This is a genomic window from Mycetohabitans endofungorum (assembly GCF_002927045.1).
Lineage (GTDB): Bacteria > Pseudomonadota > Gammaproteobacteria > Burkholderiales > Burkholderiaceae > Mycetohabitans > Mycetohabitans endofungorum.
The window spans coordinates 57,672-115,342 of record NZ_PRDW01000004.1; the positions used below are offsets into that span (position 1 = coordinate 57,672).

49 protein-coding genes and 5 pseudogenes (1 of these 54 only partly in view) are annotated in these 57,671 nt (G+C 63.3%); 34 read left to right on the forward strand and 20 right to left on the reverse strand.

The features are described 5' to 3' along the window. Window positions 1-373: 373 nt before the first annotated feature. Window positions 374-1,711 (forward strand): 30S ribosomal protein S12 methylthiotransferase RimO, encoded by a 1,338-nt coding sequence (gene rimO / locus B0O95_RS05070; protein ID WP_199180436.1) that lies wholly within the window; start codon window positions 374-376, stop codon window positions 1,709-1,711. A gap of 3 nt (window positions 1,712-1,714) precedes the next feature. On the opposite strand, the gene B0O95_RS05075 is transcribed toward rimO, so the two are convergent. Next, complete coding sequence (locus B0O95_RS05075; RefSeq protein WP_104076929.1) at window positions 1,715-2,113, reverse strand: hypothetical protein; 399 nt, start codon at window positions 2,111-2,113, stop codon at window positions 1,715-1,717. 138 nt (window positions 2,114-2,251) lie between these two features. On the opposite strand from B0O95_RS05075, the gene B0O95_RS05080 reads away from it, so the two are divergent. Both B0O95_RS05080 and B0O95_RS05085 read left to right on the forward strand, forming a co-directional pair. After that, window positions 2,252-2,794, forward strand: coding sequence for a hypothetical protein (locus B0O95_RS05080; RefSeq protein WP_233203128.1), 543 nt, complete (start codon window positions 2,252-2,254; stop codon window positions 2,792-2,794). Between the two features lie 17 nt (window positions 2,795-2,811). Next, window positions 2,812-4,017 carry a cystathionine beta-lyase gene (locus B0O95_RS05085; protein WP_104077092.1) on the forward strand — a complete coding sequence of 402 codons (1,206 nt, stop codon included), beginning with the start codon at window positions 2,812-2,814 and terminating at the stop codon, window positions 4,015-4,017. Window positions 4,018-4,063: 46 nt separating this feature from the next. Here B0O95_RS05085 and serB read toward each other — a convergent pair whose 3' ends face one another. After that, on the reverse strand, window positions 4,064-4,903 hold the full coding sequence (gene serB / locus B0O95_RS05090) for a phosphoserine phosphatase SerB (protein WP_104076931.1): 840 nt from the start codon (window positions 4,901-4,903) through the stop codon (window positions 4,064-4,066). Between the two features lie 231 nt (window positions 4,904-5,134). On the opposite strand from serB, the gene B0O95_RS05095 reads away from it, so the two are divergent. The 10 genes from B0O95_RS05095 (at window position 5,135) to B0O95_RS05140 (ending at window position 13,800) form a co-directional block, all read left to right on the forward strand. After that, window positions 5,135-5,710, forward strand: coding sequence for a DUF6013 family protein (locus B0O95_RS05095; RefSeq protein ID WP_233203129.1), 576 nt, complete (start codon window positions 5,135-5,137; stop codon window positions 5,708-5,710). Between the two features lie 207 nt (window positions 5,711-5,917). Further along, window positions 5,918-7,510 (forward strand): ABC-F family ATPase, encoded by a 1,593-nt coding sequence (locus tag B0O95_RS05100; RefSeq protein ID WP_104076932.1) that lies wholly within the window; start codon window positions 5,918-5,920, stop codon window positions 7,508-7,510. After that, window positions 7,507-8,535, forward strand: a complete 1,029-nt coding sequence (locus tag B0O95_RS05105) for a type II asparaginase (RefSeq protein WP_104076933.1) — start codon at window positions 7,507-7,509, stop codon at window positions 8,533-8,535. The genes B0O95_RS05100 and B0O95_RS05105 overlap by 4 nt, the downstream gene beginning before the upstream one ends. 465 nt (window positions 8,536-9,000) lie before the next feature. After that, window positions 9,001-9,378 (forward strand): 30S ribosomal protein S6, encoded by a 378-nt coding sequence (gene rpsF / locus B0O95_RS05110; RefSeq protein ID WP_104076934.1) that lies wholly within the window; start codon window positions 9,001-9,003, stop codon window positions 9,376-9,378. 45 nt (window positions 9,379-9,423) lie between these two features. Beyond that, window positions 9,424-9,726 (forward strand): primosomal replication protein N, encoded by a 303-nt coding sequence (gene priB / locus B0O95_RS05115; RefSeq protein ID WP_104076935.1) that lies wholly within the window; start codon window positions 9,424-9,426, stop codon window positions 9,724-9,726. A 2-nt stretch (window positions 9,727-9,728) separates the two neighbouring features. Continuing rightward, window positions 9,729-10,004, forward strand: coding sequence for a 30S ribosomal protein S18 (gene rpsR / locus B0O95_RS05120; protein ID WP_076785003.1), 276 nt, complete (start codon window positions 9,729-9,731; stop codon window positions 10,002-10,004). A gap of 27 nt (window positions 10,005-10,031) precedes the next feature. Beyond that, the gene (gene rplI / locus B0O95_RS05125; RefSeq protein WP_104076936.1) at window positions 10,032-10,484 is read left to right on the forward strand and encodes a 50S ribosomal protein L9; all 453 of its coding nucleotides are present in this window, start codon (window positions 10,032-10,034) and stop codon (window positions 10,482-10,484) included. Between the two features lie 112 nt (window positions 10,485-10,596). Further along, window positions 10,597-11,985 carry a replicative DNA helicase gene (locus tag B0O95_RS05130; protein ID WP_104076937.1) on the forward strand — a complete coding sequence of 463 codons (1,389 nt, stop codon included), beginning with the start codon at window positions 10,597-10,599 and terminating at the stop codon, window positions 11,983-11,985. Between the two features lie 165 nt (window positions 11,986-12,150). Beyond that, a complete protein-coding gene (locus B0O95_RS05135) occupies window positions 12,151-12,777 on the forward strand; it encodes a DUF47 domain-containing protein (protein WP_104077094.1) in 627 nt (208 codons plus the stop codon). 12 nt (window positions 12,778-12,789) lie between these two features. Beyond that, window positions 12,790-13,800, forward strand: a complete 1,011-nt coding sequence (locus tag B0O95_RS05140) for an inorganic phosphate transporter (protein ID WP_104076938.1) — start codon at window positions 12,790-12,792, stop codon at window positions 13,798-13,800. Window positions 13,801-13,984: 184 nt separating this feature from the next. On the opposite strand, the gene B0O95_RS05150 is transcribed toward B0O95_RS05140, so the two are convergent. The 11 genes from B0O95_RS05150 to B0O95_RS05200 form a co-directional block, all read right to left on the reverse strand. Then, window positions 13,985-14,977, reverse strand: a complete 993-nt coding sequence (locus tag B0O95_RS05150) for a C40 family peptidase (RefSeq protein WP_104076939.1) — start codon at window positions 14,975-14,977, stop codon at window positions 13,985-13,987. Window positions 14,978-15,228: 251 nt separating this feature from the next. After that, the gene (locus B0O95_RS05155) at window positions 15,229-17,109 is read right to left on the reverse strand and encodes a PhoH family protein (protein ID WP_104076940.1); all 1,881 of its coding nucleotides are present in this window, start codon (window positions 17,107-17,109) and stop codon (window positions 15,229-15,231) included. Window positions 17,110-17,370: 261 nt separating this feature from the next. Further along, entirely contained in the window at window positions 17,371-17,835 is a 465-nt protein-coding gene (locus B0O95_RS05160; RefSeq protein WP_104076941.1) for a peroxiredoxin, read from the reverse strand. 71 nt (window positions 17,836-17,906) lie between these two features. After that, window positions 17,907-18,803, reverse strand: a complete 897-nt coding sequence (locus B0O95_RS05165; RefSeq protein WP_104076942.1) for a polysaccharide deacetylase family protein — start codon at window positions 18,801-18,803, stop codon at window positions 17,907-17,909. Between the two features lie 17 nt (window positions 18,804-18,820). Beyond that, window positions 18,821-19,861: a bifunctional UDP-4-keto-pentose/UDP-xylose synthase gene (locus B0O95_RS05170; protein ID WP_104076943.1), complete on the reverse strand. Its 1,041-nt coding sequence runs from the start codon at window positions 19,859-19,861 to the stop codon at window positions 18,821-18,823. Beyond that, window positions 19,858-20,814 carry a formyltransferase gene (locus tag B0O95_RS05175; RefSeq protein WP_104076944.1) on the reverse strand — a complete coding sequence of 319 codons (957 nt, stop codon included), beginning with the start codon at window positions 20,812-20,814 and terminating at the stop codon, window positions 19,858-19,860. The genes B0O95_RS05170 and B0O95_RS05175 overlap by 4 nt, the downstream gene beginning before the upstream one ends. Beyond that, window positions 20,811-21,878, reverse strand: a complete 1,068-nt coding sequence (locus B0O95_RS05180; RefSeq protein WP_104076945.1) for a glycosyltransferase — start codon at window positions 21,876-21,878, stop codon at window positions 20,811-20,813. The genes B0O95_RS05175 and B0O95_RS05180 overlap by 4 nt, the downstream gene beginning before the upstream one ends. Next, a complete protein-coding gene (locus B0O95_RS05185; RefSeq protein ID WP_104076946.1) occupies window positions 21,875-23,023 on the reverse strand; it encodes a DegT/DnrJ/EryC1/StrS family aminotransferase in 1,149 nt (382 codons plus the stop codon). Before B0O95_RS05185 ends, B0O95_RS05180 begins: the two co-directional genes overlap by 4 nt. 39 nt (window positions 23,024-23,062) lie before the next feature. Beyond that, window positions 23,063-23,434, reverse strand: a complete 372-nt coding sequence (locus tag B0O95_RS05190; RefSeq protein WP_104076947.1) for an SMR family transporter — start codon at window positions 23,432-23,434, stop codon at window positions 23,063-23,065. Window positions 23,435-23,447: 13 nt separating this feature from the next. After that, window positions 23,448-25,223, reverse strand: a complete 1,776-nt coding sequence (locus tag B0O95_RS05195; RefSeq protein ID WP_104076948.1) for a glycosyltransferase family 39 protein — start codon at window positions 25,221-25,223, stop codon at window positions 23,448-23,450. A 106-nt stretch (window positions 25,224-25,329) separates the two neighbouring features. Continuing rightward, window positions 25,330-25,719, reverse strand: coding sequence for an Mth938-like domain-containing protein (locus B0O95_RS05200; protein ID WP_104076949.1), 390 nt, complete (start codon window positions 25,717-25,719; stop codon window positions 25,330-25,332). Between the two features lie 318 nt (window positions 25,720-26,037). On the opposite strand from B0O95_RS05200, the gene B0O95_RS05205 reads away from it, so the two are divergent. The 6 genes from B0O95_RS05205 (at window position 26,038) to B0O95_RS05230 (ending at window position 32,425) form a co-directional block, all read left to right on the forward strand. Continuing rightward, window positions 26,038-27,270: a pyridoxal phosphate-dependent aminotransferase gene (locus tag B0O95_RS05205; RefSeq protein ID WP_104076950.1), complete on the forward strand. Its 1,233-nt coding sequence runs from the start codon at window positions 26,038-26,040 to the stop codon at window positions 27,268-27,270. A 55-nt stretch (window positions 27,271-27,325) separates the two neighbouring features. Further along, window positions 27,326-28,657 carry a homoserine dehydrogenase gene (locus B0O95_RS05210; RefSeq protein WP_104077095.1) on the forward strand — a complete coding sequence of 444 codons (1,332 nt, stop codon included), beginning with the start codon at window positions 27,326-27,328 and terminating at the stop codon, window positions 28,655-28,657. Window positions 28,658-28,709: 52 nt separating this feature from the next. Continuing rightward, complete coding sequence (gene thrC / locus B0O95_RS05215) at window positions 28,710-30,161, forward strand: threonine synthase (protein WP_104076951.1); 1,452 nt, start codon at window positions 28,710-28,712, stop codon at window positions 30,159-30,161. 159 nt (window positions 30,162-30,320) lie between these two features. Continuing rightward, complete coding sequence (locus B0O95_RS05220) at window positions 30,321-31,571, forward strand: molybdopterin molybdotransferase MoeA (RefSeq protein WP_104077096.1); 1,251 nt, start codon at window positions 30,321-30,323, stop codon at window positions 31,569-31,571. A gap of 64 nt (window positions 31,572-31,635) precedes the next feature. Then, window positions 31,636-31,893: a molybdopterin converting factor subunit 1 gene (gene moaD, locus B0O95_RS05225; protein WP_104076952.1), complete on the forward strand. Its 258-nt coding sequence runs from the start codon at window positions 31,636-31,638 to the stop codon at window positions 31,891-31,893. A gap of 37 nt (window positions 31,894-31,930) precedes the next feature. Continuing rightward, the gene (locus B0O95_RS05230; RefSeq protein WP_104076953.1) at window positions 31,931-32,425 is read left to right on the forward strand and encodes a molybdenum cofactor biosynthesis protein MoaE; all 495 of its coding nucleotides are present in this window, start codon (window positions 31,931-31,933) and stop codon (window positions 32,423-32,425) included. Here B0O95_RS05230 and B0O95_RS05235 read toward each other — a convergent pair. Next, on the reverse strand, window positions 32,419-32,892 hold the full coding sequence (locus tag B0O95_RS05235; protein WP_104076954.1) for a group III truncated hemoglobin: 474 nt from the start codon (window positions 32,890-32,892) through the stop codon (window positions 32,419-32,421). The two genes, B0O95_RS05230 and B0O95_RS05235, sit on opposite strands and share 7 nt — an antisense overlap. A 230-nt stretch (window positions 32,893-33,122) precedes the next feature. Here B0O95_RS05235 and B0O95_RS16405 point away from each other — a divergent pair. The 4 genes and pseudogenes from B0O95_RS16405 to B0O95_RS05255 all read left to right on the forward strand — a co-directional run. After that, window positions 33,123-33,435, forward strand: a pseudogene (locus B0O95_RS16405) (RrF2 family transcriptional regulator); the annotation flags it as partial. A 110-nt stretch (window positions 33,436-33,545) separates the two neighbouring features. Then, the gene (clpB, locus tag B0O95_RS05245; RefSeq protein WP_104076955.1) at window positions 33,546-36,140 is read left to right on the forward strand and encodes an ATP-dependent chaperone ClpB; all 2,595 of its coding nucleotides are present in this window, start codon (window positions 33,546-33,548) and stop codon (window positions 36,138-36,140) included. A gap of 258 nt (window positions 36,141-36,398) precedes the next feature. Continuing rightward, window positions 36,399-38,249, forward strand: a complete 1,851-nt coding sequence (locus tag B0O95_RS05250; protein WP_104076956.1) for a VRR-NUC domain-containing protein — start codon at window positions 36,399-36,401, stop codon at window positions 38,247-38,249. Further along, the gene (locus tag B0O95_RS05255) at window positions 38,249-40,660 is read left to right on the forward strand and encodes an ATP-dependent DNA helicase (protein ID WP_233203131.1); all 2,412 of its coding nucleotides are present in this window, start codon (window positions 38,249-38,251) and stop codon (window positions 40,658-40,660) included. The genes B0O95_RS05250 and B0O95_RS05255 overlap by 1 nt, the downstream gene beginning before the upstream one ends. A gap of 78 nt (window positions 40,661-40,738) precedes the next feature. Here B0O95_RS05255 and zwf read toward each other — a convergent pair whose 3' ends face one another. After that, window positions 40,739-42,223, reverse strand: coding sequence for a glucose-6-phosphate dehydrogenase (gene zwf, locus B0O95_RS05260; RefSeq protein WP_104076958.1), 1,485 nt, complete (start codon window positions 42,221-42,223; stop codon window positions 40,739-40,741). Between the two features lie 110 nt (window positions 42,224-42,333). Between zwf and B0O95_RS05265 the strand changes: the two are divergent. The 3 genes and pseudogenes from B0O95_RS05265 to pcaD form a co-directional block, all read left to right on the forward strand. After that, window positions 42,334-42,460 (forward strand): annotated as a pseudogene (locus tag B0O95_RS05265) (3-oxoadipate CoA-transferase); the annotation flags it as partial. Window positions 42,461-42,561: 101 nt separating this feature from the next. Beyond that, window positions 42,562-42,713 (forward strand): annotated as a pseudogene (locus B0O95_RS17130) (3-oxoadipyl-CoA thiolase); the annotation flags it as partial. A gap of 78 nt (window positions 42,714-42,791) precedes the next feature. Further along, complete coding sequence (gene pcaD, locus B0O95_RS05275) at window positions 42,792-43,583, forward strand: 3-oxoadipate enol-lactonase (RefSeq protein ID WP_104076959.1); 792 nt, start codon at window positions 42,792-42,794, stop codon at window positions 43,581-43,583. A gap of 25 nt (window positions 43,584-43,608) precedes the next feature. On the opposite strand, the gene B0O95_RS05280 is transcribed toward pcaD, so the two are convergent. Then, window positions 43,609-45,915, reverse strand: coding sequence for a hybrid sensor histidine kinase/response regulator (locus tag B0O95_RS05280; RefSeq protein WP_158249448.1), 2,307 nt, complete (start codon window positions 45,913-45,915; stop codon window positions 43,609-43,611). 234 nt (window positions 45,916-46,149) lie between these two features. Between B0O95_RS05280 and B0O95_RS05285 the strand changes: the two genes are divergently transcribed. The 6 genes and pseudogenes from B0O95_RS05285 (at window position 46,150) to B0O95_RS05310 (ending at window position 53,656) form a co-directional block, all read left to right on the forward strand. Next, window positions 46,150-47,037 (forward strand): cytochrome c oxidase assembly protein, encoded by an 888-nt coding sequence (locus tag B0O95_RS05285; protein ID WP_104076961.1) that lies wholly within the window; start codon window positions 46,150-46,152, stop codon window positions 47,035-47,037. Window positions 47,038-47,175: 138 nt separating this feature from the next. Then, a complete protein-coding gene (bamC, locus tag B0O95_RS05290; protein ID WP_199180432.1) occupies window positions 47,176-48,351 on the forward strand; it encodes an outer membrane protein assembly factor BamC in 1,176 nt (391 codons plus the stop codon). Window positions 48,352-48,986: 635 nt separating this feature from the next. Further along, window positions 48,987-49,192: pseudogene (locus B0O95_RS17135) on the forward strand (transposase); the annotation flags it as partial. Between the two features lie 310 nt (window positions 49,193-49,502). Continuing rightward, on the forward strand, window positions 49,503-49,703 hold the full coding sequence (locus tag B0O95_RS05300) for a hypothetical protein (RefSeq protein WP_104076963.1): 201 nt from the start codon (window positions 49,503-49,505) through the stop codon (window positions 49,701-49,703). A 161-nt stretch (window positions 49,704-49,864) separates the two neighbouring features. Then, window positions 49,865-51,949, forward strand: a complete 2,085-nt coding sequence (locus B0O95_RS05305) for a hydantoinase/oxoprolinase family protein (protein WP_104077097.1) — start codon at window positions 49,865-49,867, stop codon at window positions 51,947-51,949. A gap of 9 nt (window positions 51,950-51,958) precedes the next feature. After that, entirely contained in the window at window positions 51,959-53,656 is a 1,698-nt protein-coding gene (locus B0O95_RS05310; protein WP_104076964.1) for a hydantoinase B/oxoprolinase family protein, read from the forward strand. 328 nt (window positions 53,657-53,984) lie between these two features. On the opposite strand, the gene B0O95_RS05315 is transcribed toward B0O95_RS05310, so the two are convergent. From B0O95_RS05315 to B0O95_RS05325, 3 genes and pseudogenes are all read right to left on the reverse strand, one after another. After that, window positions 53,985-54,245, reverse strand: coding sequence for a DNA-binding protein (locus B0O95_RS05315; RefSeq protein WP_076787164.1), 261 nt, complete (start codon window positions 54,243-54,245; stop codon window positions 53,985-53,987). A 144-nt stretch (window positions 54,246-54,389) separates the two neighbouring features. Further along, a pseudogene (locus B0O95_RS05320) lies at window positions 54,390-54,578 on the reverse strand (hypothetical protein); the annotation flags it as partial. A gap of 203 nt (window positions 54,579-54,781) precedes the next feature. After that, window positions 54,782-55,501, reverse strand: a complete 720-nt coding sequence (locus B0O95_RS05325) for a YdcF family protein (RefSeq protein WP_233203134.1) — start codon at window positions 55,499-55,501, stop codon at window positions 54,782-54,784. Between the two features lie 200 nt (window positions 55,502-55,701). Between B0O95_RS05325 and B0O95_RS05330 the strand changes: the two genes are divergently transcribed. Then, window positions 55,702-56,016 carry a hypothetical protein gene (locus B0O95_RS05330; protein ID WP_104077099.1) on the forward strand — a complete coding sequence of 105 codons (315 nt, stop codon included), beginning with the start codon at window positions 55,702-55,704 and terminating at the stop codon, window positions 56,014-56,016. A gap of 282 nt (window positions 56,017-56,298) precedes the next feature. Here B0O95_RS05330 and B0O95_RS17140 read toward each other — a convergent pair whose 3' ends face one another. Beyond that, window positions 56,299-56,700, reverse strand: coding sequence for a transposase (locus B0O95_RS17140; protein ID WP_370641751.1), 402 nt, complete (start codon window positions 56,698-56,700; stop codon window positions 56,299-56,301). A gap of 461 nt (window positions 56,701-57,161) precedes the next feature. On the opposite strand from B0O95_RS17140, the gene B0O95_RS05340 reads away from it, so the two are divergent. Next, window positions 57,162-57,671, forward strand: partial view of a LysR family transcriptional regulator gene (locus B0O95_RS05340; protein ID WP_104076965.1) — the 5' portion only. The gene runs 393 nt beyond the window's last position; the window shows 510 of its 903 coding nt (coding positions 1-510); it begins with the start codon at window positions 57,162-57,164; its stop codon lies beyond the right edge, outside the window.

Genomic DNA, 57,671 nt, shown 5'->3' on the forward strand with positions numbered 1-57,671 from the left:
CGGCTTGGCGCCGACGCAGGCAAACATACCTGCTCGCGTTCCACTCGCGGATTTCCTGGCGAGTCTTGGCACAGCGTGGCCATGCACGATGTCCCCGCTGTGGCCGCCGGTCGTCGTCGCCTCGCGGTTGCAGCGGTTAAGCGCAAACGCAGTAGAGGTATCCCTAATGTCAGCCACGGCTTTCCGGCGCCGCAGCCGACGCTCGACGTGATCCGTATGGGCCTCTGTCGATCGGCGAGCATGTTGCCGGCGCCCGGCACGGTAAAATCTGGCTTTGTCGGCGCAAGGCGCTAGGAACCCTCACAAGTACGGTACATCAGTGAAAAGCCATCACGAAGCAAAGGTCAAGCCGGATTGCGCACCCAAAGTTGGCATGGTCAGCCTCGGCTGCCCAAAGGCGCTTGTCGACTCCGAGCAGATCATCACGCAACTGCGCGCGGAAGGTTATCAGATCTGTGGTACCTACGACGGCGCCGACCTGGTCGTCGTCAATACGTGCGGTTTTATCGACGAGGCCGTACAGGAAAGCCTTGACGCAATCGGTGAAGCACTGGCCGAGAATGGCAAAGTCATCGTCACCGGCTGCCTGGGTGCGAAAAAGAACGCGAGCGGCACGGGTCTGATCGAGCAAGTTCACCCGAAGGTGCTCGCCGTGACTGGCCCGCATGCGCTCGGTGAAGTGATGCAGGCCGTCCATACGCATTTGCCCAAGCCGCACGATCCGTTTGTCGATCTGGTGCCGGCGGCCGGTATCAAGCTCACGCCGAAACACTATGCGTACCTGAAGATCTCCGAGGGGTGTAATCACCGCTGTACGTTCTGCATTATCCCGTCGATGCGCGGTGATCTCGTCTCGCGTCCGGTCGCGGAAGTCATGCTTGAAGCCGAGAACCTGTTCAAGTCCGGCGTTAAGGAACTGCTGGTGATCTCGCAGGACACGAGCGCGTATGGCGTCGATGTGAAGTTCCGCACCGGCTTCTGGAACGGCCGCCCGTTGAAGACGCGCATGAACGAGCTTGCCGCGGCGCTCGGCGAACTGGCGGCCCAGTATGGCGCATGGGTGCGGTTGCACTACGTGTATCCGTATCCGAGCGTCGACGAAATCGTGCCGCTGATGGCCGATGGCCCGTATCGCGGTCACCTGCTGCCGTACCTGGACGTGCCGCTGCAACACGCCGATCCACAGGTGCTGCGGCGGATGAAGCGGCCCGCGAACGCAGAAAAAACGCTGGAGCGCGTGCGGGCATGGCGTGACGCATGCCCGGACCTGACGATACGCAGCACGTTCATTGCCGGTTTTCCGGGAGAAACCGAAGCGCAGTTCGAGGTGTTGCTGGATTTTATCCGCGAAGCGCAACTGGACCGAGTCGGCTGTTTCGCCTATTCACCTGTCGAAGGGGCAAGCGCGAACGAACTCGACGGCGCGCTGCCGGACGACGTGCGCGAGGCGCGTCGCGCGAGGTTCATGGCGGTCGCCGAGTCGGTCTCTGCCGAGCGCTTGAAGCGCAAGGTCGGCAAGACGCTGAAGGTGCTGATCGACGAGGTCAACGCCGACGGAGGCATCGGGCGCTCGGCGGCGGACGCGCCAGAAATCGACGGCGTGGTCTACGTATCGCCGGCCAGCAAGGCATCGCGGCGCTACAAGGTCGGCGATTTTGTGAACGTCAGGATCACCGGCGCAGACGGGCACGATCTGTGGGGCGACGTCTGAGCACTACTCGTTCTCGGGCAACGCCGGCCTGAAGGTGGGGTTGATCGGCTTGTTCAGCGGTCCCTTGACCGGCAGCACCTTGACGACAAGTCCACGGTCGGTCTGGGTCGCGACGATATCGTATGAGATGTCCCCGGTGCACGTGTGTGCGATCCAGCGCTGCGGCTTACCGGGCGCCGGCGCCACATCGGACGGCTTCTCAATATTCTGCACGCTATCACAGCCGGAGCGCATCGACGCATCCAGCCGCACCATGTTGTCCGCCGAGCGGCTCGCCGGCGCGAGGTCCGGCGCGGCGGGCTTGCGGTGCACGAACGGGATCGACCATGAACTGCAGGCGGCGAGCACTGTGCTCGCCGAAACGATGGCGGCGATGCCCACCGCGCGCTTGAAAACTGCCATTGTGTTTCCTCGAAACAACGCCTGTGCGGTCCTTGCCGCCGTGCACGGCGGCAAGACTCGGATCATACTCGCTTGCGCCGATATACTGATAGCGCCACTTTTTTACACATGCCGATGAAGTCCATTGCTTGTATTTCAATGACCTGCGTGATTCCGTTCGTGTTGTCGGCCTGCGGCGCGCCGCAGCCGCGCAGCAGCGCCGCCGCCGATGCCGGCTCATCGCGGGTGGCCGTACGCGCGCTGGCGCCGCCTGAGCTGCCGCTCAAGCCCAATCCACAATACGCGGACTTCCCGCTGTACACCGGCACGCTCGGCGCGCGGCCCATCGAAATGCGCTTGGGCGCGAAGTCCGATGACCCGACCGGCGTGCATGGCGAATACCGTTTCCTCGACGGTGCCGCCGGGGTCATCCTTGTGGCCGGCGAGCTAGATAACGGTACGTTGCAGATCGAGGAATCGGACGACGGCACGCACATTACGGGCAACTGGGTCGGCAAGGTGGCCGTGGACGGCAGCATCCAGGGCGAGCGGATGAATCCGGACGATTCCGAGCCGCAATCGTTCGAGTTGCAACCGTCCAACGCGGCTGCCCGCGGCGCGCGCTCTCCGATCCATGGGGCCGCCGTCAATGCGCCGTCGAACCACGTTGGCGGCGTGTCAAACCTGACGGCAGGCCAATGAACAAGGATGTTGAAACGATGACAGAGGATTTCTCCGCCGCGCCCGCCGGCGCAGCGCGCGACCCGCAGACCGAGTTGCTTCATCCCGCCGCGCATGTGCAGCCCGGTTTTGAATCGTTTTCGGTGCCAATCGCACGGGCATCGACCGTGATATTCCCGGACCTGGCGTCGATGCGCGCGCTGGACTGGCGCAGTGATGCGCAGTGGCGCTATGGCCTGCACGCGACGCCGACGTCGGTGGCCTTACAGCAGCGCATCGCAGCGATCGAAGGAGGGCGTTATACATTGCTGCAGCCTTCCGGCCTATCTTCGATCTCAAACGTCTATTTTGCATTCGTGAAAGCGGGCGACGACGTGCTGGTCCCGGACAACGTTTATTCCCCCAATCGCGAGCATGGCGACTGGCTCGCGCAGGATTTCGGGATCACGGTCCGCTATTACGATCCGATGATCGGCTCGGGCATTGCCGCACTGCTGCGGCCGAATACGCGATTGATCTGGCTGGAGGCACCGGGGTCCGTAACGATGGAAGTGCCGGACGTGCCCGCCATCACGGCGATCGCGCGCAAGCGCGGCATCGTGACGGCGATCGACAATACCTATTCGGCCGGCCTCGTGTTCAAGCCGTTCGAGCATGGGGTCGATATCTCGGTGCAAGCGTTGACCAAGTACCAATCCGGCGGCAGCGACGTGCTGATGGGCGCGACGATCACGGCGGACCACGGCTTGTACCTGGCGATGAAGCGGGCCCGGATGCGCGTCGGCCTCGGCGTGTCGGCCGACGATTGCTCGCTGGTGCTGCGCGGGTTGCCGTCAATGCAAGTGCGCTATCGCGCGCACGAGCGCAGCGCGTTGGCGATCGCCGGTTGGCTGAAGTGTCGCCCGGAGGTCGCCGCGGTGCTGCATCCGGCATTTGACGACTGCCCGGGCCACACATACTGGAAGCGGGATTTCACCGGTGCGGGAGGATTGTTCTCGGTGGTGTTCGACCCACGCTATACGAGCGCGCAGGTCGACGCATTCGTCGAGGGGCTCGAGCTATTCGCGCTCGGCTGGAGCTGGGGTGGCGCGCACAGTATCGCGATGCCGTATGACATTGCGGCGATGCGTACCGCCGGTACGTGGCCGCATCGTGGCGTGCTGGTGCGTTTCTATATCGGCCTGGAGCACGAGGCTGACTTGCGCGCCGACATCGAGCGCAGCCTGACGCGGCACTTGCGATGACGTATCGCGCGCCGGCGACCCCGCGGTCGCTGGTCATGCTGCCGCGTCAGTCGAACAGGCGCAGCAGGCCGTCGAGCCCGACGTGATCGAACGCGCAGCTGGCGCGCTCACGCACCAGCGGCTTGGCGCGAAACGCGACTGACCAGCCGGCCGATGCCATCATCGGCACGTCATTTGAGCCGTCGCCGAGCGCGATCGCGCGTGATGGTTCGATGCTGAGTTGGGCACACGTGTCGAGCAACGTGCGCGCTTTTACGTCGCCATTGACGATTTCGCCGACCACGCGTCCGGTCAGCTTGCCATCGACGATCTCCAGCGTGTTCGCTCGTGTGAAATCGAGCCCGAGCCGGGCTTTCAGGCGCTCAGTAAAGAATGTGAAGCCACCCGACACCAGCAGGGTTCGCAGACCGGCGGCACGCGCGCCGTCGAGCATGGCCTGCGCGCCGGGCGACAGGCGCAAGCGCTGCTCGTACACGTTTGCGAGCACATTGGCGTCCAGGCCAGCAAGCAGGCCGACGCGCTGCACCAGGCTCTCGTTGAAATCCTTAATCTCGCCGTGCATCGCTGCCTCGGTGATGGCTGCCACCTGCGCTTTCAAACCGCAAAAGTCGGCGATCTCATCGATACACTCGATCGTGATCAGCGTCGAATCCATATCCATTGCGACAAGGCCAAAATCCGCGAGTCGGCGCGGTGGAACATACGCATAGTCGAGCTGGTGCGTGCTACAGTATGCGGCGATATCGGCGCGTTGCGACGAACTTGCGTCGCGCACACGCAGCGCGTGCGTATCGAGGCGCTCGGCATGCGTGCTGCCCGCCAACGTGGTCAGCAATCGCAGATGGTCATCGGTCAGCGGCGCGGCGCTTTGGATCACTAGATTCATCGTTCTACAGGTGTCGGTCGTCGATGCGGATCGGCGGCGATCCGGGCGGCGTGCGTTGCGGCAAAGCGGCTATTGTAGCTGCTCACGGCGCGGCATTGCCGTGCCGCGCCGTGCACCGGCGCGACATGGCGTCGCGCGGCAACGCGGCATGGCCACTTGTCGCAGCATGCGCGATGCGCGCTACGCAGGCAGATACAGGATCCGTCCCATGTATAGCCAGGAGGCGATAATATGATGTCAAGCCGTTTGTGCACCCGATACCGCGCAGGTATCCGCCGTGTCGCGGCGCGGCTGGGACCGTGGATGCTGCCCATGGCGCTCGCCGCCGTGCCGGTGAGTGCCGCGGCGCAGCTGCAACCGTTGCCCGAGGCGTCTGCGCCGCAGGTGAAGTACACTGTCAAGGTGACATCGAAAACGTACGGCAATGCGCAGCAAACGCGCGTCGTCCGCTCCGGACAGACCGATGACTACACATGGCGCATGCCTGCCCCTGGAGCGCCAGCATCGGTGCCGCGGCGTTGCCCCGGCGCGTCCGGCGTGCCGGTCGACGCCGCTGGCGCGCCGATCCGGCAAATCCAGCTCAGGCTTGCCCCTGTCGTTGAGAACCATGTGGCGAGTTTGCAGCTGTACTTCAGCGGCCACACAGTGCAGGGCATGTCAACCGTGACGGTCAATGGTAAGCCGTTGGCCTGTCCCAAAACAGTGTCGTTCACCCAAGTCACCCGGCTCTCGTTGCCGATCAATGGCAAGACCAAGACGTTGACGTTGTCGGACGGCACGCAGCTGTCGCTGTCCGCCCACTACTAGCGGCGCGTGCCGCCGCGGGCCCCGCATCGCGACGGTTAGCGGTGGCTTCGGCGAGGTGCCCGTTTGGCCGGGGGACAACAGCCGCGCGTGCTGTGGATTGGCTGCTCGGACAGCCGGGTGCCGGCCGCGCCTTGGCTGGTCCCTGCCGCGGGCGCTGGGATGGTAAAATAATCGGTTTCTCCCGAATCCCGCCCTGAGGACGTCCCCGTGCTGTCTACCGCGAACATTACGATGCAATTCGGGCCCAAGCCCTTGTTCGAAAATATCTCCGTCAAGTTCGGCGAGGGCAACCGCTACGGGCTGATTGGCGCGAACGGCTGTGGCAAGTCGACATTCATGAAGATCCTTGGCGGCGACCTGGAGCCCAGTGCCGGTACGGTCATGCTCGAGCCGCATGTGCGTCTGGGCAAGCTGCGCCAGGACCAGTTCGCGTATGAGGACATGCGGGTGCTCGACGTCGTGATGATGGGCCACACTGAGATGTGGCAGGCGATGAGCGAGCGCGACGCAATCTACGCGAACTCGGAGGCCACCGATGACGACTACATGCGCGCGGCGGAGTTGGAAGCGAAGTTTGCTGAGTATGGTGGCTACACAGCTGAGGCGCGTGCTGGCGAGTTGCTGCTTGGCATCGGCATTGCGATCGAGGACCATAATGGGCCGATGAGCAACATCGCGCCCGGATGGAAGCTGCGCGTGCTGCTGGCGCAGGCGCTGTTCTCCGACCCAGACGTGCTGCTGCTGGACGAGCCGACGAACAATCTGGACATCAATTCGATCCGCTGGCTCGAGAACATCCTGAACGAGCGGGATTCGACGATGATCATCATCTCGCACGACCGGCACTTCCTGAACCAGGTCTGTACGCACATGGCGGATATGGACTATGGCACGCTGAAGATCTATCCGGGCAACTACGACGATTACATGCTCGCGTCGGCGCAGGCGCGCGAGCGGCAGGCCGCCGCGAATGCGAAGGCCAAGGAGCGCATTGCGGACCTGCAGGATTTCGTGCGTCGCTTCTCCGCAAACAAGTCCAAGGCGCGCCAGGCGACGAGCCGGCTCAAGCAGATCGACAAGATCAAGATCGAGGAATTCAAGCCGTCGTCGCGGCAGAATCCATTCATCCGCTTCGAATTCGACAAGAAGCTGCACAACATCGCGGTGCTCGCCGAGCAGATCACGAAGAAATATGACCGGATGATCTTCCAGAACCTGGACCTGTCCGTGCAGCCGGGCGAGAAGATCGCTATCGTTGGCGAGAATGGTGCCGGCAAGACCACGTTGCTGCGTTCATTGTTCGGCAACCTGCCGCTGGATCATGGGCACGTGAAATGGGCCGAGAACGCGAATGTTGGCTACATGCCGCAGGACACGTCCGAGGCCTTTCCGGACGACGTGACGTTGACCGATTGGATTGACCAGTTCCGCCAGGAGGGCGACGACGAGACGATGGTGCGCGGCACGCTCGGGCGCCTGTTGTTTTCTGGCGATGACGTGAAGAAGTCCGTCAAGGTGCTCTCTGGCGGCGAGAAAGGGCGGATGCTGTGGGGCAAGCTGATGCTCGGCCGGCACAACGTGTTGCTGATGGACGAGCCGACGAACCACATGGACATGGAGTCGATCGAGTCGCTGCAAATCGCGCTCGAGAAATACGAAGGCACGCTGATCTTCGTGTCGCACGACCGTGAATTCGTCAACGGCCTGGCGGATCGAATCATTGAGGTCCGCGCGGACGGCACGATCGTTGACTTCAGTGGCCGCTACGACGAGTTCCTTGCCAGCCAAGGGCTCGAATGAGCGTGGACGCGGCGTATCGCAGACGGCCCACGGTCGCTGTACTGGCGACCGGTGGCACGATCGCCGGCGAGGCGGCCGACGCGGCCCGCACCGTCGGCTACAAGGCCGGCGTGGTTGGCGTGGACCGGCTGCTGGCCGCCGTGCCGGCGCTGGACAGCGTTGCGGCGATCCGTGCGGAGCAGGTGGTCAACATCGATAGCAAGGACCTCGACGATGCGCTATGGATCACGCTGGCGCGCCGCGTCAATGCATTGCTCGCGCAGGACGACATCGACGGGCTCGTGATCGCGCATGGCACCGATACGCTGGAGGAGACGGCGTATTGGCTGCACTTGACCGTGGCGAGCGCGAAACCGGTCGTGCTGACCGCGGCGATGCGCCCGTTTACCGCATTGTCGGCCGACGGCTCGCTGAACCTGCTCAATGCGGTGACGCTCGCCGCGCGTCCGGATGCGGCAGCGCGCGGCGTGCTAGTCGCGTTCGCGAACCGGATCCATGGCGCACGTGACATCACGAAGGTCAGCACGTATGCGGTCGACGCATTCGCGTCGCCGGAAAGCGGTGTACTAGGCTGGGTCCAGGATGGGCGAGTTGAATTCCAGCGGCGCGTAACGCGCGCGCATACGATTGAATCGGTGTTCAAGCTCGACGCTATCGATACGCAGCACTCGCTGCCGGCGGTCCAGATCATCATTAGTCATGCCGGCGCGTCGCGGGTGGTTGTCGACGCGCTGGTCGGCGCCGGCGTGCGCGGTATCGTCGTTGCTGGAACTGGCAATGGTTCGATTCACGCGACGTTGCAGCAGGCACTGGCCGATGCGCGTGCGAGCGGCGTCGCGGTGGTGCGCTCGTCGCGTGTCGGCTCTGGGCACGTGATGCGCAACGGCGCTGCGCCGGATGACGCGCTGGGCCTGGTCAGCGCCGGCACGCTGAATCCGTACAAAGCACGCGTGCTGCTGATGCTCGCGCTCGCGCACGGCTGGAGCGAGCCTGCGACGCTGCAGAGTCTGTTCGACCAGTACTGATTGCTGGCACGGTGCTGCGCTGAGCATGGAAGACAACCCGTCGGTGAGCCCTGAAGTGCAAAGCCAGTTGCGATCCCTGAATAATGGCACGCGCCGCGTCGTCATTTGAGCTATTTGAGCTTTTAGCCGCGTTCGTGGATTGCCTGGTGCGGTTCGCCTTTGCGGATGGAGCCAGTGAGCGCTTCCAAACCGGGCTATCAGGCAAGCACAGCATGCTGCCGGCGTGTGATCAGGCTGGATGCTCGACGGCGGCCCGACCGTCGGGGTGGAGCTGCCGCCAAGCACGGACGTGCTCGACTGACGGTAACCGATTGAAATCGCGCCAGAAACGTAGATAACCTATTGAAATTGCGCCAAAAAACCAAGCGCCGATTGCGCTGATGGGGCAGTTAAGCTAAAATTACTCGTTTCTCGCTTGCCACACCGGTTCGACGCTCGGGTGGCTTCTATCCATAAGGAGTGTCTATGCGTCACTATGAAATCACGTTCATCGTGCACCCCGACCAGAGCGAGCAGGTGCCCGCGATGATCGAGAAGTACAAGTCGACGATCACCAGCCACGGTGGCCAGATCCACCGTATCGAGGACTGGGGCCGCCGCCAGTTGGCCTACATGATCGAAAAGCTTGCAAAGGCGCACTACGTCTGCATGAACATCGAATGTGACCAGGCCACGCTCGACGAACTGGAGCATGCGTTCAAGTTCAACGACGCGGTGCTGCGCCACCTGATCGTCAAGATGAAGAAGGCCGAGACTGGTCCGTCGCCGATGATGAAGGAAGTGCAGCGTGAGGAAGCGAAGAAGGCGGCTGCGCAGTCGCCGGCTTCCGAAGCGCAGGCGTAACGTAGCGGGCAATATCAGGGAACAGGCGCAAGCCAGCGCACGCGCATGTCAAACCGGTTGCAGCTCGTGGCGAGTGTCATCGAGCGCGATCCGGTGCGTTATACGCCAGCCGGCGTGCCGATCGTCAATTGCGTGTTGCGGCACGAGTCGGAAGTCGTCGAGGCCGGTGTCAGCCGCCGCGTCGAGCTGACCATCCCGGCGCTGGCCGCCGGCGACATCAGCAGTAAGGTGGCGGCATGCGGGTTGGGCGTTCACGCGCATTTCGACGGTTTTCTGGCCCAAAGACACCGTAACGCGAAAACCCTGGTATTTCACATCACAGCATTGCAGGATATTGGAAAGGACTGATCATGGCTCGTCCCACTGGTAAGAAATTCGACAAGCGTCGTCAACAACAGAACCCGCTGTTCAAGCGCAAGAAGTTCTGCCGCTTCACGGCAGCCGGCGTCGAGTACATCGACTACAAGGATATCGAGACGCTGAAGGACTTCATTGGCGAAAACGGCAAGATCACGCCGGCGCGCTTGACTGGCACGAAGGCTCACTATCAACGCCAACTCGACACGGCAATCAAGCGAGCGCGCTTCCTCGCGCTGCTGCCGTACACGGACCTGCACAAGGCCTAAAGCCGGCGTCGATCAAGGAGAATTCGAATGCAAGTTATTCTGTTGGAAAAGGTCGTCAACCTCGGTAATTTGGGCGACATCGTTAAGGTCAAGGACGGCTACGCACGTAACTTCCTGATTCCGCAGCGCAAGGCCCGCCGTGCGACGAAGGACGCGATCGCCGAATTCGAAGTGCGCCGCGCGGAACTCGAGAAGGCGGCGGCTGATAAGCTAGCCGCTGCGCAGGCCCAAAGCGAGAAGCTGGCCGGCCTGACGCTGCAGATTACGCAGAAGTCGGGCGTCGATGGCCGTCTGTTCGGCTCGGTCACGAATCAGGACATCGCCGCCGTGCTCAAGCAGCAAGGCTTTGACATCGAGAAGGTACAGGTGCGCCTGTCGCAAGGTCCGCTGAAGACTGTTGGTGACCATCCGGTGCAAGTGGCGCTGCACACCGACGTGGTGACGGACATCACGGTGTCGGTGCTCGGCGAGCACGCGTAAGATCGCTGCGCACCTTCGGGTGTCGCGTGCAAGCAGGATCCGGGTAACCGGTTCCTGCTTTTTTTGTTTCATGCCATTGCGTGAATGGCTGAATGACCGATAATCGGTGCCCATGAACGCTTCAAATCACGATCCGCAACTTGAGTCACTGAAGGTCCCGCCGCATTCGATCGAGGCCGAGCAGTCGGTGCTTGGCGGTTTACTGCTCGACAACGGCGCGTGGGACCGAATTGCGGACTTCCTGGGTCACCAGGATTTCTATCGCTTTGATCACCGGCTGATCTACGAGCACATCGGCAAGCTGATTGCCACGTCGCGGCCGGCCGATGTGATCACGGTGTTCGAGTCACTGTCCACCGCGGGCAAGGCGGACGATGTCGGCGGTCTTGCCTATCTGAATGCGCTCGCGCAGAACACGCCGAGCGCGGCGAACATCCGCCGGTATGCTGAGATCGTGCGCGACCGTGCGGTGTTGCGCAAGCTGGTGACCGTTGCCGACGAGATTGCCGGCGATGCGTTCAATCCGCAGGGCAAGGAGGTTCGGCAGCTGCTCGACGAGGCCGAGGCAAAGGTCTTCTCAATCGCGGAGGAAGGTCAGCGTGGCACGCAAGGGTTTCTCGAGATCGGGCCGTTGCTGACACAAGTGGTCGAGCGGATCGACACACTGTACCACACGGCGAATCCGAGCGATGTGACCGGCACGCCGACCGGCTTCATCGACCTGGACCGGATGACCTCGGGGATGCACGGCGGCGAATTGATCATCGTTGCCGGACGGCCATCGATGGGCAAAACTGCATTTTCGATGAACATCGGTGAATACGTCGCAGTCGAGTATGGTTTGCCGGTCGCGGTGTTCTCGATGGAAATGCCGGGCACGCAACTTGTGATGCGGATGCTCGGCTCGATTGGCCGGCTCGACCAACACCGGATGCGTACCGGGCGGCTGACCGACGAGGATTGGCCCAAGCTCACGCACGCGGTGCAGAAAATGAGTGAAGCGCAAATTTTTATCGACGAGACGGGCGGGCTCAATCCGATGGAATTGCGCTCGCGGGCACGGCGGCTAGCGCGTCAGTGCGGCAAGCTAGGTTTGATTATTGTCGATTACCTGCAACTGATGTCTGGCTCGTCACCGGGCGAGAACCGCGCGACAGAGATCTCCGAGATTTCGCGCTCGCTCAAGGGCCTGGCCAAGGAGCTTGACGTGCCGGTCATCGCGCTGTCTCAGCTGAACCGGGGCCTGGAGCAGCGGCCGAACAAGCGTCCGGTCATGTCGGATCTGCGCGAATCTGGCGCGATCGAACAGGATGCGGACGTGATCCTGTTTATTTATCGCGACGAGGTTTACAACCCGGACAGCCCCGACAAGGGGACGGCCGAGATCATTATTGGCAAGCAACGGAACGGACCGATCGGGCCCGTTCGCCTGACGTTCTTGGGACCGTACACGAAATTCGATAATTTTGCTGGCGTGTCGACGTTCTACGACAGCGAATAACCGGGATTTGTCTTTAACGTCGTTCATTATGCTCGCTTGATCGCGCGCGCCACCCTGCTGCTGCGCCGGGCCGCAGCAGCACGCGTATTGCATGTCGCGCAGGCTGGCGATGCCCAGGTACAATACTGCACTTTTGTGTCAGCGCCCATTACTTCCGAGGGATTCATGTTCGGACGCTTCATGCCTACCGAAGGCAAGTTTTTCGAAATTTTCAACGCTCACGCGAAATGCATGGTCGACGCCAGTCTCGAACTCGAGCGGTTGATCGACGACTTGCCCAATGCGGAGGTTCACAAGCAAAACGTGCAAGCGAATGAGAAACGTGCCGACAAGCTGACGCACGAATGTATCGATTTGCTGCACAAAACCTTCATCACGCCGTTGGACCGTGAAGAGGTCCATAAGCTGATCACGACGATGGACGACATCCTCGATTTGATGGAGGATGTTGCCACTGCGGTGTCGCTGTACGACGTGCGTGCGGTGACCTCCGAGGCAAATGAACTCGCGCATGTCTGCCGGCTGACGTGCGAGCGCGTGCAGACGGCAGTGGGCCTGCTGCACGACATGAAACGCGCCAGTGCGATCCTGAAGGCCTGCGAGGAAATCGATCGTTACGAATCCGACGCGGACCGCCTGCTGCGCTCGGCGATGTCCAAGCTGTTTCGCGAGGAGGACGACGTCAAGACGCTGATCAAGCTGAAGGCGATCTTCGAGTTGCTCGAAGCCGTGACGGACAAATGCGAGGATGTCGCGAACATCATCGAAGGCATCGTGCTCGAGAACGCATAGACAGGGCAACTGATGCATTCGATCCAACTTGCTCTATGGACGGTCGCGCTGCTGGTTGCCGTCGCGCTGATATTCGATTTTATGAACGGCTTCCACGACGCGGCAAACTCGATCGCGACCGTGGTGTCCACCGGTGTGCTCAAGCCGCACCAGGCCGTGGCGTTCGCAGCCGGCTTCAACGTCGTCGCGTACTTCATTTTTCATTTGAAGGTGGCGGCCACGGTCGGCAAGGGCACAATCGACCCCGGCATCATCGATCACTACGTGGTGTTCGGCGCACTGGTAGGGGCGATTGGCTGGAACATCGTGACTTGGTACTACGGGATCCCATCGAGTTCGTCGCATGCGCTGATCGGCGGCTTGGTTGGCTCGGCGCTGGCCAAGTCGGGGTGGGACGCGCTGAACGTGGATGGACTGGCGAAGACAATCGCCTTCATTTTCGTGTCGCCGTTGCTCGGCTTTGTGCTCGGGTCACTGTTCATGCTGCTCGTGTCGTGGTTCTTCTTCCGCACGCCGCCAAGCCGCGTTGACCGGCATTTCCGTCGGCTGCAACTCGTGTCCGCGTCGCTGTACAGCTTGGGGCATGGAGGCAACGACGCGCAGAAAACGATCGGCATCATTTGGATGCTGCTGATCGCGACCGGCTACGCGTCGGTGAGCGCCGACGCGCCGCCGACATGGGTGATCGCCGGCTGCTACGTGTCAATGGGCCTGGGCACGTTGTTCGGCGGCTGGCGGATCGTGCGCACGATGGGGCAGCGCATCACGCGGCTCAAGCCGGTCGGTGGCTTCTGCGCGGAGACCGGGGGTGCGATTACGCTGTTTATGGCGTCGTGGCTCGGCATTCCGGTCTCGACGACGCACACGATCACTGGCGCGATCGTCGGTGTCGGGGCGACGCAGAAACTGTCGGCCGTGCGTTGGGGGGTCGCCGGCAATATCGTATGGGCCTGGATCCTGACGATTCCGGCGTCCGCCGCGCTGGCTGCTGCCGGCTGGTGGCTCGGCCAGCGGCTGCTGTAGGCGCGGCTCAGACCACTGCCGCGCTGCCGCCCGCCATCCATCGGGATGAGCGCGCCGGTCATGTAACTGGCGCACGCACGGGCCAGCAATAGCGCAACGTCGGCGATTTCGTCCGGCCTCGTGCAGTGGCCCAGTGCAAGCCGTGGCTGGCTGCGCGAGCCGTGCTGATCGGGTGGCTTAGCGCTCAGAAATTGCCGTGGGCAAAACGGGCGATGGGATCGTTGGCTGCAGCTGCCTGCGCTGGCGTGGCCATCGGCGTATCGGCCCCGTAGTCCTGGCTGCCCGCAGCCGGCGCGGCGCTCGCCGTCGCGCCGGCAGGATCGGGGGCGGCCGACATGACCGGCGCGGTGATCCAGGAAGCCGCTTGGCTGCGCGCGGTCGCAGCAGTCGGCGAGGGCGGCTCGAACGCATCGAACGATGTATCGCCGGTGGCCGCCATCGCTCCGATCGGGTCCGGCTCGACGGCACCAACGCCGCGCGTCTGCGTGCGTGCGAGGGATACCGACGGTGGCTCGAACGCATCCCGGCCGCTTGCGGCTTCGCCTGCAGCATACATCGTGCTGCTCGTGCCGGCCGACGGTGTCGGTGGTGCTGACGCCGCCAGCAGCGTCGGTGCGTCAAACGGCCTCTTCGGCGCGTTGCGTATCGGGGCGACACGACGAATACCGTCGAATCGCTTCGCCCAGTACGGATTCGTCACGTAGTCGATGCGTACCGTGCCGCCGGTTGATGGCGCGTTGACAAAGCGCATGTTCCCCACGTAGATGCCGACGTGTGAATGCGGCCGGCCGGACGTGTTGAAGAAGACCAGATCGCCGGGCGCGATTTTGTTCGGCTGGATCGGGCGCCCACGTTGGCTCATTTCGGCCGTAGTTCGCGGTAACTCGACCGCCGCCGAGCGCGCCAGCACGTAGCGTACCAGTCCACTGCAGTCGAAGCCGCTGCTCGGTGTGTTGCCTCCCCAACGATACCGCACGCCGACTAGGCTCATTGCCTGGATTGACACTTCCTCCTGGCCGACGCTGTGATCCACGAAGCCGAGCCCAGACGATGGGTGCGTGCGGTAGCCGCCCGCCGGCGCTTCATCCCCGCGTGTGACTGGCGGCTGCACGTTGGAGCAAGCGGCAAGCAGTACGGCGATGGAGCAGGGTGCGAGTGCAATCCAGGAGAGGCGCATGAAAAAGCGGGCGGGCGACCAGGCGCACGCCTTCCGGCGGGGCAATGACCGAATCATAGCCGCCGCACCGGGCCTGGCCAATACACTTAAGAAAGAACTTTAAGTTTGCGGGGGAATCACGTCGCCTGGATGGTACGCGTTTCGTATCGGCGGCCGGCGTGGCATCCCCCAAAAAAGCGCCGGATCACTAGATCCGGCGCCGGAAGCTGACGTCGGCTGGCGGTGGGAATCGCCGTGCTGTCTCTACAGCACTACAGCACGTCCGAAGCGTAATCTGCCAGGCGCGAGCGTTCGCCACGCGCCAGCGTGACGTGGCCGCCGTGGGTCCACCCCTTGAAGCGGTCCACCACGTAGGTCAGTCCCGAACTGCCTTCTGTCAAGTACGGCGTGTCGATTTGCGCGATGTTGCCCAGGCAAATCATCTTCGTACCGGGGCCGGCCCGCGTGACCAACGTCTTCATTTGTTTCGGCGTCAGGTTCTGCGCTTCGTCGATAATCACATACTTATCGACGAAGGTGCGTCCGCGCATGAAGTTCATGCTCTTGACCTTGAGCCGTGAACGGATCAGTTCCTGTGTGGCGGCGCGCCCCCATTCACCGGCCGTGTCGTCGGTTTTTTGCAACACTTCGAGGTTGTCGTCGAACGCGCCCATCCATGGCTGCATCTTTTCCTCCTCGGTGCCGGGCAGAAACCCGATGTCCTCGCCTACTGGCACAGTCGCGCGCGTGACGATGATCTCGTTGTAGCGCTTCTCATCGAGCACCTGCGCTAGGCCCGCGGCCAATGCCATCAATGTTTTACCGGTACCGGCCTGGCCGAGCAGCGTGACGAAATCGACCTCCGGGTTCATCAGCAGGTTCAGTGCGAAGTTCTGCTCGCGGTTGCGCGCCGTGATGCCCCATACGTTGTTCTTGTGGTGCCCGTAGTCGCGCAGCGTCTGCAGCAACGCGGTCTTGCCGTTGATTTCGCGCACCACCGCGTGGAATGCCGGCTCGCCGTTATGGGGCTCGAGATAGACGAACTCGTTGATCAGCAGCGACGCACACAGCGGTCCGGTGACTCGGTAGTACGTGGTGCCGGTCTTGGTGTCCTGCCAGCTTTCCATACCCTTGCCGTGCCGTGTCCAGAAATCCTGCGGCAGCGCACGCACGCCCGAGTAGAGCAGGTCCTTGTCTTCGAGGACCTGGTCATTGAAATAGTCCTCGGCCGGCAAGCCGAGCGCATGCGCCTTAATGCGCATGTTGATGTCCTTGGACACCAGCACGACTTGCCGCTCCGGCATCTGCGCCTGCAGCGCCCGCACGACGCCCAGAATTTGGTTATCCGCTTTGCCTTGCGGGAGCCCGACCACCGGTTCAATATTGGTGAGTTCGGTCTGGAAGAACAGGCGCCCAGCCGCTTCCCGGTTGCCCAGCCGCGACAGCGCGATGCCGGTGATCATCGCGCCACCGGCGTCGGCCACCAGCGCGTCCAGCGTGCGGCTGACCTGTCGGGCATTGCGCGCGACCTCCGACATCCCTTTCTTATGGTTGTCGAGTTCTTCGAGCGTGATCATCGGCAGGTAGACATCGTGTTCCTCGAAGCGGAACACGCAACTCGGATCGTGCATCAGCACGTTCGTGTCGAGTACGAAAAGCTTGCGCGTCGTGTCGGCGGCGCGCGTACTGGCCCGTCGCCGCGTGCCGCGTGTGCTCGGCGCGGCGGAAAGTGCGGGCGGTGTGACGCGTTCCGGTGCGGGTGTCTCGCGCAACGCGACGGGCGCTGGCGCGGCCGCGTCGCGAGCTACCTCGGCCGGAATCGTGTCGGGGGCGGGGCGTGACGGCTGAAGCAGCGCCGCAATCTGCTTCGACTTGCGCTTGCGCGCGGTGGGCGTCTCGCGTACCACTTCCTCGTCCGGCAACGCTGCGCGCAAGGCCGCATTGTCCGCTTCGAGCGATGTCAACGTCGGCAGTGGCTCGCTCACGGCGGCGCCGAACGCGACACCGTCGTCCCGGCTTGCGTAAGCGTCGTCATGGTCGTGCCCGGTGGCGGGTGAGCGCTTGCGCGCGCCCTTGGCCGTCTTCACCTTGGCCTTGTATTCGTCGGGTGAAAGCAGGTTTCCGAGTTTGCTCGGCGCGGTAGGCAAAGGCATGGTTTCCTCTGACGGAATCGGTTCAACGATGCACGCCATCCAGAGCGCCGACGCAGCGGCGCCCCGAATGGCGTGCGCCAGTGTCAGTCATATGTAATGAGTGCCGGTTCGCCTAGGTCGGTGCGGCTCCAAAGAAAAAAGCCGTACCCCCTTGGACGGGGAGCACGGCGGTAAGGTAGGTAGTTAGCCTTCATTGCGGCCCACTATAACCTGCGTTAAATGCTCACGTCAAAGGGCACATGTTGCGCTGCATCCACTGCGTCACAGCGCTTGCACGGCGGCTAGCACCTCATCGACATGGTTGGGCACCTTTACGCCGCGCCACTCGCGGCGCAGTACACTCTGCGCATCGAGCAGGAAAGTCGAGCGCTCGATGCCGCGTACTTGCTTACCGTACATCTTTTTCATTTTGACGACATCGAATAGCTGGCACACAGTCTCGTCGGCATCGGACACCAGCACGAAAGGCAATTCGAGCTTGCGCTGGAAGTTCTCATGCGAGCGTACGCTGTCGCGCGAGATGCCGACGATTTCGGCACCCGCCTGCTTAAAGGCCGGGTACGCGTCACGGAACGCCAGGCTCTCGGTGGTGCAGCCCGGTGTGTTGTCCTTCGGATAGAAATAGAGAACGACCTTGTTGCCCTTGAGCGCGGACAGCGTGAATTCGCCACCCGTCGCTGAAGCGGTGAAATCGGGAACGGTGTGGTCGATCGCAATGCTCGGCACGGATTTCTCCTGTTGTTATGACCAGCGGTAGCGAAGCAGGGCCAATGTGGGCCGACGCTCGCGCCATTGTTTCAGTCGGGTTGAATGATCAATTCGCCGGCGCGGCCCGGCACCTCGCCCCACGCGACAGGGTACGATGGCAGTGAGTCCAGGTCTAGCGTCGCGTAATAGTCGGCCATCGACACCAGTGCATGCCCCTGCGCGCGCCAGCCCGCCAGCAGGCGTTCGAGCACGGGGGCAAGCTTCTGTCCTTCCAGTTCCGCGTGTAGCGTGAAGACGTGGTCAACGCCGTTGTGCCGCGTCAGCGACAACAGATAATCGGCGACGTTGTCCACGCTCAACTCGTCCAGCCCGAGCACTTCGTCCAATGTCGGCAGGGTGGTTGGCAGCTGCACATGAGCAAGCGGCATGCCGTTGACCGTCGGCCGGTACGGGCCGTGGCCGCGCCCGTCGGACGCATACCGGATGCCCCACGCGTCGAGCTGATGAAATGCATGGTCGTTCATCTGCCAGCCTGCCGCGCCATGGGTACGCGGCGCCTCACCGAATACCTCGACAAAGCGCGCGTGGCTTTTCGCCATTTGTGCGATCGTCCATGCGCGCTCACGCGTGCGCACGTTGTCTTGCCAATACACGTGGTCCCATGTATGAATGCCCACCTCGAAGCCGGCATCGCGTGTGGCGCGCATCTGCGCCGCCGCGCGCGCGCCGATGTCCGGGCCGGGCAGCAACACGCCGTAGGCAAGCGTCTTAATGCCGTAGTGCTCGAGCACCGACGTGCGCGACACCTTACGCAGGAACCCCGGCCGGAATACCCGGCGCAATGCCCAACCGGTGTGGTCGGGGCCTAGGCTAAACAGGAACGTCGCGCCAGCGCCGGCGTGCCGGAGCATCCGCACGAGGTTCGGCACGCCTTCACGGGTGCCGCGCAGTGTGTCGACGTCGATCTTCAGTACGATGCGGGCCATTGCCGCCACCCGCGCCGTCAGTCGACCAGCGCGCGGGCTTCGGCGACCTGCGAGCGGTATGCCTTGAAGATCTTGCGCAGCGCGTCGTCCATCGACAGCGTCGGCGCCCAAGCCAGATCCTGTTTCGTATTGTCGATCTTCGGCACGCGGTTCTGCACGTCCTGGTAGCCGGTGCCGTAATAGGCGCTCGACGAGGTTTCCACCAGCTTCACCTGTTGTGCAGACTGCGCATACTCGGGGTAATCTGCCGCCAGTGCCAGCATCTTGTTGGCCAGTTCGCGCACCGAGAAATTGTTGTGCGGATTGCCGATGTTGTAGATCTTGCCGGTTGCGATGCCGGCCGGATTCTCGATGATCCGCACCAGCGCTGAGATGCCGTCGTCGATGTCGGTGAACGCGCGTTTTTGCGCGCCGCCGTCGACCAGGCTGATGTTCTCGCCCCGCACGATATGGCCGAGGAACTGCGTGACCACGCGCGATGATCCCTCCTTCGGCGTGTGGATCGTGTCCAGTCCCGGGCCGATCCAGTTGAACGGGCGAAACAGCGTGAAATTCAGGCCCTCCATGCCGTAGCCCCAAATCACGCGGTCCATCAACTGCTTCGAGCATGCGTAGATCCAGCGCGGCTTGTTGATCGGGCCGTAGATCAACGGCGAGGCTTCCGGGTCGAACTCGCCATCGGTGCACATGCCGTACACCTCGGAAGTGGACGGAAAGACCAGGTGTTTGCCGTATTTGACCGCCGAGCGCACAATTGGCATGTTGGCCTCAAAATCAAGCTCGAACACGCGCAGCGGCTGCTTTACATAGGTGGCTGGCGTGGCGATCGCGACCAACGGCAGAATCACGTCACACTTGCGGATGTGATACTCGACCCATTCCTTGTTGATCGTGATGTCGCCTTCAAAGAAGTGCATTCGCGGATGCTGCGTCAGACCGCCCAGACGATCCTTCTGCATGTCCATCCCATAGACTTCCCAATCGGTGGTTTCGAGGATGCGCTTGGACAGGTGATGGCCGATGAAGCCGTTGATGCCGAGAATCAGGACTTTTTTCATGAATGCGATGAGGATTGAGTAAGGCGCAGGAACGTTGCCGCGTCGATTACGCGCTCGTCGTGCGTAGGACCGGAGGCGTTGCGGCCGACATGGCGCAGTTCGCGGATCGCCAGCGCGCGGCCATCGCCGCACACGCCAAATAGCGCATTATCGCAAACCTGCAAGCCCGGCGGCAATGTCGTGGTGTTGGCCGCGTTGTGATGCGCGAGTCGGGCCGCAGCGACGATGAAGCGTTCGCCGCCGACGTCGGTGAACGCGCCCGGATACGGCGGCGCGACCGCGCGCACCAGGTTATAGACCTGCTGTGCGGGCCGGCTCCAGTCGATGCGGCCATCCTCGGGCCTGCGCCCACCGAAATAGCTGCCCGCGGCCAGATCGTTCGGCAGTCGTGGTGCTTCGCCGGCCAGCAGGGCTGGCAGCACCCGCCACAGCGTCTGCTCGGCGGCCACTGTCACTTTATCGAACACCTGACTCGCGGTATCGTCCGGCAGGATCGGCACTGGCGTCTGCGCGACGATCGCCCCGGCGTCCGGCTTGGCCGTCATCTCGTGCAGCGTGGCGCCCGTTTCGGTCTCACCGTTGAGCACGGCCCAGTTGGTCGGCACGCGGCCACGGTACTTCGGTAGCAGCGAGCCGTGCAGGTTGAATGCGCCACGCGGCGCCAGCGTGAGCAGGTCGGCCGGCAGCATGTGTCGGTAGTAGAACGAAAACAGGAAATCCGGCTGCGCCGCGCGCACGGCCTCGGCCAGCTCCGGCGCGTGCGGATCGGCGGGCGTGATCGCCGGCAATCCGTAGTCGGCCGCGACCGCCGCCACGCTTTCAAACCAAATGCGCTCTTGCGGATTGTCTTGGTGTGTGACGACGAGCGCGACGTCCACGCCGCGCGCGAGCAGCACGCGCAGGCAGCGCGCGCCGACATTGTGATACGCGAAGACGACGGCGCGCGCGTTCATCGGCTGCGCTCCACCGTGCCGTCCGCATTGCGCTCTATCGTGCCGTCCGCATGCTCGCCGCGCGCGATGTGCTGCGCCGGGGGCGCTGGTGCACGGCCGGTGCTGGCCGCATGCATCGGTGCATCGCTGTCGCGCTGCTGCAGCACCGCCTCCACCAAATAGCGTGGCCGCGCGCGCACTTGCTGGTAGATCCGGCCGATGTATTCACCAAGCAGGCCGAGCGCGAAAATGATCACGCCGAGCAGGAAGAACGTAATCGCGAACAGCGTGAACACGCCCTGAACTTCCGCGCCAATGATGAAGCGCCGTACCAGTAGCAGCAAGAATAGCGCCGCGGAGCCGCTAGACAGGATCACGCCGACGAACGACAGCCATTGCAGTGGCACCACCGAGAAGCCGGTGACCAGGTCGAAGTTCAACCGGATCAGGCTGTACAGCGAGTACTTCGATTCGCCGGCGAAACGCTCCTCGTGCAATACCTCGATCTCGACCGGGTTTTGCGCGAACGTGTAGGCGAGCGCCGGGATGAACGTGTTGATCTCGCCGCACAGGTTGATCGTGTCGATGATGCGGCGGCTGTACGCGCGCAGCATGCAACCCTGGTCGGCCATCCGGATCCGCGTGATGCGCTCGCGCAACCGGTTCATCGCGGCCGACGCCTTGCGGCGGAACAGGCTGTCGCGCCGCTGCAGCCGGACCGTGCCGACGTAGTCGTGGCCCTCGCGCATCTTGGCCACCAGCTTGCCGATTTCCTCTGGTGGATTCTGCAAGTCCGCATCGAGTGTGATCACGATGTCGCCGCGCGTCTGCTCGAACCCGGCGAGGATGGCCATGTGTTGCCCATAATTACCGTTGAGCAGCACGACACGGGTGGTGTCTGGGCGTATGTGGTACTGCTCGGCCAGCATCGCGGCCGAGCGATCACGACTGCCGTCGTTGATGAAAATCACTTCGTAGGTCAAGTCCAGCGCGTCCAGCGCCGGATAGAGCCGCGCAAACAGTGCGGCCAGACCCGCCTCCTCGTTGTAGACGGGGATCACGACGGACAGTTCAGGCTTATTCATTGTTGGTAACGGTGAATAATCTCATTGACGGCTTGCACGACGCGCGACACGTCAGCTATTGTCATTTGCGGAAACAGCGGCAGCGTGACAATCGCCCGCCCAACGCGCTCCGCTTGTGGGAACATGCCTGGGCCGAAGCCCCGTTCCCGGTACAGCTTAAACAGGTGGATCGGCGGATAGTGCACACCGGTGCCGATACCGCGCTCCTTCATCTGCGCCATGAAATCGGCGCGCTCGATCGTAAGCCGTTCCAATGGCAGCACGATCTGAAACATGTGCCAATTCGAGTTCGTGAAGTCTGCGGGCGGCAACTCGACGCCAGCGGCCACGGCCGCGCCGCCGGCGAAATGCTCGAAATAGGCGCGCGCCAGCGCGCGGCGCTGCGCGGTGATTTCGTCCAGGCGGGCCAGCGAGCCCAACCCGACACGCGCAGCGACATCAGTCAAATTGTACTTGCCGCCGAGCACGTCGCATTCCATTCCGTCAAAGCCGGTGCGCGTGATGCCCTGCAGCCGATACTTTTCGGCGAGCCGTGCTTCGTCATCGTGGTTCATCACCAGCGCACCACCCTCGATCGATGTGATGTTCTTGTTCGCATGGAAGCTGAATGACACGAAGTCGCCGCACGTGCCGACGCGCCGGCCGTTCCAGCTCGAGCCGAGCGCCTGTGCTGCGTCTTCGACCACGCGCAACCGGTGCGTGCGCGCGATCGCATGGAGCCGCTCCAGGTCCATCGGTATCCCGGCCAAATACACTGGGATGATCGCGCGCGCGCGCGGCGTGATGGCGGCCTCGAGCTTGTCCAGGTCCAGGTTTCGGGTGATCGGGTCGATGTCGGCGAACACCGGGGTCGCGCCCACCTCGCAGATCACGTTGCTGGTGGATACCCATGACAACGGCGTGGTGATCACTTCGTCGCCGGGCCCGATGCCGGCGATGCGCAGTGCGATTTCCATCGTGCAGGTACCCGAATTGAATGTTCGCACCGGCCGGCCGCAGTACTCGGATAGCGCTGCTTCGAAACGGGCGTTTTGCGGGCCGGTCGTGATCCAGCCGCTGCGCAGCACGTCGACGACGCCGGCAATCGTCTCCTCATCGACGTGCGGCCGCACGAACGGCAAAAAGGGCAAGGAGGTTTCGCTCATGGTGTGTCTGATCTGTTTCTCTCAGGAAGCTGGGTGGGCTCAACTGCGCGCTAGCACGACCACGCCGAGCAGAATGATACCGATGCCGACGAGGCGCTGTGCCGACATGGCCTCGCCGAACAGGTACCAGGCCGCTACCGCATTGACCGCGTAGCCGAGCGACAACATCGGGTAGGCGATCGACACGTCCACGCGCGACAGCCCGAGGATCCAGACGACGACGCTGACGACATAGCATGCCAACCCGCCGATGATCGGCCACTGCGTGGCTAGCCGCGCGCTGACCGGCACGATGTTCGCCACTGAGAATTCAAAATGGCCGACTGCATTCACCCCGGCCTTGAGCAGCAATTGCGCGCACGTGTTGAGCAGCACGCCGGAAAGAATGCACGCAAGGGAAATCGGATTCATCTTTAGGCTCGGCTTACGGTTGAGGTTTGGCGACGACGACGCGCCGCGTGTCGTGCGCAATCACCTGCATCGGCACGCCGGCGGCGGCCAGTTGCCCGTACAGCGATGGCGGCAACAACGCCAGTGCTGGCCCGGGCTCATGCCACCGGGCGCGCCACTGGTCAATCGTCGGAATCCACTTGCTCGGCTCGATCGTTGCGCCGAACCATAGCTCATCCGCGTGCTGGACCATGATGGTCGTGTGGCGGACATAGAACGGCAGCGTATGGTCGAGCATGTCTACCGAGTAGAACGGCGTTTCGGCCGGCAGCTTCGCCAGCTCTGCCCGGACCGCCGGTGCGAGCAGGGCGCCGCTGCTTTGTCGTCCGAACACCTCGTGGCCATTGCCGCCGATGGCGCCGAGCAGGAACCAGCCGATGCCGAATACAACGATGCTCGCTGTCGTCGGTGCGGCATGCGGTGCGGTGCCGGGCGGCAGCGCGCGCCGCCGCACGAGCCAGCTGGCGAGCAGCGTCAACACGAGGCCGACGCCGATGGCGATCTCAACCCAGACGATGAATTCGCGATACAGCGCGTTCGGCGTCTTCGCGTCGCCATATCCGATCAGCGCGAAGTACGCCACCACGGCCGCTATGGCCAGGAACGCCGCATAGCCGAGCAGGTGCCGCTGCCATTGCGCGCGCGTGACCCCCGGCAGGTATAGGCCGATCACCAGGGCCAGCGCCGGTGCCACAGGCAGCGTGTACGAGATCAGCTTCGAATGCGACGCGCTAAAGAACAGGAAGATGAACGCGGACCACACCAGCAGTAGTGTGACTGGCGCGAAGCCGTTCTGCTGGCGCGGCATCCGCCAACTCTGGCGCACGCTCTGTGCGGCGATCGAGACCCAAGGCAGGAAGCCCACGAGCAGCACGCCGGCGAAATAATAGAATGGCCCGGGCCGGTTTTGCGCGGGTGTTAGGTAGCGCTCGAACTGCTGAACGATGAAAAAATAATGGAAGAACTCTGGATTGTTGCGTTGTACGAGCACGAACCATGGCAGTACGATCCCGGCAAAGACCAGCGCGCCGCTGATCAGGTAGAGCCGTTTCCACACCGCCCAGTCACGCGCCACCACGGTGTAGATCACCAGCGCCGCGCCCGGCAGGATCAGCCCAACCAGGCCTTTGGACAGGACCGCCAGCGCCATCGACGCCCAGCACAGCCACATCCAGCCACGTCGCGTGCGGGCCGGCAGGTGCGCGCGTTGGGCCAGCAGTAGCGAGCACAGCGTCAGTGCCATCCAAAACGCCAGGCCCGTGTCCAGCACGTTGAAGTGGCCCATCAGGTTCCAGTACGGCGACGCGGCCAGCACCAGTGCCGCCATCAGCCCGGCAGCCGGATTGAACACGCGCGCGCCGGTGTAGCCCACCAGCAGGATGCCGGCAAAACCGCACAGCGCCGTGTAGAGCCGCGCCTGCCACTCGCCCAGGCCGAACCAGGCGAACGTGATGGCGTTGAACCAGGTCTGCAGCGGTGGCTTCTCGAAATACTTGTACCCGTTGTAGCGCGGGGTGATCCAGTCGCCGGTGACGAGCATCTCGCGCGCCATTTCCGCGTAGCGTCCCTCGTCGCTCGGGATCAGGTGGCGCCAGTTCAATTGCAGGAACCATACGAGCGAGAACAGCAGCATGAGCGGCAGCAGCGCCGCTGGCGATAGCGGCAACGCGCGCGACGGCGTGTTGCTGGAGGCGCTGGGCGGGACGGTCGATGGTGCCGTCGGCCGCATCGGGTCGAGCAAGTCTTGCATCAGCTATCCGTTTTTTAGAGAGTGTGTAGTCGTAGTGGACGCGCGCATGGGCCCGCCCGTCATGGGCCGTGGTGCAGTTAACGGGCCGCCGCATGGTGGCTCGCGCTCATGGTTTTTCGATCAGCAGCGCGAGCGCGACCTTGCGGCCCTCGGCCATCAGGATGTTATAGGTGCGGCACGCGGCCTGGAAATCCATCGCCTCGATACCGATGCGCTGGCGCGACAGCGCCACGGTCAGCCGCGGGTGCGCGAAGCGCAGCCGTGCGCCGGTCCCGAAGATCACGACCTCGACACCGGATTCGCCGGCGGACTCAACCAGCGCGTCAAAATGCTCGGGCGTGAGCGCATCGAACGAGGACACCGGCCACGGCGCGACCGGCGCCTGCGGGAAGACCAGAATGCTGTGCTCGTAGCGTTGCAGATTGACGTCGACATAGTCAGCGCCGTAACCGGTCACGGTATTCAGGGCGTCGGCGGAATCCTGGTGTAATTTCAATGCAACGTTCCATGTGCGCCCGCCGCATGCGGCAGGCGAGACGGTTGGCGCGAGTTATGGGACAATGAAAACGACTCGCGCGGGCCCAGCGAGTTCCGCGTGCGGCACGTGTGGCCGCCACGGGCGAGCCGCCCGCGATCGTTTGATGCATTGCGGAACTACGCCAGAATCCGCTAAATTATACCCTTTGTTGTCCGTTAAGCTCGCTAGATCGCGCGAGCGGCGCCGCGCCAGCGGGCGATGTGCGGCCCGGCGCCCCGGCTGCCATCCGGCGCTGGCCAAGTTCCAGCGTGAGCACCAATTCCCCTTACCGAAGCGTTGGCCGTGAAGCCCATCCTGAAATCAAATAAGTTGTCAAATGTCTGTTACGACATACGCGGGCCCGTGCTCGAGGAGGCCAAGCGCCTCGAGGAAGAGGGGCACCGGATCATTAAGCTGAACATCGGCAATCTTGCTGCGTTCGGCTTTGGCGCGCCTGACGAGATTATCACTGACATGATCCGCAACCTGCCGGAGTCGTCCGGCTATTCGGATTCGAAGGGTGTGTTCGCAGCGCGTAAATCCATCATGCACTACACGCAGCAGAAGGGCATCGCCGGTGTCAAGCTCGAAGATGTCTTCATTGGCAATGGCGCGTCCGAGTTGATCGTGATGGCGATGCAAGGCTTGCTGAATGATGGCGACGAGGTGCTGTTGCCAGCGCCGGACTACCCGTTGTGGACCGCGGCGGTCAGTCTGTCGGGCGGCACGCCGGTTCACTACCGGTGCGACGAGTACAACGGCTGGCTGCCGGATCTGGACGATATGCGCGCGAAGATCTCGCCGAATACGCGTGCCCTGGTGATCATCAACCCGAACAACCCGACCGGTGCGCTGTACCCGGACGACCTCTTGCGGGCGATGCTCGAGCTTGCACGCCAGCACCAGCTGATCGTGTTCTCCGACGAAGTCTACGACAAGATCGTCTACGACGGCGGTGTGCACACGTCGGTCGGCGCGCTATCGCAGGACGTGCTCACCGTCACGTTCAACAGCTTGTCCAAGAGCTACCGGTCTTGCGGCTACCGGGCCGGCTGGATGGTGGTGTCCGGCGACAAGCGGCATGCGACCGACTATCTGGAAGGGCTCGGCATCCTCGCATCGATGCGGCTGTGCGCGAACGTGCCGGGCCAATATGCGATCCAGACCGCGCTGGGCGGCTACCAGAGCATCAACGAGCTGATCCAGCCGGGCGGGCGCCTGTACAAGCAGCGCGAGCTTGCCTACGATATGCTCAGCGCGATTCCAGGCGTGTCGGTCGTCAGGCCGAAGGCGGCCTTATACATGTTTCCCAGGCTGGATCCGGCTGTCTATCCGGTGCGTGACGACCAGCAACTGATTCTGGAGTTGTTGCAGCAGGAGCGGGTGCTGCTGGTGCAGGGCACCGGATTCAACTGGCCCGCTCCCGACCACTTCCGGGTCGTATTCCTACCCAACGTCGATGACCTGAGCGATGCGCTGAGTCGTGTCGCACGGTTTCTCGACAGCTACCGCAAGCGTACGAGCGCGTGAAGCGCGTCGCGCGCGTTGCTCCCCCCTTTCAATGACCCATGACACACGCGGGATGATGGAACCGATCAAAGTAGGATTGTTGGGCTTTGGCACGGTCGGCAGCGGCACGTTCAACGTGTTGCGCCGCAACCAGGAAGAAATCAGCCGTCGGGCCGGCCGCGGAATCGAAATCACGCGCGTCGCGGTGCGCAATCCGGCCAAGGCGCAGCAGGTGCTGGGCGATGCGCTCGGCACGGTGGCGCTGACGTCGGACTTTGCCGCGGTGGTCGACGATCCGTCGCTGGACATCATTGCGGAAATGATTGGCGGCACTGACATCGCCCGCGAACTCGTGCTGCGTGCGATCCACAACGGCAAGCATGTGGTGACGGCCAACAAGGCGTTGCTCGCGGTGCATGGAACCGAAATCTTCGAGGCAGCGCGCGTCAAGGGCGTGATGGTCGCGTTCGAAGCCGCGGTAGCCGGCGGTATCCCGATCATCAAGGCGTTGCGCGAGGGTCTGACGGCAAACCGCATCCAGTATATCGCTGGCATCATCAACGGCACCACAAACTTCATCCTGTCTGAGATGCGCGAGCGCGGCCTGGATTTCGCGACCGCGCTGGCCGACGCGCAGCGGCTCGGCTACGCGGAGGCCGACCCGACATTCGACGTCGAGGGGATTGACGCCGCACACAAGGCCACGATCATGGCGGCGATCGCATTCGGCGTGCCGGTGCAGTTCGAGCGTGCCTATGTCGAGGGAATCACCCGGCTGGACGCGCTGGATATTCGCTACGCGGAGGAACTTGGCTACCGGATCAAGCTGCTCGGCATTGCGCGGCGCACCACGCAAGGCATCGAGTTGCGCGTGCATCCGACGCTGATTCCGGCCAAGCGGCTGATCGCGAACGTGCAGGGCGCGATGAACGCGGTCCTGGTCTACGGCGATGCGGTGGGCGCAACGCTGTACTATGGCAAGGGGGCGGGTGCCGAGCCGACGGCGTCGGCCGTGGTTGCCGACCTGGTTGACGTCACGCGGCTGCACACGGCGGACCCCAACAATCGCGTGCCGCACTTGGCATTCCAACCGGACCGGTTGGCGACCACACCGATCCTGCCAATCGACGAGGTCACCAGCAGCTACTACTTGCGGCTGCGTGTCGCGGACCAAACCGGCGTGCTTGCTGACATCACGCGCATCCTCGCGGCCCTAGGCATCTCGATCGATGCGCTGCTGCAAAAGGAGTCGGAGGTCGTCGACGCAAGCCAGGCGGGCGAGACCGATATCATCCTGATCACGCACGAGACGCTGGAGAAGAACATCAATACGGCGATTTCTCGTATCGAAGCGTTGTCCACGGTGCGCTCGGGCGTGACCCGGCTGCGCATGGAAGCGTTGAACTGACGCCAACGCCAATCGCTTCGGCCGGTAGCCGGAGCGCCAGGAGCATTTCCGGATGAACTACATTTCCACGCGCGGCGCCGGGCTCGGCGAGCGCCATTCGTTTTCCGACATCCTACTCGGCGGTCTTGCAAAGGATGGCGGCCTGTATTTGCCGGCGCAGTATCCGCATGTGTCCGACGCCGAGTTGTCCCGCTGGCGTACGCTGTCCTATGCGGACTTGGCATTCGAGATCCTGGCGAAATTCTGTGACGACATGCCGGCTGACGACTTGCTGGCACTGACGCGGCGCACCTATCGTGCCGACGTGTACGCAAACGTGCGCGACGGCAGCGATGCGCAGCGCATCACGCCGCTCAAGACGCTGGGCTTCGAGGGTGGCGCGCCGCTGGCGCTGCTCGAGCTGTCCAACGGCCCGACGCTCGCGTTCAAGGACATGGCGATGCAGTTGCTCGGCAACCTGTTCGAGTACGCGTTGGCGCGCCATGGCCAGCAATTGAACATCCTTGGCGCGACGTCTGGCGACACCGGCAGCGCCGCCGAATACGCGATGCGCGGTAAGCGGGGCGTGCGCGTGTTCATGTTGTCGCCGCATCGCAAGATGAGCGCGTTCCAGACCGCGCAGATGTTCAGCCTGCAGGACCCGAACATCGTTAATATCGCGGTCGAAGGAGTGTTCGACGATTGCCAGGACATTGTCAAGGCCGTCTCAAACGACCACGCGTTCAAGGCCCGCTATCAAATCGGCACGGTCAACTCGATCAACTGGGCCCGAGTTGTCGCACAGGTTGTCTACTATTTTCGAGGCTATTTCGAGGCGACGCGCGGCAACGACCAGCGCGTGTCGTTTACAGTCCCGTCGGGCAATTTCGGCAATGTGTGCGCCGGCCACATCGCGCGGATGATGGGCTTGCCGATCGACAAGCTGGTGGTTGCCACCAACGAGAACGACGTGCTTGACGAGTTCTTTCGCACCGGTAATTATCGCGTGCGCGCCGCGGCTGAAACCCACCATACGACCAGTCCCAGCATGGACATCTCGAAGGCGTCGAATTTCGAGCGCTTCGTCTTTGACTTGCTGGGCCGCGATTCGGCACGCGTGTTGCAGTTGTTCCGCGACGTCGAGGCCAAGGGCGGGTTTGACTTGGCCGCGTCGGGTGATTTTGCCCGCGTGCGCGAGTTCGGTTTCGTGTCCGGTCGCAGCACGCACGCGGATCGAATCGCGACGATCCGCGACGTCCACCGTCGCTACCAGGCGATGATCGACACGCATACGGCGGACGGCGTGAAGGTGGCGCGCGAATACCTGGAGCCGGGGGTGCCAATGATCGTGCTCGAGACCGCGCAACCGATCAAGTTCGGCGATACGATCCGCGAGGCGCTGGATCGGGATCCTCCGCGTCCGCCGGCCTTTGACGGACTGGAGGCGTTGCCGCAGCGTTTCACCGTGTTGCCGGCCGATGCCGCGCGCGTGAAGGACTTCATTCGCGCGCAGATCGACGGCTAGGCGGCGTACCGGTGCGGTGCCGGGGCTACAATACGCTTTTATCCGTCAACATCCGGCCCGACTCCGATGTCGATCCCGAACGATACCGCGCCGGTGGTGGGCGCTAGTCAAACGGCCTGCGCCGCCACGGCTACGGCTACGGGCGCCGCCCGCCCGCCACTGCTGGCCACACAGGACGCACTTGCGCAATTGCTGGCCGCGGCATTTCCATTATGCGCGCAGCCCGACGCAATCGAGACCGTACCGACGCAGGACGCGCTGAACCGCGTGTTAGCCACTGACATTCACTCGGCGCTCGATGTGCCGCCGGCCGACATCAGCGCGATGGACGGCTACGCGGTGCGGGCCGTCGACGTTGTGGCCGGCCGGCCGATGTGCGTGTCGCAACGCGTGCCAGCCGGGCATGCGCCCGGTGGCGCGCTCGAGGCCGGCACCGCGGCGCGCGTTTTCACCGGTGCGCAACTACCCGCGGGCGCTGACACGGTCGTGATGCAGGAGCAGGCGCAGGCGCACGGCGAGACGGTCGCGTTTGATGCAGCGCCGCCAATGGGCGACTGGATCAACCGGCGTGGTTCGGATATCTGCAAGGATGCGGTGATTTTGCCCGCCGGCATGCGGCTAACGCCACAGGCGTTAGGCCTGGCCGCGTCGGTCGGCTATGCGACGTTGCCGGTCGCGCGCCGGCCGAGGGTCGCGATAGCCTTCACCGGCGACGAGTTGACGATGCCTGGCGAGCCATTGCGTAAAGGCGCAATCTACAATTCGAGCCGGTTCACGCTCGGTGGGCTGCTGGCCGCACTCGGCTGTGACGTGACGGACCTCGGCATCGTGCCGGACCGGCTTGATGCGACGCGCGATGCGCTGCGCGAGGCGGCGCTCGCGCATGACCTGATCCTCACTTCCGGCGGCGTATCGGTGGGCGACGAGGATCACGTGCGGGCCGCGGTTCAAGCTGAAGGTTCGCTGCACCTGTGGCAGATCGCGATGAAGCCGGGCAAGCCGCTTGCGTTCGGCACGGTGCACCGACCGGCGGCCGCGGGGGCGCTGTGCGTCAGCGCGCCACACGACGCAGCGTTCTTTATCGGCTTGCCTGGCAATCCGGTGTCCAGCTTCGTGACGTTCCTGTTGTTCGTGCGCCCGTTCATCCTACGCTTGGCCGGCACGGGATGCGTCGAGCCTCGTGTACTGCGCATGCGCGCCGATTTTACGCAAAAGAAGGCGGATTGCCGCAATGAATTCCTGCGCGCACGAATCAACGACGCTGGAGGTCTCGACCTGTTCCCGAACCAAAGTTCGGCGGTGCTGACATCCACGGTGTGGGGGGACGGATTGATCGACAATCCGCCCGGGCACGCGATCCAGGCGGGCGAGATGGTGCGTTTCCTGCCATTCTCGACGTTGCTGGCGTGACGGCGTGGCAGAACGACGGTGAGGGGTCGCGCGGCGGAAATAGGATTTTCAACGGTCAATGGCAATGAAGATCGAACTGAGGTTTTTTGCAAGTGTGCGCGAGGCGGTCGGCACGGACGCGGAAACGGTTGACGTACCGGACAGCGTTAACACGGTCGGCGACGTGCGCGCGTGGCTATGTTCGCGCGGCGGCGCGTGGGCAGGCGCACTGGCGGGTACGCGCCCGTTGCGCATGGCGTGCGACCACGTCATGACTGATCCGTCGACGCGACTGACTGACGGCTGCGAGGTGGCATTTTTTCCACCCGTCACCGGCGGGTGATACGGCAGCGGCCGGGCGGAGTAACGCGGAGGATGAGATGACAGTCAGCGTGCAGGCGCACGATTTCGACGTGACGACGGAGCTTGCCCGGCTGCGTGCGGGCCATCCACGCATCGGCGCGGTGGTCAGCTTCGTGGGTACCGTGCGCGAGTTGAGCGACGGTGAGCCAATCAGCGCGTTGGAGTTAGAGCATTATCCGGGCATGACCGAACGGGCGCTGGAGGCCATTGTTGCCGAAGCCGAGCGCCGCTGGGCAGGCATCGACGTGCGTGTGGTGCACCGGCACGGGCGGCTCGACGCGGGTGAGCAGATCGTGCTGGTCGCGGTCGCGGCTGCGCATCGCGGTGACGCGTTTGCCGCCTGCGAGTTCGTGATGGACTACCTAAAGGCTAACGCGCCTTTTTGGAAAAAGGAGTGTACCGGGCAACGCGAGCGCTGGGTCGAGGCGCGCGCCGCCGACGACGCGGCGCTCGCGCGCTGGAGCATTGCGTCGCACAACGCGGCGAAGGGTCCGCTTGCCGACGATCAGTGAGCGGCGCCACGCTCGCCGCGGCGCGGCGCGATTCGCTCGAGCAGCGCCTTCTGCTCCGGCGGCACCTGATATTGCCAGCCGAAGCGGCCCAGCTGCAGGCTTTCCGCGATGCGCAGCGCCGGCTCCATCAACTTGAGCGCCGCGGCGGGCTCGAACAGGTGCTCGACCGTGTCCAGGAACAGGTACAGCCAGCGGCTGAAGTGCTCTGGCTCGATACCCTTTAGTGGCAGGTGGGCCAGCTGCACATTGCCCTTGTAGCGCTTGGCGCCCAGCGCGATGCTGGCCCAAAAGTCGCACATTTTTGCCAGGTGCGGGTCCCATGCGTCGCCGATCGCCTGCGCGAAGATCGGTCCCAGCGTGTCGTCCGCCCGCACGCGTGCATAGAAGCGGTGGACTAGTGAATGGATGCCTGCTTCGTCCAAGATGGCAAGGTGGCTCACTGCGGCGTTGGATTCGGGATTGACCATGATGTCGTGTTGTCAGCAGAGGGATCGGATCGCATTGCGGCAGCGCAGCGGATCAGCGACGCAACGCGGCCGGCACGACGTGGCCCAACACGACATGGCCCGGCACGGTATGGCCTGGCGCGCAAACCCGTGCCTGTGGCAGTAAGATACCGGAGGCGGTACGGGGCGCGGCAGCATGTTGCTGCGCCAGCCCTTATTTTGCACCATAGAGCATAAGCCGGGATACTCGTTTGCGATTGACCGATTTTACCGACTATGCGTTTCGCGTGATCCTGTACCTGTCGGTGCACGACGACGGATTGTCCACGATTCAGCAGATATCCGATGCGTACCAGGTGTCGAAGAACCATTTGATGAAGATCGTGCAACTGCTCGGCGAGCGAGGCTGGGTCGACACGGTGCGCGGGCGCAACGGTGGCTTGCGGCTGGCGCCGCACGCCCGGACGCTAACGGTCGGCACAGATTGTGCGCGCCACTGAGAACGATTTTGCGCTGGTCGCCTGTCTGGGGGCCAACGACCGCTATGCATGCGCCATTGAGCCAGCCGAGCGCGCCGCTCGCGCACGCGCTGGGCTTGGTCACGCCCGCCCCGGGCGCTTGAAAAGCCCCATCCGGACCTCAAGATATGGGGCAATCAAGCATTGGAGGTCTCCATGAGGATCGACAAACTAACCACGAAGTTCCAGGAAGCGCTTGCGGACGCACAAAGCCTCGCCGTTGGGCGAGACAACCAGTATATTGAGCCGCTGCACGTGCTCACGGCGCTGCTCGCGCAGCCCGATGGCGCGGCCCGCTCGCTGTTGTCGCGCGCCGGTGTGCATGTGCAGGCGCTGCAGGCCGCGCTCGGCGCGGCGTTGGAACGGTTGCCGCAGGTACATGGCACCGACGGCAATGTGCAAGTGAGCCGCGAGTTGAGCGGCTTGTTGAACCAGGCGGACAAGGAAGCGCAGAAGTACAGCGACGCGTATATCGCCAGCGAGATGTTTCTGCTCGCGCTTGCCGATGACAAGGGCGATGCCGGCCGGCTCGCGCGCGAGCATGGCCTGACCCGCAAGGCGCTGGAGGCCGCTGTCGCGGCGGTGCGCGGCAACGCGCAGGTTAACAGTCAGGATGCCGAGAGCCAGCGTGAGGCGCTAAAGAAATACACAGTGGACCTGACCGAGCGCGCGAGCGCCGGCAAGCTGGATCCGGTGATCGGCCGCGATGACGAGATCCGCCGCGCGGTCCAGATCCTGCAGCGCCGCACGAAGAACAACCCGGTGTTGATCGGCGAGCCGGGGGTGGGCAAGACCGCGATCGTCGAAGGTCTCGCGCAGCGCATTGTCAATGGCGAGGTGCCCGAGACACTGAAAGACAAGCGGGTGCTGGCGCTGGACATGGCCGCGCTGCTGGCCGGCGCCAAGTATCGCGGCGAATTCGAGGAGCGGCTCAAGGCGGTGCTCAGCGACATTGCGAAGGACGAGGGGCGCACGATCGTGTTCATCGACGAAATTCACACGATGGTTGGCGCAGGCAAGGCGGAAGGCGCGATCGACGCGGGCAACATGCTCAAGCCGGCGCTCGCGCGCGGCGAGTTGCATTGCATTGGCGCGACGACGCTGGATGAATACCGCCGATACATCGAAAAAGACGCGGCGCTTGAGCGGCGCTTCCAAAAGGTGCTGGTCGATGAGCCGTCGGTCGAGGCGACCATTGCGATCCTGCGTGGGTTGCAGGAAAAGTACGAGCTGCATCACAAGGTCGAGATCACGGATCCGGCCATTGTCGCGGCCGCCGAGCTGTCGCACCGCTATATCACCGACCGTTTTCTGCCGGACAAGGCGATCGACTTGATCGACGAGGCGGCGTCCAAGATCAAGATGGAGATCGACTCGAAGCCCGAGGCGATGGACCGGCTCGACCGTCGGTTGATCCAGTTGAAGATCGAGCGCGAGGCGGTGAAGAAGGAAACGGACGAGGCATCGCAAAAGCGGCTCGGGTTGATCGAGGACGAGATCGCGCGGCTCGAGCGCGAATACGCAGATCTCGAGGAGATTTGGACGGCGGAGAAATCCGCCGTGCAGGGTGGTGCACACTTGAAGGAAGAGATCGACAAGACCCGTGCGGAAATCGTGCGGCTGCAGCGCGAGGGTAAGCTGGATAAGGTCGCCGAGTTGCAGTATGGCACGTTGCCGCAGTTGGAGGCGCAACTGAAGGCAGTTACCCAGGCCGAAGCCGGTACGTCCAAGAGCGACAAGCCGCGGTTGCTGCGCACGCAGGTGGGCGCCGAGGAGATTGCCGAGGTCGTATCACGCGCCACTGGCATCCCGGTCGCGCGGATGATGCAAGGCGAGCGCGAGAAGCTGCTGCAGATCGAGGCGAAGCTGCATGAACGCGTGGTCGGCCAGGACGAGGCGATCAGTGCGGTGGCCGACGCGATCCGCCGTTCGCGGGCAGGCTTGGCCGACCCAAACCGGCCGTATGGCTCGTTCCTGTTCCTTGGCCCGACGGGGGTTGGCAAGACCGAGCTGTGCAAGGCGTTGGCGGCTTTCCTGTTCGATGCCGAGGACCACTTGATCCGCATCGACATGAGCGAGTTCATGGAAAAGCACAGCGTCGCGCGGCTGATCGGCGCGCCGCCCGGCTATGTCGGCTACGAGGAAGGCGGCTACTTGACCGAGGCCGTGCGGCGCAAGCCGTACAGTGTGATCCTGCTCGATGAGATCGAAAAGGCACACCCGGACGTGTTCAACGTGCTGCTGCAGGTGCTCGATGACGGCCGCATGACCGATGGCCAGGGCCGCACGGTGGATTTTAAGAACACCGTGATTGTGATGACGTCGAATCTCGGCTCGCAGCAGATCCAATCGATGGTTGGTGAGCCTCACGCGGCGGTGCGCGATGCGGTCTGGGAAGAGGTCAAGCAACATTTCCGGCCCGAGTTCCTGAATCGGATCGACGAGGTCGTCGTTTTCCACGGCCTGGATCGCAGCCATATTCGCTCGATCGCGAAGATCCAGTTGCAACGGCTCACCGAGCGACTGGCGAAGATGGACATGCAACTGGACGTGTCGGATGCGGCACTCGAGCACATCGGCAAGGTTGGCTACGATCCGTTGTTCGGTGCGCGGCCGCTCAAGCGCGCGATCCAGCAGGAGATTGAGAACCCGATCGCCAAGCTGATCCTCGGTGGCCGGTTTGGCCCGAAGGACCTGATCCCGGTCGACTTCGAGGATGGCACGTTCGTGTTCGAACGGGTCGTGCACTGATGGGGCGCTGATGCGCGAAGTCGCAACGGGGGTGCTGGCGCTGTTGTTCGGCGCCTGCGCCCAACCCAGGTTTTAGGCCGTCCAGCCCGAGTCCGTGTTGATCGCGCGGCTCAATACTACTATTGCCGCGCGCTGTCGGCCGCTACCTCGCCGTCGAGGTAATCGTCGGCGGCTACTGGAAACTGCTGTGATGGCGGGTGATCCAACGCGGCCGACGCTGGTATCATCTCGTACTGTATATCTATACAGGATTAGACGATGGACGCGATTCCCGCCGGCGGCGTGGACCCGTTCTACTATGTCGCAAACTTCCGTCACGCTATCGCGTGGTTGAGCGATCGATGCGATGACCTGCTTGACGGGCAAGAACGGGCCTTCATCGACGCGTTCGAGCTGTTGCCCCACGCGTCGCGCGCGCTGCTGGTCCGGATGTTGATGCGCAAAGGACCGTTGTTTCGCACGGACAAGCTGCGGTATGCCGAGATCGGCGAGCCGCTCGCCGCATGCGGGCCATTGATCGCGCGAGGTTGGGTCGAACTCGATCCGCCGATGTCGGTTGACGAACTGTTCACTGTGGCGACCAAGGTCCAACTCGAACACCGCTTCGTGGCGGCAAAGGCAGTGCGCGGCACGAAGGCGGCGCTGCTTGACGCGCTGCGCGCCGCGCATCCCGGTGTACAGCATGCGTATTCAGTCTGGTGCCCGAACGGACCAGGGAGGGTCGTCCGCTTCCTGCTGGGGCCCCTGTGCGACCGGCTTCGATTGATGTTCTTTGGGAACCTGTGGCAGGACTGGTCGGAGTTTGTGTTGGCCGACCTGGGTATTTTCCGCTACGAAGCCGTGCGCTTGGACGGATCGTCTCGCGCATTCCAACGGCGCGAAGATGTCGATGCCTATTTCTCGTTGCATGCGTGCCGCCAGGCGCTGGACGCGGCGCCCGATGACGCGACGCTGGACGCATTGCTGGCGCAGGCGTGCGCATGTCCGACTGGTAATCTTTGGCTCGGCATGCGTCGTGCCAAAGTGTTGTTCCGGATCGGCCAGCACTGCGAACGGCAGCGCGATTGGCCGCGCGCGCTGCATGCGTACGAGGCGAGCACCTATCCGGAAGCCCGCTATCGGCGAATGCGCGTGCTCGAGGCGCTCGGTCGCTGCGACGACGCATTGGCGCTTGCTGCGCAAGTCGTACAGATGCCGGTCAGCGAGGGTGAGGCACAGCGCGCCGCGCGTACCCTTGCGCGGCTACAGCGCGTGATGCTTGCCGCGCGACAGCAGTCGCCGTTGCCGATGCAATCGGCATGTGGCGAGCGTCCATTCGGCCGGAATCGCGTACCTTCACCACAGTTTGATTTATCGGCACCAGCACCAGCACAGACATCGGCACATACATTGGCAACGCCGATCTCGCGCAGCGACTGGCTCTTGCCCATGCCCGCCGTGCCGATGCGGGTCGAACACGTATTGCGCGCTCACCTGCATCGCCCGGAGGCGCCAGTGTTCTATGTCGAAAACGCATTGATTAACACCTTGTTTGGCCTGTTGTGCTGGCAGGCGGTATTCGCGCCGATACCCGGCGCATTCTTTCATCCGTTCCAGCGCGGGCCAGCGGACCTGGATGCGCCGACGTTCGTTGCGCGTCGTCAGGCGCTGTTCGATGCCTGCCTGCAACAGCTCGACGATGGTCGTTATCGACGCACGATCGAGGATAATTTTGCCGCGAAGGCTGGGATTCAATCGCCGTTCGTGGCCTGGAGCGTGTTTGACCCTGCGTTGTTGACGCTTGCGCTGGACTGTATGCCGGCTGCCCACCTGAAGCTGTGGTTCGTGCGGTTGCTGCGGGACGTCTCGCGGAACCGCTCCGGATTTCCGGATCTGGTTCGATTCGTGCCGGCTGTGTGTTCGTACGAACTGATCGAGGTGAAAGGGCCTGGCGACCGGTTGCAGGACAACCAGTTGCGCTGGCTCGCCTACGCACACGAAAAGGGGCTGCCGGTCAGCGTCGCGCACGTGCGATGGCTCGACCACGGGGGCAGTATGCCGGCGCCGCCCGCCGCCGTTGGCCATGCGATCCCGGACGGCGTCAGCGCGCCGGCGCAATGGACAGTGTGATGCGCTACGTGGTTGCCGTGCGCGCATTGTGCGAGTTTACGGCAAAGCAAGGCGACCTGGATCTGCGGTTCACGCCGTCTTCCAGCGCCGAGGAGGGTAAGACCGGCCATCGCATCGTTGCCAGCCGCCGCCACGCGGACTACCAAACGGAAATCAGCGTCACGGGCGAATACCGGGAGCTGACGGTGCGTGGTCGCGCGGACGGCTACGATCCGCAACGGGGTCGGCTCGAGGAAATCAAGACGTATCGAGGCGAACTGGATGCGATGCCGGACAATCATCGCGCGCTGCATTGGGCGCAGCTGCGGGTGTACGGCTGGCTGTTCTGTCAGCAGGCGCGAGTGCCGTCGATCGAACTCGCACTCGTGTACTACGACATCACGACCGGGCATGAAACAGTGCTGACCAAGACGGCGAGTGCCGCTGCGTTGAAAGCGGCGTTCGAACAGCAATGTACGCGCTTTATCGACTGGGCAGCCCAGGAACGGGCGCACCGCGCCGCGCGCGATGCGATGCTGCACGGTCTGCAGTTGCCTTTCCCAGCGTTCCGTGTTGGCCAGCGCGAGCTTGCCGAGGCGGTCTACCGTGCGGCGCTCGGCGCCCGCGTGCTGCTCGCGCAAGCACCGACGGGCATCGGCAAGACGCTCGGTACGCTGTTTCCACTGCTCAAGGCCTGTCCGCGCGCATCGATCGACAAAGTGTTTTTTTTGAGCGCGAAAAGTCCTGGACGGCAGCTGGCATTGGATTCGCTGCAGTCCTTGACGCGTGGCGCAGTGGGACCGCGACGGTCAACAGAATCAACGGAGTCAGCAGAATCAGCAGAATCAGCAACGGAATCCGCGCGGGCCGGATCCGGGATGGCCGGGCGCACAGGCATCGGCGCGCGTGCGCCAAGGTCTGTCCCCGCGCTGCCGCTGCGCGTGGTTGAGCTGGTCGCGCGCGACAAGGCGTGCGAGTATCCGGGCAATGCGTGTACCGGGCAGGCATGTACGCTCGCGCAAGGGTTTTACGATCGGTTGCCGGCTGCACGCGAGGCGGCGTTGGCAAGGTATTGGCTCGATCGCGGCGCGCTGCGCGAGGTGGGCTTGACCCATCGCGTGTGTCCGTACTACCTGGGCCAGGAATTGGTGCGCTGGGCTGATGTGATCGTCGGCGATTACAACTACTATTTCGACACCGGTGCCCCCCTGTTTGCGTTGACCGTGCAAAACCAGTGGCGGGTCGCTGTGCTGGTGGACGAGGCGCACAATTTACCCGAACGGGCGCGGGCGATGTACTCGGCCACGCTTGAGCAGGGGGAACTGGCCTATCTTGCTCGTGGCGCGCGCGGCACGCTGGGTACCGCATTGCGTCGCTTGCAGCGGTGCTGGAACACGCTGAATCGCGCGCAGGCCGAACCGTACCGCGCCTCTGACGTACTGCCCGATGCATGGCTATGCGCGCTGCAGCGCGCCGTTGGTGCGATCGGCGAGCATCTAGCTGAACCACAACTTGTGCCGGACGTGCGTCTGGAGCGCTTCTATCTCGATGCGATCCACTTCATGCGCATCGCCGAGCGTTTCGACGAGCACTGGATGTTCGACGTCACACTGGCCACGCTGGAGGGAGCCGCGGCGCGCGCCACGTGGCGCTCGACGTTGTGCATCCGCAATGTCGTGCCGGCGGCGGCATTGCGAGCGCGTGTCGCGGCAGTCCATTCGATGACGCTTTTTTCTGCGACACTGTGGCCTGCGCGCTTCTACCGCGATCTGCTCGGACTACCGGACGATACCGTCAATGTCGACGTCGCCAGTCCGTTCAGCGCGGCGCAACTCGCCGTGTACGTGACGCCGTCGATCTCGACCCGCTATCGGGACCGCCAGGCGTCGCTTGGTGCGCTGGTTGAGCGGATTGCCTCGCAGTATGCGGCGCTGCCCGGCAACTATCTGTGCTTTTTCAGTAGCTTTGAATACCTGGAACAGGCGGCTGCGCTGTTCAGCGCTACGCATCCGTCGATTCCGGTGTGGCGGCAGGCCCGGGCGATGGACGAGCCGGCACAGCGTGCCTTCATCGCCCACTTCGAGCCGCACGGCCGCGGCATCGGATTCGCCGTGCTCGGCGGTGCATTTGCCGAGGGCATCGACCTGCCCGGCACACGGCTGGTCGGCACGTTTATCGCCACGCTTGGGATGCCGCAGATCAATGCGGTGAACGAACAGTTGCGCGAGCGGATGCAGCGGCTGTTCAGTGCCGGATTCGACTATACGTACTTGTTCCCGGGGGTGCAGAAAGTGGTGCAGGCCGCAGGCCGCGTGATCCGCAGCGAGACGGACCGTGGTGTCGTGCACCTGCTGGATGATCGCTTTATGCGGCGCGACGTGCGTGCGTTGCTGCCATGCTGGTGGAAGGTCGAATTGGAGAGTCGCCGCTAGGCGGCGGGCTGCGGCCCGGCTACTGGCCAACCACCGGCCGGGTGCTCCGGCCGGGACACCCGGCCGTCGCCCGCTGCGTCACATTTCTTCGGCCCACGACATATTTTCGTGCGCCATCAGCGCGGACGAAGCGGCGGGTCCGTAGGTGCCGGCCGTGTAGGTACGGGGGCGCTCGTCCAGTTCGCGCCAGCCGGCCAGGATCGGCTCGACCCAGGTCCAGGCGGCTTCCAATTCATCACGGCGCATGAAATGGGTCAGGCGCCCCCGGATCACGTCGATCAGCAGCCGCTCGTAGGCTTCGGCGCGGCGCCCCGTGAACGCCTGCTGCAAGTCCAGGTTTAAATTGACCGGCAGCATGTGCATGCCGCTGCCCGGCTCCTTCGCAAGCATTTGCAACTGGATCGATTCCTCCGGCTGCAATTGGATTATCAGCCGGTTACCGTAGTTGCGTGGCCCGCTCGGGATGATCGAGAAAGGCAAGTCGGCGAAATCGATGACAATCTCGGAACGCCGCTTCGGCATCCGCTTGCCGGTGCGCAGGAAGAACGGTACGTTGGCCCAGCGCCAGTTGTTGATGTGCGCGCGCAGCGCGACGAACGTCTCCGTGCGGCTGCCTGGCGGCACGTTGTCTTCATCGAGATAACCCTTGACCGGTTCCCCGCCGATCGCGCCCGCGGTGTACTGGCCGCGCACCGTGTTGCGGGCGATGTCCGAGACCGTCATCGGACGCAGCGAGCGCAGCACCTTGAGCTTTTCGTCCCGTACCGCGTCAGGATCGAGCGACACGGGAGGTTCCATCGCCACGATGCACAGCAACTGCAGCAGGTGGTTCTGCACCATGTCGCGCAGCGCGCCCGTCTGGTCATAGAAACCGGCCCGGCTGCCGACGCCCACGGTCTCGGCGACCGTGATTTGCACGTTCTTGATGTATGGCGCTTGCCACAATGGCCCGAAAATCGCGTTGCCAAAGCGCAGCACCATCAGGTTCTGCACGGTTTCCTTGCCCAGGTAATGGTCGATCCGGTAGATCTGCGATTCGGCAAAGTACTGGCCGACCGACGCGTTAATCGCACGTGCCGACGCGAGGTCGTGTCCCAGCGGTTTTTCGAGTACGACGCGCGATTGTTCGTTGACCAGCCCGCACGCGGCGAGGTTGTCGCAGATCGTCGTGAATAGCTCGGGTGATGTGGCCAGGTAAAACACGCGCTGCGCTTCGGGCCGGGACGCCGCGACGAGGTTGGCGTAGTCGGATGATGAGACAACATCGATTCGCACGTAGTCGAACAACGCTAGGAAACGATCCCACGCCTGTTTGTCCAGCGCACTGCTGTCAACGAACGGCCGCGAGTGCTCGTCGATGAACGTGAGGTACTGGTCGCGCGAGAAGTCCTTGCGGCCGATCGCGATGATCCGCGTGTCGGCCGGCAGGTTGCCGTGCAGATGCGCCATGTACAGCGCCGGGAGCAATTTGCGGGCCGACAGGTCGCCGCCGCCGCCGAAGATGATCATGTCCAGTGCGCAGGCGGATGCGGCAAAGGCTGCGGAAGAAGCCGTGGTTGTCATGATGCGTGCGTGTCACGGGCCGGTTGAGCAACCCCTATGGTGCATGGTTATTCGGATTTTTGCACGCCCCCGCGCATCGTGCGCTCAACGCGCAGACGCGTTGCGCCGCGTTAAGCGGCGGTTGCTACTTTTACCATGCCGATTCGTTTGCGATGATGCGTGGTGGACGCGATCCCGGCCGGCGGCGGCGTCATGGACCTGGCGGGCGGCGCCAAGCAGGTGTTCGTGATGATGGAGCAGTAAAAAAGCCGATCCGGTGCTTGTCGAGCGTGACGAACATCCGCGCGAAACCTCGCTTGACGCGCTCGCCAAGCTGAAGGGCGTGGTGCGGCCCGACCGCGATTGCCTTGGGCCATTCGCTGGGTATGAGCGGTGCGCGGCTGACGTTGACGGCCGTCTACGAATTGCAGCGACGAGCCGGGCGCTTCGCACTTGCGACGATGTGCATCGGCGTTGGCAGGGCATCGCGATTGCGCTCGAGCGCGTATGAAATGGGCGCGCTCCGATGTGCCGCAGCGGGCGTGCGGCCCGCTCGCGCATTATCTGAACGACTGACGAGGAATCCATCATGCCATTTGCGTCGATCGACGGAATCCACCTGCATTACCGTATTGACGGTGCCGAACATACCGATGCGCCGTGGGTCGTGCTGTCCAATTCGCTGGGCACGCGGCTCGCGATGTGGGATGCCCAAGTCCCGGCGCTGAGCGCGCATTTTCGCGTGCTGCGCTACGATACGCGCGGACACGGGCAGTCGGATACGCCGCCGGGGCCCTATACAATCGGACGGCTGGCCGATGACGTGGTCGCTTTGCTTGACGCGTTGGGCATCGAGCGTGCGCACTTTTGCGGTTTGTCGATGGGTGGGCAGACTGGCATTGCGCTCGGCGCTTGCCATGGCGACCGGCTGATCCGGCTGGTGTTGTCGAACACGGCATTCAAGATCGGCTCGCCGCAGGTGTGGAACTCGCGCATCGCGAAAGCGCGCGGCGAAGGCATGGCCGGCTTGGCTGACGCGATCATCGAGCGCTGGTTTACGCCGGGATTCCGCGAGCGGCAAGCCGCGCAGGTTGAGCCGTTGCGAGCGCAACTGGTGGCCACCGACCCCGAGGGGTATGCCGCGAACTGCGAGGCGGTGCGCGATGCACACTTGCGCGACGAACTGGGCCGCATCACCGTGCCGACGTTGGTCATTGCCGGCACGCACGATGTTGCGACGAGCCCGGAGCAGGGCCGGGCGATGGTCGCGGCGATCCGGGGGGCGCAGTATCTCGAACTCGACGCATCACATATTTCGAACATCGAACAGCGTGACACGTACAACCGCGAGCTGGTGGCATTCCTGCGGGGCGCCGCCTAACAGGGGTCTCTGGCATAAGCCATCGTCATGCCGCGCGAGGAAGCGCGGAGCGCAGCACGTCGAAATTGACCGGCTTGGGCAACACCAGCAGGCCTTCGCGTTGCGCCAGACTCAATTTGTCGGTGTGCCCGGTGACCAAGATCACGGGCAAGCTGGGGTCCGCGTCGCGCAGCGCGATGGCCAGGTCGATGCCGTTCATCGGGCCGGGCATGGTCACATCGCTGATCACCGCATCGTATCGCGCGTGCCGATGGTAGATCTGCAGGGCTGAATGGGCGTCCGGCGCGGTGGTGACTCGATGACCATCCAGGTTCAGCACCGCCGCCGTCGCCTCGGCGACTTCGTTGTCGTCCTCCACCAGCAGGAGCTCAAGCCCAGTTATGCCGGTCAAGGCGTGGCGCGCGCGCGCCGCGCGGCTCGGCCGGCCGTCGGGTACTGCGTTGGCGTCCGCTGGCGCCGTGGCGGGCGATTGCCACGACAATGGTTCACCGGGCGCCGGTGCGGGAATCTCGCTGTCAGACGCCGGTGGACGCGGAACATCCCCGTCGCGTTCGGCAGCGTGCAGCCCGGCGTGGGTAGGTGCCTTGGCTTCGGTGGCAGCCGCCGCCGGCAGGAACAAGGCAACCGTCGTGCCCATGCCAGGATGGCTAATGATTTGCGCATCGCCGCCGGCCTGTTGACAAAAGCCGTAGACCTGCGGCAGTCCGAGCCCGGTGCCCTTGCCAAGCTCCTTGGTCGTGAAGAATGGCTCGAATGCGCGCGCCGCCACGTCGGCGCTCATCCCGCAGCCGTTGTCGCTGACCGCAATACGCACCCGATCCGGTTCGGCTGTTGACGCTGCGCCGGCGTGCTCGTGCGCCGCCTGGTGGTTGTTGGCCGAAATGGCAATCCGGCCGCCGGCCGGTAGCGCGTCGCGCGCGTTGGCCACCAGGTTGATCAGTGCAAGCTGCAGGTCGGTGGGGTCCGCCAGTACGGGCCACACGCTGTCGGGCACCGCGATGCGCACGTCGCACTGCGGGCCGGCGCACGCCTCGATCAACCCCTTCCATTCGGCCAAACGGCTGCGCAGGTCGATCCGCTCGGCCCGCGTAGGCTGCTTGCGCGAGACGCTGAGCAAACGACGGGTCAGGGCTTCGCCAGTGTGCACGGCCCGTTCAATGGCCCGCCACTGCTTTGCCATGTTGCCCTCGCCCATCTTCAGGCGGATCAGCCGCGCATTCGCGGATAGCACCATCAGCAGGTTGTTGAAGTCGTGCGCGACGCTGCCGGTCAGCCGGCCCAGCGATTCCATTTTCAGTGCGTGCCGATAGTCTTCCTCGGCCGCACGCCGCAGCGAGGCCTCCGCCTGCCATTGACGCCATGCTTTTTCCTCGCTATCGAGGCGGCGCAGTGCGACGAACGCCACCAGGAACAGCGCGATGCTGGGCACGACTGAAAAGCCAGTGACAATCGCAGTGCGAGCGAGCCAACGCGAGAACACCTGGTCCAGCCGCAGGTAGTCGGTGACGTAGACGTCCCGCGAGCCTACGCGCCGGTAGCCGATGATTGCCTGCGTATCGGCCAGGCGGACCCGCTCGGTACCGCCCAGTTGCGCGGCCAGCACGCCGCGCGGCACCGGCGGCTCGACGTCGCCGGGTACCGGTGGCGGATAGCGGGCGAGCAACGTGCCATCATTGCGCATCAGTGCAAGCTGGCCGATGTGGCTGCCGGTCACGAGCTCACGATAGAAATCCTCGAAGTACGACGCGCGGATCGACAAGGCGACGACGCCGGCAAACGAGCCATCGCTCAGATGACGCGGTGTGATGACATCAAAGATGCGGTCACGGTGTCCCCGCAACGGGATCGCCTCGGTCACGTAGTCGCCCTGGTTCCACCGGGCAGCGCTGCGGAATGCGTCGGTCTGCGCAAGACTGCGCGGCACGCCCAAATAGGGATCGTTGGTGACCACGAGCCGGCCGCTTGCATCGTACACGCTGACCGCGGCCAAGTGATCGAAAGGTGCGGCAATTGAGCGCAGCTTGGTGGTCATTGCGTAGCCGCCCAGCGTGCCGCCATGGGATTCAGCGTCGTAGATCGCCTGCAGAACCCTGTCCCGGATCACTTCATTGAGCTCAAACACCTTCAGCGCCTGCTCCTCGGTGATCCGCGACGAACGTGTGGCGAATCCACTGGCGTCGTTCAGTGCCTTGTGCCAACTGGTTATGCCATAGTACAGCAGGAACCCCGCCGGCAGCACGACGGTGGCGATTAGCAACACGACCAATGCACGGCGCAACGTGGCGAAGTCGCGCACCGGCGCGTTGGGCTCGGCGTGTCCGGACAGCGGCACGGGCCAGTCCGCCCCGACGATTGCACGATTGTCGGCGGTTGCTGGTTCGCTCGGCCCTGCAGGTCTTTTCGCAGGCGTGCGCATCTCAAATAGGGACACCCTTGTCGACGAAAGATCCTCTATTTTAGGACCATCGCGTGAACTCGAGCCGGCCCCGGTTCGCTTTACTGTTAAGATGGTGCCGCTTTTTACCGGCCGGCGCCGTTGGTGTGCGCCGCATCGCTCCACCTTATCATGTCCTCGTTGCTTCGTTTCCTGGAACCGTGGGAGCCCTCGTTCGGGCTGGTGTTCGTCTTTGTCGCGGCCGCCGTGCTGTTCGCGCGCGGCACGCTGCACCAACGCGTGAGCATCGCGCGCCAGGCGGCGTTCTGGATGGGTCTCGTGCTGCTGTATGTCGCGCTGCACACGCGAGTGGACTATTACGCTGAGCATCAATTCTTCGTCCACCGGCTCCAGCACCTGGTGCTGCATCACCTGGCGCCGCTGCTGGTTATGTCCGCCTATCCAGGCAGCGTGATGCGTGCTGGCATGCCGCTGCGCTGGCGCGGCATGCTGCACCGGGCGGCCCGGCGGCGTGCGTCGCGCATGGCCGGCGCCGTGCTGCTCAACCCGGCGTTCATCTCGTTGGTGTTCGTGGTCTCGGTGCTCTTCTGGCTCATTCCGTCCGTGCAGTTCATTTCGATGCTCGACTGGCGCATCTACTTGTTCATGAACTGGTCGGTGACGATCAGTGGTCTGCTGTATTGGTGGATGCTGCTGGATCATCGTCCGAGCCCGCCCAGTCGGGTAAAGCCGGGCGTGCGGGTGTTGTCGCCGGTGATCACGATGACGCCGCAGATCTTGGCCGGTGCGATCATCACGTTCTCCTCGCGCGACTTGTACCCGATTTTCACGTTGTGCGGCCGCGCCATGGACCTGTCGCCGGCGCTGGATCAAAGCCTGGGTGGGCTGATCATGTGGGTGCCCGCGGCCATTATCGAAACGCTCGGCGGCCTGGTGGCGCTGCGGCACATGATGCGCCTGTCCACGCTGCCGCCGCGTCGCCCTCCCGCGCGGCGCACGCCAGCCGCCACGCCGGGGGGCGTCGTCGCAGCCCATCCATCGCGGGCCGGCCGCTCATAGCGCGGGGTCGCTGCGCACCCCAGACGCATCGAGCGGGCGGCACGGCTCGCGCGTCATTTTTGCCGCTTGAGAAAAGAGATCGGTACAATGGCCGGTTGATTGCCGGGCATTGGTCCGGGCGCATGCGGAAAGGATTCCATGAAACTGATTCAAAACCGTCTCATCTCGCGCTTTGTTGCTGGCGCCGTCATTGCCGGCGGCGTGGCGGCCTGCAGTTCGCCCAATCCACAGGCGATCGACTACAAGAGTGCCACGCGGGCTAAGGCATCGTCGCTGGCCGTGCCCCCGGACATGACCAACGAGATCGCCGACCAGCGCTCGCTGCCGCCTCAAGGCGGCTCGGCGTTGCTATCCGGATTGCAGCAGGTGCAGCAATCGGCACCTGCACTAGTGGGCGACGCGGTGCTGCCGCCGGTACGGGGCATGCATATCCAGCGCGAGGGCACGCAGCGCTGGCTGGTGATCGACAAGCAGGCGCCTGCACAAGTGTGGCCCGAGGTGCGGCGTTTTTGGCAGGAGCAGGGCTTCGTGCTGTCGCTGGACGCGCGCGATCGCGGGATCATGGAGACGGACTGGTACGAAACCCATCCGCAGGTGCCGGATGGCCTGATCCGCAATACGTTGTCCAAGGCGCTCGGCACCGGCTACACGACCGGCCTGCGCGACAAGTACCGCACGCGGCTCGAAAGCGCGCCGAACGGCGGGACGTATGTGTTCATCAGCCAGCGCGGGTTGTATGAGCAGTTGTTCGGCTCGGACAACGAGCAAAGCCGGTGGGAAGATCGGCCAAACGATCCGGCGCTGGAGGCCGAGTACCTAAAGCGATTGATGCAAGCGTTGGCGCGTAACCAGCAGGGCGGTGTGTCGATAGCCGCGGAGCCGATGGCCGCATCTGCGCCCAAGGCTGCCGACGCGGCGACCAGGGTGTCGCAGGCAGCACGCAAGGCGTCGGCGGCCGCCGCGACGCCGACTGAGCCGACCGACATCACGCTTGCCGAGCCTTACGACGACGCGTGGCTGAGGGTCGGCGTGGCGTTGGACCGGAACAACTTCACGGTCGATGACCGCGATCGTACGCGTGGCCTGTATTTCATTCGTTACGTGGATCCAAACGATTTAAGTTCGGCCAAACAGGGCTTCTGGAACCAAGTATTCCATGGCCGCAAGGAAAAGGCGGCGAAGCAATACCGTGTGAATGTGCGCGCGCTGACCGAGACGCAGACGAGGGTCGCGATTGTGGACGAGAGCGGACAGATTAACGATTCGAAGCAGGCACGCCAGATTCTGTCGCTGCTGATTGACCAGCTGCGCTGACCCTGTGGCTGTTGATCGACTGGTTGCGCTGGCCTCGTCGCTGTTGATCGACCAGTTGTGCTGGCCTTGTCGCTGCTGATTGACCGGTTGTGCCGGCCCTGCCGCTGCTGATCGCCCGCGCTGACCGTCATCCCGGGCGGCGCGCACGCCGCGCCGCCGCCTTGCAACCCGCGCGGGTGCCGTGACGTCACGTCGTAACGGCTGGCGCTGTCATGCCGGCCGATCCCCGCATCATCATCGAATGGGCTCCTTGCCGGGCAAGATTCCCTTTCTACTCAGTAGTCGAGCCTGCAAAAAGCTTGAGATGCTGTTGTGGTAAGGCGCAGAAGCCAATCGAGGGCTTGCGCAACTCCCAAAAGATAATCCAATAGGGTCAATTTCTGGGAGTTTTAAACTGCCAACGATGAACACGAGCTAGACAAGTTCTTGTGGGACACCGGATTTTTTTCGTAGCCGGCTGGACGCGATGATCGATCTGTGGTAACCGCTTGCGGTGCTAGCCACGCGTATGCCATGGAGCACGATTGAAGCGGCTCGCCCCGCTGTTTGAGCGGCGCATGCGCGAAGCCCAAAGCAGTACGGTGCCCGACCTGTTCGGGATGGCGCCGAAGTTGGCCGGCGCCGCGCTCAGTGCAGCTGGTCGCCCTCGCTTGCCGATCCGCTTGATGGTGGGGTTGCTCTATCTGAAGCATGCCTACAACGAAAGTGATGAGTCGGTATGCGAGCGCTGGGCGCGCAGGACGTGTACTTTCAGTTTTTCTGCGGTGAGTAGTATTTTCAGCCACGCCTGCCGTGTGATCCGAGCAATTTAGTGCGTTTTCGGCAAGCCTTGGGCGGAGCCTATCCGATTTCTTGTGTGTGAGGCATAAACTATTTCTTCCAGCGCATGGCATACCAGTTTAATTTTTTGAGTGCCTCGGCGCGCGAGCTGACTAGCATACCGGTAATCAGTTCCCACCCAATGCGAGCTAGTCCATAAAGCGTAGCGGTCATCGGACGGCACTGATCCATGTAATTGAGCGGCCACTTTTTAACCCTATCCGCCTGAATGCCCCCACAACTCTGGCACGCATTCTATGCTTATGAGCAGGCGGCCCAGCCGCGTGCCCTCTCAGTGGACGCCGGGTCACCTGGGCCAGTTCCGGCGACACATGACGCAGGTCCGTCTCAATGGCGAGTCGCTGTATTGCCAATGCTATCCGGTCGATGCCAGTTCGATAGTGGGGCATGTAGCAATCGAACGCGGTGATTGGGTCACGCAGCGCAAAATGCGCGATCACGGTGAGGTCGCCTGCCGTGTCGCGGCGGTGGCCGAGGCAACCGCATTCGACATGACCGAGAATACGCTGTAGCGGCAGCATCTGGTACCGGGCAGGACATCGACCGCCTGGCCGGGCCGATCTAGATGCCGGAAGTGATCTGGATCGGTACGCTAAACGTATACGGCGGCAAAAAACCGGCGCGCGTCACATCAAAGGACAGGGCGACGGCCTTCGGTGGCAGGAGACACGCGATGAGCAAACTAAACAAGACGATTCGCGTGGCTACTGACGTCGGTGGTACTTTCACCGACCTAGTGTACTTCGAGGTCGATCCGGGCACGGGCCGGCAATCGGTACGGACTGCCAAGTCGGATACGACGCCGCCTGACTACGAGCAGGGCATCCTCGACGTACTAAAAAAGGCCGATGTGGATTTGAGCGCTGTCACCTTCCTCGCGCACGGCACCACCGTAGTGATCAATGCGCTGACCGAGCGCCGTGGCGTCAAGACGGGATTGATCACGACGCAAGGTTTTGGCGACACGCTAGAAATTGCGCGCGCCAACCGGCCTGACTTTTTCAATTTAAGCTGGGTCAAGCCCGCGCCATTTGTGCCGCGCTACCTGCGTCGTGAAATATCGGGGCGCCTGCATGTGGACGGCAGCGAGCGCGAGCCGCTGGACTTATCTGGCCTGCCCGCCATCGTCGACACATTCCGCGCCGAAGGGGTGGAAGCGGTCGCGATCTGTCTACTGCACGCCTATGCCAATCCGGTGCACGAACAAGCGGTGCTGGCCGGAATGCGTCGGCTCTGGCCACAGGCGTCGGCGGTGGCATCGCACCAAATCACGCGCGAGTGGCGGGAATACGAGCGCTCCAGTACCGCGGTACTGTCCGCCTATGTGCAGCCAATCGCCGCGCGCTACCTGCAGCGGCTTGAAGACGGATTGCGATCGAACGGCTATCGGGCGCCGCTCTATGTGATGCAATCGAACTGCGGTGTCGACACCGTGGCTCACGCCCGAGAAATCCCGATTACGATGGTGGAGTCGGGACCGGCCAGCGGTTTCTGGGGAGCGGCCGAACTGGGCCGTTTGATCGGTGAGCCCAATGTGCTCGCACTCGATATCGGCGGCACCACGGCCAAATGCTCGCTGATCAAGGACGGGCAGATCTCCATCAAAACGGACTATTGGATCGAGCGCGACCGGACGCATGCCGGCTATCCGATCATGGTACCCGTGGTCGACTTGGTCGAGATCGGCAATGGTGGCGGCTCGATCGCGTGGATCGACGAATTCGACAAGTTGCATGTCGGCCCGCAATCGGCTGGGGCGTCGCCTGGTCCCGCAGCCTACGGTCGCGGCGGCACCCATGTGACCACCACTGATGCGAACCTGATCCTGAACCGCATCAATAAGGATTATTTCTGCGGCGGTACGTTTATTGCCGACATCGACGCCGTGGCCCGGGCCATGGCGCCGCTGACCGAGCGGCTACGGCTGTCGCCGCAGGAAATCGCGCGCGGCATTATTCGGATCGCCAACGACAACATGGTGAATGCGCTGAAATTGGTGTCGCTCAGCCGGGGCCATGATCCGCGTGACTTCACGCTGCTCGCCTTCGGTGGCGGCGGCGCGATGCACGCCGTTGCGCTCGCGCAGGAACTAGGCGTGAGAAAGGTGGTGATTCCGCGTGGCGCGTCTGTCTTTTCCGCGTGGGGCATGACGATGTCCGACCTGCGTCGCGACTGCTTCGTCAACCGCCTCTTTGAGATGGCTCGTCCGGATGCGGCGCTCGGTGCGCAAGCGCTGCTCGAACAGCTGTCGCATGATGCAACGGCACAGTACGCGACCGAAGGTATTGGCGCCAATGCGATCGAATTGGCCCTGTACTGCAAGATCCGCTACCAGAACCAGGAGCATGCGGTCGAGGTGCCGCTGCGGCAAGGTGAACGCGTCGTCACGCATTGGGCCGATATCGTTGCCCGCTTTCACGCCAGCTACGAGCAGCAGTACACCTATCGGCTGGACGCCCCGCTGGAGATCGTCGGCTTTCATATCGTCGCCGTGGCAGAAATTGGCAAGCTCAACCTGGCCGAGCTACCAGTCACCGGCGCCACTGTTCAGGCTGCGGCAAAAGGCCGTCGCACCGTCGACTATGCGCTCGAAGGGAGGCACGAGGCGATCGTCTACGACGCGGAACGCATCGAGCCTGGCATGTGCTTCGCCGGTCCGGCGATTATCGAGGACCCCGGCACGACCATCGTGGTCCACCCGAACAACGCCGTGAGCGTCGACCGCCTCGGCAACTTTTACATCACTCTTTCCGTGTGAGCCATCATCATGAGCCACAGCGATAAGATCGATATCTTCACGCTCGATATCATTCAGAATGCATTGCAAGCCATCGCCGACGAGATGTTCACCGCGATGCGCAAGACCGCGATGAGCCCGATCATCTACGAGGTGCTCGACATGGGGACTGGCATCACCGATGCGCAGGGCAATATCGCCAGCTCCGGCGCCGGTATCCCTGCCTTTGTCGGCGTGCTGGACAAGGCGGTGCGCCGCATTTTGGTTGAGCATGGCCAACCAGGCGACATCGAGCCGGGTGACATCTTCATCACCAACGACCCGTACTCGGGCGGCGTGACGCATCTGAACGACGTGGTACTGTCGATGCCGGTTTTCGTTGGCGATGACATCGTCGCGTGGACGGCCAATATTGCTCACTGGAACGATGTTGGTGGCATGGTCCCGGGATCGTTCTCCACCGATGCAACCGAGATCTTCCAGGAAGGGCTGCGCCTGGCCGCGGTAAAATTGATCTCACGCGGCAAGCCGGTGCGCCCCGTGATGCAGATTCTGCGCTATAACACGCGCATGCCTGACTTCATGGAAGGTGATCTTTGGGCAGGCATCGCTGCCGCGCGCAGCGGCGCGACACGCTTGATTGAACTGACCCAGAAGTACGGTAAAGCAACGTTCCTGCAGGCAATGCAAGACTTCATGGACCACGGTGAAAAGGTCTCGCTGAAAGCACTGCGCCACACGCCGAAAGGGCGCTTCGAACTGGCCGAACTTCAGGACGACGGCAAGGTGTACAAAGTAGTCGTTGAAATTGGCGACAACGGAATGATCGTCGACTTGCGCGACAACCCGGACCAGGTCCATGGACCGGGCAATCTCAGCCGCGACGGCACGGTAGTGGCTGCTCAGATGGCATTTAAGTCGATCACCGAGCCGAACGGCAGCGCCAACGGCGGCACTTTCCGGCCGCTGAAGGTCGTGACACGGCCTGGTTCGCTGTTTGATGCGCGTAGCCCTGCGGCAGAAGGATTTTACTTTGAAAATCTGATCCGGGTGCACGATCTGATCCTACGCTGTCTTGCGCCGCATCTGCCCGACCGCCTCCCCGCCGGCAGTTTCTCGTCGATATGCGCCACCGTGATTGGCGGCCCCCATCCGGAAACCGCGCGCATTTTCACGCTGGTCGAGCCCGAGATCGGCGGGTGGGGAGCAAAGCGGGATCACGACGGCAACAGTGCGATGTTCTCCGCAATGCATGGCGAGACATACAACTGCCCGGCCGAGATCTGCGAGGCGCGCTATGGCGTCTATGTCGAGCGCATGGAACTGAACGACGAGCCAGGGGGGTACGGGCAATATCGCGGCGGCCGCGGCATCCGGCTCGATTATCAGATCCGCTCCGACGGCAGCTTCCTGACCTGCGGATATACGCGCGCCAAAGTGCCACCGTGGGGCCAGGCGAACGGGCGTGACGGCTCACTCAATTACGTCGAGGTCGTGCGCGCCGACGGTCGCAGCGAGCGCTACGCCATGGCCAGCGGCGTCAAGCTCGATCGCGGTGATGTGGTTCGCGTGCGTACGGGCTCAGGTGGCGGATACGGTGATCCGTCGATGCGCGATCCCGATGCGGTTTGCGACGACATCCGAAATGGCTATATCTCTGTCGAGCTGGCACGCGAAGTCTATCATTGGGAGGGGGGCGTGCGACTACATCATGCAGGCCAGATCTGAAAGTATCAGATCACCACAGGTCGAATAGATAAACGCGAGTCGTTAACCGCCGCCAGTCTGCGCTTGCGGTTTGCGAGTGGACCATAGAAAGTCCATGTATGCGATTCGCACACATCGGTTGTCGTCCAATTGAAATTTTAGCTACCTTCAACCGCCATACGGAAACGATTTGTATCAGCACCATAACCTATGTATGCTGAACTGCAGTCGTGCCGAGGCGGGCCCGATGGCTCCGTTGCTTATCCTCGTAGGGCGAGGGGTTTCGCCCCTGCCTCGTGCTGCGAGGCAGGGCTCTTTTTCCGCGTTGACTGGGGCGGCGGCACACGCGTCAGTGTGCGTCGACGACGTCCAGAATCAGGATGATCGTCCAGTCCGCTTCGCCCTCGTGGTGATACTGTCGCTCCGCGACGATGAACGGCTGCTGTTTGCCCGGCGGGCCCAGAAACAACACGTCGCCCTCGACGGGCAGGCATTCGATCGGTGGCAGCGCGATGTACGGCTCGTCGCCGCGTGCGGTGCGCGGCATTAGCTTCTCGACCTTTTTTGAGGCTGCCTCGGTCCATTCGATTTCGAGTTCTATATTACTCACACCATCCTCCATGTCGTTGCGCTCGTGCATCGGGCGCGGGACTGTAACACGAAACCGACGTCCATAAAAAAGCCGAAGCCTGCGAGGCTTCGGCCGATAACACCTTAGCGCGCGGCATGCCGCACCGCACGCCGATTGCAACCGTTACTGGCTTGCTGCTGACAGTGCGGCAGCATCGGCCTCGGAGGCATGCTGCGCGTGCCTGCCCTTATGCTGCTTGGCAGCCTTGCGATGCTTGGCTGGCGCGTGTGCGGGCGCTGCTGGGGCTTCCGATTGGGCAGCTTCCAGCGCCTGGGCGCGCTGCTCAACGTCGGCTGCCTTGGCCGGGTCGGTACTCATCGTCACGCGTTTTCGGACCCACGGCCGGAAGAGCCATACTATCCGGCAGAGCACGCATTCTAGCCAGCAAATGGGCTACTCGCAGCGACATTGTAACGACCTTGCCGCGACGTGACATCTTGTTGCATCTCGCAGAAACAACAAATTTCATTCAGCGCTCATTTTACGCGCATACTGTCGGGATCGGTCTGGGAGCATCAGAACCACCCGATCCGCCGATAGACGTGAAACTGTGCAAGGCCGATCCATTCGTGCCATGCGATGCTGGTGTTGACGACATGGGCGAGGTGCGGCCTCCAGCCTGGGCGTCGCCATCTGTGGTTGGATGCGAACGGCACGACGTTGATGCCGAAGTGGTGAAAGTCGAGCAGCGCGCGCGGCAGGTGGTACGCTGACGTGATCAGCACGATCTGGTCATAGTGGTGCTGGCGCAGGATCGCACCGGTGTTGCGGGCGTTTTCGTATGTGCTCAGGCTATCGGGCTCGAGCACGATGTTGGCTGCCGGCACCCCGCGCGATACCAGATGCGGTTGATAGTTGGCCGCTTCGCTTTGCTCGTGTTTTTGGGGATTGCCGCCGCTCACCACCAGCGTGCACTGCGCGCGCTGCGCACGGCATAGCGCGAATTGCGAGGCTGCCGCGTCGATGCGTCGCCACGCGTCGAACTTCGGCACCAGCCGATGCGCATCGTCATATTCCGTGCCGCTGCCGAGCACCACGATCGCGACGTGGCCGGCGTAGCGCGGGGGGCTCACGGCTGGCACACGGGTTTCCAGTGCGTGCAGCGCCGGTTCGCCGAGCCATCCGGCGCACAATAGGTAGGCGAACAACGCCGCCGCGACGCAGATCATATGGCGGTGACGGCGCGATACGGCGAGGGCGACGAGCCAGAGGAGCACAATGAATGCAACGAGCATGGAAGTATTGTTTCAGGCATCGCCCCGGCCGGCTGCGTGCCGGTTGAGGCGACCGAGTTCAGGCGGTGAGTGTCAAGGGTTCGCCGTCCGCTGGGGCGAGCCGTGCCGGTGACGGTGCCCAGCCGGTCGCGGCGCGACGATTATAAGCGGACATGTCGAATGCGCCGGCCACCCTGGCCGGTGCCAACGTGGAGGGCGAGATGGATTATACGAACGAGGCCGTGCTGGAGGGCCTGCGGCGCGCGCAATACCGGCAGGTGCCGTGGCCGCGTCGTCCGCGAGTGTTTGAGTTCCTGCGCGAACAAGGGCTGATCGGTACCGCACGGCAACCTTCGCCGCTCGTGCCAGGCTACCATGCACCCGTGGATATTGCGGTGCTCAGCGCTCAGGGCAAGACGGAGTTGGGTCGACTGGAGCGCCGTGCGCGCCTGCCTGCGTGGTCTGTCGAGCGCGAGCTTCGTTATGCGTGTGACGCGGCCGCGTCGCTGCTCGCGCACGCCGAGCCTCAGCCGTGAGGGTGCGCAGCATCGCGCAGGGCGGCCTGCCGCGGAGGCAGGGCAACAGAAAAAGCCCGTATCCGTGCGGATACGGGAACATACCGGATGTTACTCATTGCCAAGCTGTGCTCATGGCATAGCGTCGGACAGGATGGGTGTGCGCAGGTTCCCGCGCGTTGCTTTCGATATCGCTGCGCAGATCGCCCCGCGGTACCGGCGCAGTCAAAGCCTCGCGCACATACGCGCTGCGTTCGACGCGCTCCGCCCGGCAAGCGGGCGGATCTGCAAGTGTCAGTCAAGTCAGGCCATCTTCACTGGCGCGCGCCACGACTCGGGATTGGTCCAGAACGCGCCACGCAGCCGGTCGCCGCTCGGTGGTGCGGGGGGCTTGATGGCCGACGCGCCGATGCGGCCGCGCAACGTGACTTGGCGCCCAGTGCCGGCGAGGCGGCGCACGACCTCGGCCAGTGTGCCGTCAGCCTGCCACTCGTCGAAGCGCCGGCGACAGGTCGGCGGTGACGGATAACGACCGGGCAGCTTGGACCATCCTTCTCCGGTCGACAAGACCCAGAGTATGGCATTGACTACGGCGCGCGGCTCTACGCGTGGCCGACCGCGACGTTCGACGCGCGCCGGCTCCTCGCAGAACAGCGCCTCGACCAGTGCCCATTCGTTATCTTTTAAATCATCGAACAGCATCATCGTTTCACCTCAACGAAGCAAACCCCAGCGCACCGCGCCGCGCACCTTGATCGCGATCCTGGCAGCGGGTCGCCGATCCCCTGGAAGCAGGCGTCGCTTGGGTCGCCGCCTTGGCCAGGTTTGCGCGCATGGCAAATGCAGGAACCGTGCCATTGGGCCGGCATGCAGATGCTGCAGCGCCAGCCAGGGTGGCCGGTGGCGACGGCAGCTGGAGTGCATGTCCGGTTAGTTGTGTATCTCAATACGGAATGGCCTGATAAGAAATCGGGACAATCACCAATCGCGTGCATGTGGTGCTACGTCGGTGTGCATCGATGCCCGATGGTGCACCGCTGCGGTATATCGCGTCGCGCAACAGGGCCCACTGCCCCGCCGTCGTGGCGGCGGCGCAGCTCGCGCAATGCAGCAGCGTGCAAGTTCAGCGTATGATGCATCATTGTGCGTATTTATGAATTTGATAAATGAATGTAACGCTCAGGCAACTCCGGGTCTTCATCGAAGTCGCGCGTCTGCAAAGTTTCAGTCGGGCAGGCGATGAAATCGGCTTGACGCAATCGGCCGTCAGCCGCTGCGTGCGCGAGTTGGAGATCGAACTGGGATTGAAGCTGGTTGACCGCACGACGCGCGAGGTACGCCTGACGGACGCGGGCGCCAACCTGCTGGGCGGCGTGTCGCGGCTGCTGTCTGACCTAGACCAAGCGCTGCGGGAGATACGGGAGATCGGCGAGCAGCGGCGCGGCCGGGTGATCGTGGCCGCAAGTCCGACCATTGCATGCCGGCTGATGCCGCGCGTCGTTGCCCGCTGTCAACAACAATTCCCGTATATCCAGCTTGGTCTGCGTGACGATGTGCAAAGCGACGTGGTGCGCAAGGTGAAGTCCGGCGAAGTGGATTTTGGCGTGATCGTTGGCGGTCTGGTGGCGGACGAACTGGTGGGCGAGCCATTGATGACCGACTCGTTTTGCGTCGTC

Coding starts and splice junctions, on each gene's coding strand:
- rimO (WP_199180436.1), top strand. CDS start 374: ATGGTCAGCCTCGGCTGCCCAAAGGCGCTTGTCGACTCCGAGCAGATC.
- B0O95_RS05075 (WP_104076929.1), bottom strand. CDS start 2,113: ATGGCAGTTTTCAAGCGCGCGGTGGGCATCGCCGCCATCGTTTCGGCG.
- B0O95_RS05080 (WP_233203128.1), top strand. CDS start 2,252: ATGACCTGCGTGATTCCGTTCGTGTTGTCGGCCTGCGGCGCGCCGCAG.
- B0O95_RS05085 (WP_104077092.1), top strand. CDS start 2,812: ATGACAGAGGATTTCTCCGCCGCGCCCGCCGGCGCAGCGCGCGACCCG.
- serB (WP_104076931.1), bottom strand. CDS start 4,903: ATGAATCTAGTGATCCAAAGCGCCGCGCCGCTGACCGATGACCATCTG.
- B0O95_RS05095 (WP_233203129.1), top strand. CDS start 5,135: ATGATGTCAAGCCGTTTGTGCACCCGATACCGCGCAGGTATCCGCCGT.
- B0O95_RS05105 (WP_104076933.1), top strand. CDS start 7,507: ATGAGCGTGGACGCGGCGTATCGCAGACGGCCCACGGTCGCTGTACTG.
- rpsF (WP_104076934.1), top strand. CDS start 9,001: ATGCGTCACTATGAAATCACGTTCATCGTGCACCCCGACCAGAGCGAG.
- priB (WP_104076935.1), top strand. CDS start 9,424: ATGTCAAACCGGTTGCAGCTCGTGGCGAGTGTCATCGAGCGCGATCCG.
- rpsR (WP_076785003.1), top strand. CDS start 9,729: ATGGCTCGTCCCACTGGTAAGAAATTCGACAAGCGTCGTCAACAACAG.
- rplI (WP_104076936.1), top strand. CDS start 10,032: ATGCAAGTTATTCTGTTGGAAAAGGTCGTCAACCTCGGTAATTTGGGC.
- B0O95_RS05130 (WP_104076937.1), top strand. CDS start 10,597: ATGAACGCTTCAAATCACGATCCGCAACTTGAGTCACTGAAGGTCCCG.
- B0O95_RS05135 (WP_104077094.1), top strand. CDS start 12,151: ATGTTCGGACGCTTCATGCCTACCGAAGGCAAGTTTTTCGAAATTTTC.
- B0O95_RS05140 (WP_104076938.1), top strand. CDS start 12,790: ATGCATTCGATCCAACTTGCTCTATGGACGGTCGCGCTGCTGGTTGCC.
- B0O95_RS05150 (WP_104076939.1), bottom strand. CDS start 14,977: ATGCGCCTCTCCTGGATTGCACTCGCACCCTGCTCCATCGCCGTACTG.
- B0O95_RS05155 (WP_104076940.1), bottom strand. CDS start 17,109: ATGCCTTTGCCTACCGCGCCGAGCAAACTCGGAAACCTGCTTTCACCC.
- B0O95_RS05165 (WP_104076942.1), bottom strand. CDS start 18,803: ATGGCCCGCATCGTACTGAAGATCGACGTCGACACACTGCGCGGCACC.
- B0O95_RS05170 (WP_104076943.1), bottom strand. CDS start 19,861: ATGAAAAAAGTCCTGATTCTCGGCATCAACGGCTTCATCGGCCATCAC.
- B0O95_RS05175 (WP_104076944.1), bottom strand. CDS start 20,814: ATGAACGCGCGCGCCGTCGTCTTCGCGTATCACAATGTCGGCGCGCGC.
- B0O95_RS05180 (WP_104076945.1), bottom strand. CDS start 21,878: ATGAATAAGCCTGAACTGTCCGTCGTGATCCCCGTCTACAACGAGGAG.
- B0O95_RS05185 (WP_104076946.1), bottom strand. CDS start 23,023: ATGAGCGAAACCTCCTTGCCCTTTTTGCCGTTCGTGCGGCCGCACGTC.
- B0O95_RS05190 (WP_104076947.1), bottom strand. CDS start 23,434: ATGAATCCGATTTCCCTTGCGTGCATTCTTTCCGGCGTGCTGCTCAAC.
- B0O95_RS05195 (WP_104076948.1), bottom strand. CDS start 25,223: ATGCAAGACTTGCTCGACCCGATGCGGCCGACGGCACCATCGACCGTC.
- B0O95_RS05210 (WP_104077095.1), top strand. CDS start 27,326: ATGGAACCGATCAAAGTAGGATTGTTGGGCTTTGGCACGGTCGGCAGC.
- thrC (WP_104076951.1), top strand. CDS start 28,710: ATGAACTACATTTCCACGCGCGGCGCCGGGCTCGGCGAGCGCCATTCG.
- moaD (WP_104076952.1), top strand. CDS start 31,636: ATGAAGATCGAACTGAGGTTTTTTGCAAGTGTGCGCGAGGCGGTCGGC.
- B0O95_RS05230 (WP_104076953.1), top strand. CDS start 31,931: ATGACAGTCAGCGTGCAGGCGCACGATTTCGACGTGACGACGGAGCTT.
- B0O95_RS05235 (WP_104076954.1), bottom strand. CDS start 32,892: ATGGTCAATCCCGAATCCAACGCCGCAGTGAGCCACCTTGCCATCTTG.
- clpB (WP_104076955.1), top strand. CDS start 33,546: ATGAGGATCGACAAACTAACCACGAAGTTCCAGGAAGCGCTTGCGGAC.
- B0O95_RS05250 (WP_104076956.1), top strand. CDS start 36,399: ATGGACGCGATTCCCGCCGGCGGCGTGGACCCGTTCTACTATGTCGCA.
- B0O95_RS05255 (WP_233203131.1), top strand. CDS start 38,249: ATGCGCTACGTGGTTGCCGTGCGCGCATTGTGCGAGTTTACGGCAAAG.
- zwf (WP_104076958.1), bottom strand. CDS start 42,223: ATGACAACCACGGCTTCTTCCGCAGCCTTTGCCGCATCCGCCTGCGCA.
- pcaD (WP_104076959.1), top strand. CDS start 42,792: ATGCCATTTGCGTCGATCGACGGAATCCACCTGCATTACCGTATTGAC.
- B0O95_RS05285 (WP_104076961.1), top strand. CDS start 46,150: ATGTCCTCGTTGCTTCGTTTCCTGGAACCGTGGGAGCCCTCGTTCGGG.
- bamC (WP_199180432.1), top strand. CDS start 47,176: ATGAAACTGATTCAAAACCGTCTCATCTCGCGCTTTGTTGCTGGCGCC.
- B0O95_RS05300 (WP_104076963.1), top strand. CDS start 49,503: ATGACGCAGGTCCGTCTCAATGGCGAGTCGCTGTATTGCCAATGCTAT.
- B0O95_RS05305 (WP_104077097.1), top strand. CDS start 49,865: ATGAGCAAACTAAACAAGACGATTCGCGTGGCTACTGACGTCGGTGGT.
- B0O95_RS05310 (WP_104076964.1), top strand. CDS start 51,959: ATGAGCCACAGCGATAAGATCGATATCTTCACGCTCGATATCATTCAG.
- B0O95_RS05325 (WP_233203134.1), bottom strand. CDS start 55,501: ATGCTCGTTGCATTCATTGTGCTCCTCTGGCTCGTCGCCCTCGCCGTA.
- B0O95_RS05330 (WP_104077099.1), top strand. CDS start 55,702: ATGGATTATACGAACGAGGCCGTGCTGGAGGGCCTGCGGCGCGCGCAA.
- B0O95_RS17140 (WP_370641751.1), bottom strand. CDS start 56,700: ATGATGCTGTTCGATGATTTAAAAGATAACGAATGGGCACTGGTCGAG.